This is a genomic window from Paraburkholderia sp. BR10141, assembly GCF_056155635.1.
Genome location: NZ_JBMIQH010000023.1, coordinates 53,487 through 110,184 on the forward strand (window position 1 = coordinate 53,487; position 56,698 = coordinate 110,184).

General features: G+C 65.7%; 52 protein-coding genes and 1 other RNA gene (2 of these 53 only partly in view). 27 read left to right on the plus strand and 26 right to left on the minus strand.

The features are described 5' to 3' along the window. The 6 genes from priB to ACOJB8_RS27725 all read left to right on the plus strand — a co-directional run. Positions 1-38, plus strand: partial view of a primosomal replication protein N gene (gene priB / locus ACOJB8_RS27700; protein ID WP_028204898.1) — the 3' portion only. Its footprint begins 262 nt before the window's first position; 38 of the gene's 300 nt are visible here — the last part of the coding sequence; its start codon lies off the left edge, out of view; its stop codon occupies positions 36-38. 2 nt (positions 39-40) lie between these two features. Beyond that, positions 41-316: a 30S ribosomal protein S18 gene (gene rpsR / locus ACOJB8_RS27705; RefSeq protein WP_027797225.1), complete on the plus strand. Its 276-nt coding sequence runs from the start codon at positions 41-43 to the stop codon at positions 314-316. A 27-nt stretch (positions 317-343) separates the two neighbouring features. Beyond that, the gene (gene rplI / locus ACOJB8_RS27710; protein WP_069267538.1) at positions 344-796 is read left to right on the plus strand and encodes a 50S ribosomal protein L9; all 453 of its coding nucleotides are present in this window, start codon (positions 344-346) and stop codon (positions 794-796) included. Between the two features lie 164 nt (positions 797-960). Beyond that, positions 961-2,343, plus strand: coding sequence for a replicative DNA helicase (locus ACOJB8_RS27715; protein ID WP_069267537.1), 1,383 nt, complete (start codon positions 961-963; stop codon positions 2,341-2,343). Between the two features lie 205 nt (positions 2,344-2,548). Next, positions 2,549-3,175, plus strand: coding sequence for a DUF47 domain-containing protein (locus ACOJB8_RS27720; protein ID WP_069267536.1), 627 nt, complete (start codon positions 2,549-2,551; stop codon positions 3,173-3,175). A 10-nt stretch (positions 3,176-3,185) separates the two neighbouring features. Beyond that, positions 3,186-4,196, plus strand: coding sequence for an inorganic phosphate transporter (locus ACOJB8_RS27725; RefSeq protein WP_342945668.1), 1,011 nt, complete (start codon positions 3,186-3,188; stop codon positions 4,194-4,196). Positions 4,197-4,259: 63 nt separating this feature from the next. Here ACOJB8_RS27725 and ACOJB8_RS27730 read toward each other — a convergent pair whose 3' ends face one another. The 12 genes from ACOJB8_RS27730 to ACOJB8_RS27785 form a co-directional block, all read right to left on the minus strand. Further along, positions 4,260-5,066 carry an SDR family oxidoreductase gene (locus ACOJB8_RS27730; RefSeq protein WP_342945669.1) on the minus strand — a complete coding sequence of 269 codons (807 nt, stop codon included), beginning with the start codon at positions 5,064-5,066 and terminating at the stop codon, positions 4,260-4,262. A 136-nt stretch (positions 5,067-5,202) separates the two neighbouring features. Continuing rightward, complete coding sequence (locus tag ACOJB8_RS27735) at positions 5,203-6,336, minus strand: C40 family peptidase (protein WP_342945670.1); 1,134 nt, start codon at positions 6,334-6,336, stop codon at positions 5,203-5,205. A 235-nt stretch (positions 6,337-6,571) separates the two neighbouring features. Beyond that, complete coding sequence (locus ACOJB8_RS27740; RefSeq protein WP_069267532.1) at positions 6,572-8,413, minus strand: PhoH family protein; 1,842 nt, start codon at positions 8,411-8,413, stop codon at positions 6,572-6,574. A 399-nt stretch (positions 8,414-8,812) separates the two neighbouring features. Then, on the minus strand, positions 8,813-9,274 hold the full coding sequence (locus ACOJB8_RS27745; protein WP_028204906.1) for a peroxiredoxin: 462 nt from the start codon (positions 9,272-9,274) through the stop codon (positions 8,813-8,815). A gap of 146 nt (positions 9,275-9,420) precedes the next feature. Then, on the minus strand, positions 9,421-10,317 hold the full coding sequence (locus ACOJB8_RS27750) for a polysaccharide deacetylase family protein (RefSeq protein WP_475015523.1): 897 nt from the start codon (positions 10,315-10,317) through the stop codon (positions 9,421-9,423). Positions 10,318-10,341: 24 nt separating this feature from the next. Next, a complete protein-coding gene (locus ACOJB8_RS27755) occupies positions 10,342-11,391 on the minus strand; it encodes a bifunctional UDP-4-keto-pentose/UDP-xylose synthase (RefSeq protein WP_069267530.1) in 1,050 nt (349 codons plus the stop codon). After that, positions 11,388-12,344 (minus strand): formyltransferase, encoded by a 957-nt coding sequence (locus ACOJB8_RS27760; protein WP_368604210.1) that lies wholly within the window; start codon positions 12,342-12,344, stop codon positions 11,388-11,390. The genes ACOJB8_RS27755 and ACOJB8_RS27760 overlap by 4 nt, the downstream gene beginning before the upstream one ends. After that, positions 12,341-13,447 (minus strand): glycosyltransferase, encoded by a 1,107-nt coding sequence (locus ACOJB8_RS27765; protein ID WP_256094951.1) that lies wholly within the window; start codon positions 13,445-13,447, stop codon positions 12,341-12,343. The genes ACOJB8_RS27760 and ACOJB8_RS27765 overlap by 4 nt, the downstream gene beginning before the upstream one ends. Positions 13,448-13,636: 189 nt before the next feature. After that, positions 13,637-14,800 carry a DegT/DnrJ/EryC1/StrS family aminotransferase gene (locus ACOJB8_RS27770; RefSeq protein WP_475015525.1) on the minus strand — a complete coding sequence of 388 codons (1,164 nt, stop codon included), beginning with the start codon at positions 14,798-14,800 and terminating at the stop codon, positions 13,637-13,639. A 140-nt stretch (positions 14,801-14,940) separates the two neighbouring features. Then, positions 14,941-15,312: an SMR family transporter gene (locus tag ACOJB8_RS27775; protein ID WP_028204911.1), complete on the minus strand. Its 372-nt coding sequence runs from the start codon at positions 15,310-15,312 to the stop codon at positions 14,941-14,943. Between the two features lie 138 nt (positions 15,313-15,450). Continuing rightward, positions 15,451-17,142: a glycosyltransferase family 39 protein gene (locus ACOJB8_RS27780; protein ID WP_342945675.1), complete on the minus strand. Its 1,692-nt coding sequence runs from the start codon at positions 17,140-17,142 to the stop codon at positions 15,451-15,453. A gap of 158 nt (positions 17,143-17,300) precedes the next feature. Further along, positions 17,301-17,675: an Mth938-like domain-containing protein gene (locus ACOJB8_RS27785; protein ID WP_342945676.1), complete on the minus strand. Its 375-nt coding sequence runs from the start codon at positions 17,673-17,675 to the stop codon at positions 17,301-17,303. Between the two features lie 538 nt (positions 17,676-18,213). Between ACOJB8_RS27785 and ACOJB8_RS27790 the strand changes: the two genes are divergently transcribed. The 6 genes from ACOJB8_RS27790 to ACOJB8_RS27815 all read left to right on the plus strand — a co-directional run bounded on the left by ACOJB8_RS27790 (position 18,214) and on the right by ACOJB8_RS27815 (position 24,593). Beyond that, positions 18,214-19,452 (plus strand): pyridoxal phosphate-dependent aminotransferase, encoded by a 1,239-nt coding sequence (locus tag ACOJB8_RS27790; RefSeq protein ID WP_069267526.1) that lies wholly within the window; start codon positions 18,214-18,216, stop codon positions 19,450-19,452. 49 nt (positions 19,453-19,501) lie between these two features. Beyond that, positions 19,502-20,833, plus strand: coding sequence for a homoserine dehydrogenase (locus ACOJB8_RS27795; protein ID WP_342945678.1), 1,332 nt, complete (start codon positions 19,502-19,504; stop codon positions 20,831-20,833). A gap of 10 nt (positions 20,834-20,843) precedes the next feature. Further along, a complete protein-coding gene (thrC, locus tag ACOJB8_RS27800) occupies positions 20,844-22,295 on the plus strand; it encodes a threonine synthase (RefSeq protein ID WP_069267524.1) in 1,452 nt (483 codons plus the stop codon). A gap of 298 nt (positions 22,296-22,593) precedes the next feature. Beyond that, positions 22,594-23,820 (plus strand): molybdopterin molybdotransferase MoeA, encoded by a 1,227-nt coding sequence (locus ACOJB8_RS27805; protein WP_406954031.1) that lies wholly within the window; start codon positions 22,594-22,596, stop codon positions 23,818-23,820. Between the two features lie 13 nt (positions 23,821-23,833). After that, positions 23,834-24,091 (plus strand): molybdopterin converting factor subunit 1, encoded by a 258-nt coding sequence (gene moaD, locus ACOJB8_RS27810; RefSeq protein ID WP_069267522.1) that lies wholly within the window; start codon positions 23,834-23,836, stop codon positions 24,089-24,091. Positions 24,092-24,110: 19 nt separating this feature from the next. After that, entirely contained in the window at positions 24,111-24,593 is a 483-nt protein-coding gene (locus ACOJB8_RS27815) for a molybdenum cofactor biosynthesis protein MoaE (protein WP_368727104.1), read from the plus strand. A 100-nt stretch (positions 24,594-24,693) separates the two neighbouring features. On the opposite strand, the gene ACOJB8_RS27820 is transcribed toward ACOJB8_RS27815, so the two are convergent. Beyond that, positions 24,694-25,254: a group III truncated hemoglobin gene (locus tag ACOJB8_RS27820; protein WP_368684034.1), complete on the minus strand. Its 561-nt coding sequence runs from the start codon at positions 25,252-25,254 to the stop codon at positions 24,694-24,696. Positions 25,255-25,463: 209 nt separating this feature from the next. On the opposite strand from ACOJB8_RS27820, the gene ACOJB8_RS27825 reads away from it, so the two are divergent. Together ACOJB8_RS27825 and clpB are read left to right on the plus strand one after the other, a co-directional pair. After that, a complete protein-coding gene (locus ACOJB8_RS27825) occupies positions 25,464-25,964 on the plus strand; it encodes an Rrf2 family transcriptional regulator (protein ID WP_069267519.1) in 501 nt (166 codons plus the stop codon). Positions 25,965-26,216: 252 nt separating this feature from the next. After that, positions 26,217-28,814 carry an ATP-dependent chaperone ClpB gene (gene clpB, locus ACOJB8_RS27830; protein WP_069267518.1) on the plus strand — a complete coding sequence of 866 codons (2,598 nt, stop codon included), beginning with the start codon at positions 26,217-26,219 and terminating at the stop codon, positions 28,812-28,814. Between the two features lie 121 nt (positions 28,815-28,935). On the opposite strand, the gene ACOJB8_RS27835 is transcribed toward clpB, so the two are convergent. The 3 genes from ACOJB8_RS27835 to ACOJB8_RS27845 all read right to left on the minus strand — a co-directional run bounded on the left by ACOJB8_RS27835 (position 28,936) and on the right by ACOJB8_RS27845 (position 32,311). Then, the gene (locus ACOJB8_RS27835) at positions 28,936-29,601 is read right to left on the minus strand and encodes a YidB family protein (protein WP_428995915.1); all 666 of its coding nucleotides are present in this window, start codon (positions 29,599-29,601) and stop codon (positions 28,936-28,938) included. Beyond that, positions 29,501-30,091 (minus strand): ComEA family DNA-binding protein, encoded by a 591-nt coding sequence (locus ACOJB8_RS27840; RefSeq protein WP_069267516.1) that lies wholly within the window; start codon positions 30,089-30,091, stop codon positions 29,501-29,503. Before ACOJB8_RS27840 ends, ACOJB8_RS27835 begins: the two co-directional genes overlap by 101 nt. A gap of 219 nt (positions 30,092-30,310) precedes the next feature. Then, complete coding sequence (locus ACOJB8_RS27845; RefSeq protein ID WP_475015528.1) at positions 30,311-32,311, minus strand: sigma-54-dependent Fis family transcriptional regulator; 2,001 nt, start codon at positions 32,309-32,311, stop codon at positions 30,311-30,313. 477 nt (positions 32,312-32,788) lie between these two features. Between ACOJB8_RS27845 and ACOJB8_RS27850 the strand changes: the two genes are divergently transcribed. From ACOJB8_RS27850 to lipA, 6 genes are all read left to right on the plus strand, one after another. Continuing rightward, a complete protein-coding gene (locus ACOJB8_RS27850) occupies positions 32,789-33,856 on the plus strand; it encodes an ATP-NAD kinase family protein (RefSeq protein WP_069267607.1) in 1,068 nt (355 codons plus the stop codon). A gap of 48 nt (positions 33,857-33,904) precedes the next feature. Next, positions 33,905-34,681 (plus strand): SDR family NAD(P)-dependent oxidoreductase, encoded by a 777-nt coding sequence (locus ACOJB8_RS27855; protein WP_368616215.1) that lies wholly within the window; start codon positions 33,905-33,907, stop codon positions 34,679-34,681. Positions 34,682-34,750: 69 nt separating this feature from the next. After that, on the plus strand, positions 34,751-35,728 hold the full coding sequence (locus tag ACOJB8_RS27860; RefSeq protein WP_069267513.1) for a thiamine pyrophosphate-dependent dehydrogenase E1 component subunit alpha: 978 nt from the start codon (positions 34,751-34,753) through the stop codon (positions 35,726-35,728). Positions 35,729-35,774: 46 nt separating this feature from the next. Beyond that, positions 35,775-36,779, plus strand: coding sequence for an alpha-ketoacid dehydrogenase subunit beta (locus ACOJB8_RS27865; RefSeq protein WP_368606714.1), 1,005 nt, complete (start codon positions 35,775-35,777; stop codon positions 36,777-36,779). Between the two features lie 4 nt (positions 36,780-36,783). Beyond that, positions 36,784-37,905 (plus strand): acetoin dehydrogenase dihydrolipoyllysine-residue acetyltransferase subunit, encoded by a 1,122-nt coding sequence (locus ACOJB8_RS27870; RefSeq protein ID WP_475015530.1) that lies wholly within the window; start codon positions 36,784-36,786, stop codon positions 37,903-37,905. Positions 37,906-37,907: 2 nt separating this feature from the next. Continuing rightward, on the plus strand, positions 37,908-38,906 hold the full coding sequence (gene lipA / locus ACOJB8_RS27875; RefSeq protein ID WP_475015532.1) for a lipoyl synthase: 999 nt from the start codon (positions 37,908-37,910) through the stop codon (positions 38,904-38,906). Between the two features lie 48 nt (positions 38,907-38,954). On the opposite strand, the gene ACOJB8_RS27880 is transcribed toward lipA, so the two are convergent. The 8 genes from ACOJB8_RS27880 to trxA all read right to left on the minus strand — a co-directional run bounded on the left by ACOJB8_RS27880 (position 38,955) and on the right by trxA (position 47,858). Beyond that, positions 38,955-40,325: an MATE family efflux transporter gene (locus ACOJB8_RS27880; protein ID WP_475015534.1), complete on the minus strand. Its 1,371-nt coding sequence runs from the start codon at positions 40,323-40,325 to the stop codon at positions 38,955-38,957. Positions 40,326-40,329: 4 nt separating this feature from the next. Continuing rightward, complete coding sequence (locus tag ACOJB8_RS27885) at positions 40,330-42,084, minus strand: ArnT family glycosyltransferase (RefSeq protein ID WP_368606710.1); 1,755 nt, start codon at positions 42,082-42,084, stop codon at positions 40,330-40,332. 320 nt (positions 42,085-42,404) lie between these two features. Then, on the minus strand, positions 42,405-42,668 hold the full coding sequence (locus tag ACOJB8_RS27890) for a type B 50S ribosomal protein L31 (protein WP_069267507.1): 264 nt from the start codon (positions 42,666-42,668) through the stop codon (positions 42,405-42,407). 115 nt (positions 42,669-42,783) lie between these two features. Then, complete coding sequence (locus ACOJB8_RS27895; RefSeq protein ID WP_475015536.1) at positions 42,784-43,662, minus strand: M90 family metallopeptidase; 879 nt, start codon at positions 43,660-43,662, stop codon at positions 42,784-42,786. Positions 43,663-43,697: 35 nt separating this feature from the next. After that, a complete protein-coding gene (locus ACOJB8_RS27900; protein ID WP_475015538.1) occupies positions 43,698-45,254 on the minus strand; it encodes an MFS transporter in 1,557 nt (518 codons plus the stop codon). After that, positions 45,251-45,802 carry a MerR family transcriptional regulator gene (locus tag ACOJB8_RS27905; protein ID WP_475015540.1) on the minus strand — a complete coding sequence of 184 codons (552 nt, stop codon included), beginning with the start codon at positions 45,800-45,802 and terminating at the stop codon, positions 45,251-45,253. The genes ACOJB8_RS27900 and ACOJB8_RS27905 overlap by 4 nt, the downstream gene beginning before the upstream one ends. A gap of 163 nt (positions 45,803-45,965) precedes the next feature. Beyond that, entirely contained in the window at positions 45,966-47,228 is a 1,263-nt protein-coding gene (gene rho / locus ACOJB8_RS27910; protein ID WP_027818379.1) for a transcription termination factor Rho, read from the minus strand. Between the two features lie 303 nt (positions 47,229-47,531). Then, the gene (gene trxA / locus ACOJB8_RS27915) at positions 47,532-47,858 is read right to left on the minus strand and encodes a thioredoxin TrxA (RefSeq protein WP_069267503.1); all 327 of its coding nucleotides are present in this window, start codon (positions 47,856-47,858) and stop codon (positions 47,532-47,534) included. A gap of 455 nt (positions 47,859-48,313) precedes the next feature. Between trxA and ffs the strand changes: the two genes are divergently transcribed. Continuing rightward, an RNA gene (ffs, locus tag ACOJB8_RS27920) (signal recognition particle sRNA small type) lies at positions 48,314-48,412 on the plus strand. Here ffs and ACOJB8_RS27925 read toward each other — a convergent pair. Continuing rightward, a complete protein-coding gene (locus ACOJB8_RS27925) occupies positions 48,408-48,626 on the minus strand; it encodes a hypothetical protein (RefSeq protein ID WP_475015542.1) in 219 nt (72 codons plus the stop codon). The two genes, ffs and ACOJB8_RS27925, sit on opposite strands and share 5 nt — an antisense overlap. Before the next feature lie 7 nt (positions 48,627-48,633). Between ACOJB8_RS27925 and ACOJB8_RS27930 the strand changes: the two genes are divergently transcribed. From ACOJB8_RS27930 to ACOJB8_RS27945, 4 genes are all read left to right on the plus strand, one after another. Continuing rightward, positions 48,634-51,015, plus strand: a complete 2,382-nt coding sequence (locus ACOJB8_RS27930) for a DNA polymerase III subunit gamma/tau (RefSeq protein ID WP_475015544.1) — start codon at positions 48,634-48,636, stop codon at positions 51,013-51,015. A gap of 82 nt (positions 51,016-51,097) precedes the next feature. Next, entirely contained in the window at positions 51,098-51,424 is a 327-nt protein-coding gene (locus ACOJB8_RS27935) for a YbaB/EbfC family nucleoid-associated protein (protein WP_069267501.1), read from the plus strand. Between the two features lie 198 nt (positions 51,425-51,622). Next, the gene (recR, locus tag ACOJB8_RS27940) at positions 51,623-52,219 is read left to right on the plus strand and encodes a recombination mediator RecR (RefSeq protein ID WP_028204939.1); all 597 of its coding nucleotides are present in this window, start codon (positions 51,623-51,625) and stop codon (positions 52,217-52,219) included. 71 nt (positions 52,220-52,290) lie between these two features. Beyond that, on the plus strand, positions 52,291-53,571 hold the full coding sequence (locus tag ACOJB8_RS27945) for a CaiB/BaiF CoA transferase family protein (protein ID WP_475015546.1): 1,281 nt from the start codon (positions 52,291-52,293) through the stop codon (positions 53,569-53,571). Between the two features lie 82 nt (positions 53,572-53,653). On the opposite strand, the gene ACOJB8_RS27950 is transcribed toward ACOJB8_RS27945, so the two are convergent. Then, entirely contained in the window at positions 53,654-54,625 is a 972-nt protein-coding gene (locus ACOJB8_RS27950) for an NADPH:quinone oxidoreductase family protein (protein WP_069267499.1), read from the minus strand. Positions 54,626-54,895: 270 nt separating this feature from the next. Between ACOJB8_RS27950 and surE the strand changes: the two genes are divergently transcribed. Then, complete coding sequence (surE, locus tag ACOJB8_RS27955; RefSeq protein WP_069267606.1) at positions 54,896-55,657, plus strand: 5'/3'-nucleotidase SurE; 762 nt, start codon at positions 54,896-54,898, stop codon at positions 55,655-55,657. Continuing rightward, positions 55,654-56,698 carry the 5' portion of a protein-L-isoaspartate(D-aspartate) O-methyltransferase gene (locus tag ACOJB8_RS27960; protein WP_069267498.1) on the plus strand. Its footprint extends 17 nt past the window's final position, so the window shows 1,045 of its 1,062 coding nt (coding positions 1-1,045); it begins with the start codon at positions 55,654-55,656; its stop codon lies off the right edge, out of view. Before surE ends, ACOJB8_RS27960 begins: the two co-directional genes overlap by 4 nt.

Sequence of the window (56,698 nt, forward strand, 5' to 3'; positions counted from 1 at the left end):
TTCACATCACCGAAATGCAAGGCACAGGAAAGGACTAATCATGCCCCGCCCGACTGGTAAGAAATTCGACAAGCGTCGTCAGCAACAAAACCCGCTCTTCAAGCGCAAGAAGTTCTGCCGCTTCACGGCTGCAAACGTCGAACAAATCGACTACAAGGACCTCGACACGCTGAAGGACTTCATCGGCGAAAACGGCAAGATCACGCCGGCTCGTCTGACGGGTACGAAGGCCCACTATCAGCGTCAGCTGGACACGGCTATCAAGCGCGCGCGTTTCCTCGCGCTGATGCCGTACACCGACCAGCACAAGGCCTAATAAGACGACGCGATAAGGAGCAATAGAATGCAGATCATTCTTCTGGAAAAAGTCGTCAACCTGGGTAACCTCGGCGACATCGTCAAGGTGAAGGACGGTTACGCACGTAACTTCCTGATCCCGAACAAGAAGGCACGCCGTGCTACGAAGGACGCAATCGCCGAATTCGAAGTCCGCCGCGCAGAACTCGAAAAGGTCGCCGCTGAAAAGCTGGCAGCAGCGCAAGCCGAAGGCGAAAAGCTGAACGGCCTGACCGTCCAGATCGGCCAGAAGGCCGGCGTGGACGGCCGCCTGTTCGGTTCGGTCACGAACGCGGACATCGCCGTTGCGCTCACGAAGCAAGGCTTCGCAGTGGAAAAGGCGCAAGTGCGTCTGCCGGAAGGCCCGCTGAAGATGGTGGGCGACCACCCGGTGCAGGTTGCACTGCACACCGACGTCCTCGTCGACGTCACGGTGTCGGTGCTGGGCGAGCACGCCTAAGTACCCACGTGCGGCCCTCGCGGGCCGCGCGGTTTGACGCAAGACTCAGGAAGGGCAGGAGCCGCAGGGCTTCTGCCTTTTTTGTTGTGCGCGGCCTGGACGCTACGCGCGTTGCAAGTTTTCAAGCTTGTTCGAGGCACCCCCTTGTCCGATAATTGCCCTCCATGAACGCTCCGAAAGATCCCCAACTCGACTCGCTGAAAGTCCCGCCGCATTCGATCGAAGCCGAGCAATCGGTGCTCGGCGGCCTGCTGCTGGATAACGGCGCATGGGACCGGATTGCCGACTTCCTCTCGCAAAGCGACTTCTATCGCTACGATCACCGCATCATTTTCGAGCACATTGGCCGGCTGATCGCCGCCACGCGCCCGGCCGACGTGGTGACGGTGTACGAGGCGCTCGGCACCTCGGGCAAAGCGGATGACGTGGGCGGCCTCGCATACCTGAACGCGCTCGCGCAGAACACGCCGAGCGCCGCGAATATTCGCCGCTACGCGGAAATCGTGCGTGACCGTGCGGTGCTGCGCCGACTCGTGTCCGTCGCCGACGAAATTTCCGCCGACGCCTTCAACCCGCAGGGCAAGGAAGTGCGCCAGCTGCTCGACGAGGCCGAGTCGAAGGTGTTCTCGATCGCCGAGGACGGCGCGCGCGGCACCCAGGGCTTCCTCGAGATCGGGCCGCTGCTCACGCAGGTCGTGGAGCGCATCGACACGCTCTATCACACGGCCAACCCGAGCGACGTGACGGGCACGCCTACGGGCTTCATGGACCTCGACCGCATGACGTCGGGCATGCACGGCGGCGAGCTGATCATCGTGGCAGGGCGCCCCTCGATGGGTAAGACCGCGTTCTCGATGAACATCGGCGAGTACGTGGCCGTCGAGTATGGTCTGCCGGTGGCCGTGTTCTCCATGGAAATGCCGGGCACGCAGCTCATCATGCGTATGCTCGGGTCGGTGGGCCGTCTGGATCAGCACCGCATGCGTACGGGCCGTCTGACCGATGAGGATTGGCCGAAGCTCACGCACGCCGTGCAGAAAATGAGCGAGGCGCAGATCTTCATCGACGAAACGGGCGGCCTGAATCCGATGGAATTGCGCTCGCGCGCGCGGCGTCTGTCGCGCCAGTGCGGCAAGCTCGGGCTCATCATCATCGACTACCTGCAGCTGATGAGCGGCTCGGGCACGGGCGAGAACCGTGCGACCGAAATTTCGGAAATTTCGCGCTCGCTCAAGAGCCTGGCGAAGGAACTGGATGTCCCTGTGATCGCGCTCTCGCAGTTGAACCGCGGTCTGGAGCAGCGTCCGAACAAGCGGCCGGTGATGTCGGACCTGCGCGAATCGGGCGCAATCGAACAGGACGCGGACGTCATCCTGTTCATCTATCGCGACGAAGTCTACAACCCCGACAGCCCAGACAAGGGCACGGCCGAAATCATCATCGGCAAGCAGCGTAACGGTCCGATCGGACCTGTTCGCCTCACGTTCCACGGTCAATACACGAAGTTCGATAATTTTGCCGGGGCGCAGACCTTCTACGGCGAATAACGCAAAGCGTTGCGCGGCTTGCGCCAAAGTGGCGCAAATGCCGCGTTGGCGGCTGCCGATCCATGCGGCAGCTCCCGCCTGACGATACAATATTGCCGTTTTATGACAGCCATCTCTGTCACTTATTTTGCTGCCCGATTGCCGCGAAGTGACCGCGAAGTCACCGCTTCGTGACGGCAATCCGAGACCAATTTCCGGGATACCAATGTTCGGTCGATTCATGCCCACCGAGGGCAAGTTCTTCGAGATTTTTAATGCGCATGCGAAATGCATCGTTTCCGCGAGCCGCGAACTCGAACTCCTGATCGATAACCTCGCTGACGCCGAGGTTCACAAGCAGAATGTGCAGGCCTCCGAAAAGGCCGCCGACAAGCTCACGCACGAGGCGATCGACCTTCTGCACAAGACCTTCATCACACCGCTCGACCGCGACGAGATCCACAAGCTGATCACGACGATGGACGACTGCCTCGACCTGATGGAAGACGTCGCCACGGCCATCTCGCTCTACGACGTGCAAGCCGTGACCGCCGAGGCGAGCCAGCTGGCGCACGTGGTGACGGCCACGGCCGAGCGCGTGCAGCTGGCGGTGGGCCTGCTCTCCGACATGAAGCAGGCGCGTGAGATCCTGCAGGCCTGCGAAGACATCGACCGTCTGGAGTCCGACGCCGACCGCTTGCTGCGCGGGGCCATTTCGAAGCTCTTCCGCGAGGAAGACGACGTCAAGAACCTGATCAAGCTGAAGGCGATCTACGAACTGCTCGAAGCGATCACGGACAAGTGCGAGGATGTCGCGAACATCATCGAAGGCATCGTGCTAGAGAACGCCTGAGCACACTGCGATGCAATCGATACAACTCGCTCTCTGGGCGGTCGCGACGCTGGTCGCCATCGCTCTCGTCTTCGACTTCATGAACGGCTTTCACGACGCGGCGAATTCCATCGCCACGGTCGTGTCTACGGGCGTTCTGAAGCCGCAGCAGGCGGTGGCTTTTGCCGCCATGTTCAACGTGATCGCCTATTTCGTCTTCCACCTGAAGGTGGCGCAAACGGTAGGCAAGGGCACCATCGACCCCGATATCGTCGACCACTACGTGGTGTTCGGCGCGCTGATGGGCGCGATCGGCTGGAACGTGCTCACCTGGTACTACGGCATTCCGTCGAGTTCGTCGCACGCGCTGATCGGCGGCCTCGTGGGCGCGGCGCTCGCGAAGTCGGGCTGGGCCTCGCTCAACTTCGACGGCCTCATGAAGACCGTGGCGTTCATCTTCATCTCGCCGCTGCTCGGTTTCATCCTCGGTTCATTCTTCATGCTCACGGTGTCGTGGCTGTACTTCCGCACGCCGCCAAGCAAGGTCGACCGGCGCTTCAGGCGCCTGCAGCTGCTTTCCGCTGGCCTCTATAGTCTCGGCCACGGCGGCAACGACGCACAGAAGACCATCGGCATCATCTGGATGCTGCTGATCGCAACGGGCTACTCGGCGATCGGCTCGGACGCGCCGCCCATCTGGGTGATCGGCGGCTGCTATCTGTCGATGGGTCTCGGCACGCTGTTCGGCGGCTGGCGCATCGTGCGCACGATGGGGCAGAAGATCACCAGGCTCAAGCCGGTGGGCGGTTTCTGCGCGGAGGCGGGCGGGGCGCTCACGCTCTTCACGGCTTCGTGGATGGGCATTCCCGTTTCGACCACGCACACGATCACCGGCGCGATTGTCGGCGTTGGCGCGACGCAAAAACTCAGCGCGGTGCGCTGGGGCGTGGCGGGCAACATCGTCTGGGCCTGGGTGCTGACCATACCGGCCTCGGCCACGCTGGCCGCGGCCGCATGGTGGCTCGGTCACCGCTTCATGTAAAAGCTGCGGCGCCTTCGGGCGCCGCAGTGCTTTTGAGGCTACGCCCGCGCGCTGACGCGCGCTTCAGATCAGTGGCGTGCTGGCCCCGTCCATCGGAATGAGCGCGCCGGTGACGTAGCTCGCGCGGCGGCTCGCGAGGAAGAGCGCGACATCGGCAATTTCCTCCGGCTTCGCGTAGCGCCCGAGCGGCACCTTCGATTCGCCGTTCGCCAAGGCCTCTTGCGCACCGACGCCCGTGCGTTGCGCCTCCAGCTGAACGGCCTCCTGCAGCCGCTCCGTGAGCGTGGCGCCGGGGTTGATCGCGTTGATGCGGATGCCATAGCGCGCGTGGTAATGCGCGAGGCCCACGGTCGCGAGCATCAGCGCCGCGTTGGCCGCGCCGCCCGCGATATGGATGTCGCTCGCGAACTTGCCGCCCATGCCGATGATGTTGACGATCGCCCCGGGTTCCATGCTCTCGCCCGACTTGATCCGCTGCACCATGCGGCGCAGCACCTCCTGCTGCGGGTAGATGTAGGGAAAATATTTCGCCTCCATCGTGGCCCTGAACGCGTCCGCATCGAGGGTTTCCGGGTCGTAGCGGCGTGCCGCGCCCGCGCTGTTGACGAGGATATCGATGGGGCCGACCGCGGTGGAGACTTCTTCGACCACGTCGGCCGCGCTGTGCGCCTCGTGCAGGTCCGCGCGCGTGAGGTGCACGTGCAGGCCTTCGCTCGCTAGTTGCTCACGAGCACGCGCGAGATTGGCGGGGTCGCGCGAGACGATCGCCACGCGGGCGCCTTCCTGCGCAAAGGCGCGCGCGCAGGCAAGGCCAATGCCCTTGCTGCCGCCCGTCACGAGTACCACCTTCTTGCTGAGTCCAAGATCCATCGTCGCCTCGCTGCGCGAAAGTATGAAAAACGGTCCCAAAACGATAGCAGAGGCGCGGGGCGCCGCAAACCGCTGCAAGCATGCTCGGCCGTTCGGCCAGGGGCAACGTGCCGCGCAGCGCCGTGGCCGGGTCGCTTCAGTCGCCGCCGTTGGCAAAGCGCGCGATCGGGTCGTCGCTGGACTGGGTCGGGGCGGGCGAGGCCGGGCCGGCCGTCGAGGCGCGCATGATCTGCGCGGCTCCCGCGGCTGGCGACGTCGCCTGGATCGGCGTCGAGCCCACCTGGCCGGCCTGGCGCGCCGCTGCGCTTGCCGTGGGCGGCGGGGGCTCGAAGGCGTCGGCGGCGGCGTCGATGGCGTCGCGCGGGGCGCTGGCGGCGGGGTTGGTAGCGTATGCAGGCGCGTTGTTGGCGGGCGCGGCCGCCGGTGCGAGCGCGCCCGCGTCGCGTGCCTGCGTCTGCGCCGCGCCGAGCGAGGCGGGCGGGGGCTCGAACGCGTCGGCCGGAGCGGCCGTGGAAGCCGTCGGCGTGGTGGCTGGCGTTGTCGGTGGCGTTGCCGCATAGGCCGCCTGCGGTGCGCCGACGACGCGGTTCTGGCTCGCGGCCGCGACTCGCGGCACGGGCTGCGCCGCCGTAGCCGGCGCGACGCTCGCCATTGCGGCAGCCGGTGGCGCGGTGTTCGCGCCAGGCACGCGTTCAGCCGGCGCAGACGCTTCCCAGGTCGGCGTCTCGAAAGGCGTGCGTTTGGGCGGCGCCATGCGGCGGATCCCGTCGAAGCGCTTCGCCCAGTACGGGTTGGTCAGATAGTCGAGTCGCACTGTGCCGCCGGTCGAAGGCGCGTTGACGAAGCGCAGGTTGCCGACATATATCCCGACGTGCGAATGCGGCCGCCCCGTCGTATTGAAGAAGACGAGGTCGCCGGCCGCAATCTCGTCGGGCTCGATCGTTTCGCCGCGCATGCTCATGTCGGCCGTGGTGCGGGGCAAGTCCACCGAGGCCGAGCGCGCGAGCACGTATTTGACGAGACCGCTGCAATCGAAGCCGCTGTCGGGCGTATTGCCGCCCCAGCGATACGGAATGCCGACGAGCCCCATCGCCTGGATCGAGATTTCCTCGCGGCCCACGCTGTGATCGACGAAATTGGGGAAGCCCGCAGGCTTGGTGCGCCACGCGTTTTCGCCGGCGGACGAACCACTGCGCGATACCCTTTGCGGCGCACTGGAGCACGCGGCAAGCAGGACTGCGATCAGAAGCGGAAGCCAGAGTCGACGCATGAAGCGGAGGTGGCGCGCGCGACGCTCGCGCCATCGGGAAAACGGATCATGGGCGGATGGTAGCCCGCCCGTCAGCGCTTTCGCAAGAATTCTTCACAACTTACTTGAAGTTCGTGCGCCAACTGTTGTGCCTGGGGGACGCCTGGGCAATAAAAAAGGACCGTATCCGGTTCCCCGGATACGGTCCTCGCCATCTGCACGGGCGCCCCAGAAAGGCGGCGCCCAAGCGAATGGATTACAGGATATCGGACGCGTAATCGGCAAGCCGCGAGCGTTCGCCGCGTGCGAGCGTCACGTGGCCGCTGTGCGCCCAGCCCTTGAAGCGGTCCACCACGTAGGTGAGGCCGGAGCTGCCTTCGGTCAGATACGGCGTGTCGATCTGCGCGATGTTGCCGAGACACACGATCTTCGTGCCCGGACCCGCGCGCGTGACGAGCGTCTTCATCTGCTTCGGCGTGAGGTTCTGCGCCTCGTCGATGATCAGATACTTGTCCACGAACGTGCGGCCGCGCATGAAGTTCATGCTCTTGACTTTCAGGCGCGAGCGGATCAGTTCCTGGGTCGCGGCGCGCCCCCATTCGCCGGCGGCGTCATCGGTCTTCTGAAGCACTTCGAGGTTGTCGTCGAAGGCGCCCATCCAGGGCTGCATCTTTTCTTCTTCGGTGCCCGGCAGGAAACCGATGTCCTCGCCAACCGGCACGGTCGCGCGCGTGACGATGATCTCGTTGTAGCGCTTCTCGTCGAGCACTTGGGCCAGGCCCGCCGCGAGCGCGACGAGTGTCTTGCCCGTGCCGGCCTGGCCGAGCAGCGTGACGAAGTCGATCTCCGGATTCATCAGCAGGTTCAGCGCAAAGTTCTGCTCGCGGTTGCGCGCCGTGATGCCCCACACATTGTTCTTGTGGTGGCCGTAGTCGCGCAGCGTTTGCAGGAGCGCCGTCTTGCCGTTGAGCTCGCGCACGATCGCGTGGAACGCCGGTTCGCCGTTCTGCGGCTCGAGATAGACGAACTCGTTCACGAGCATCGAGAGGCACTCGGGACCCGTCACGCGGTAATACGTGGTGCCGGTCTTGGTGTCCTGCCAGGACTCCATGCCCTTGGCGTGCTTCGACCAGAAGTCCTGCTGGAGCGCACGCACGCCCGAGTAGAGCAGGTCCTTGTCTTCGAGAACCTGGTCGTTGAAGTAGTCTTCCGCAGGCAGGCCGAGCGCATGAGCCTTGATGCGCATGTTGATGTCTTTCGACACCAGCACGACGAGGCGGTCCGGCCGGTCGCGCTGCAGCGCGCGCACCACGCCGAGGATCTGGTTATCGGCTTTGCCCTGGGGCAGGCCGTCGACCGGATCGATATGCGTGAGCGTGGTCTGGAAGTACAGGCGACCAAGCGCCTCGCGGCTGCCGAGGCGGCCAAGCGAAATGCCTTCCGAGATCGGGCCCGCATTGGCGACCAGCTGGTCGAGCGTGCGGCTCACCTGGCGCGCGTTGCGCGCGACTTCCGACATGCCCTTCTTGTGGTTGTCGAGTTCTTCCAACGTCATCATCGGCAGATAGACGTCGTGTTCCTCGAAACGGAACAGGCAGGTCGGGTCGTGCATCAGCACGTTGGTGTCGAGCACGAAGAGCTTCTGGACTTCGGTGCTCTCTTCGGGATGCACGCGTTTTTTCGTGCCGGCGCGCGTGGCGGGCGCAGCGGCGCCGCCGGACGCTTTTGCCGAGGCGGGTTTGCCGCCGCGCGCAACGGGTGTCTCGTCGGCATCGGTGCGGGCCTCGAGAGGCTGCAGCAGCGCTGCCGTGACTTGCTTGTTGTGGTTGCGCTTGTTGCGCGCGGGCGCCGGTGCGACCGGTTCGAGCGCGGCCAGTTCGGCGCTGGCGCTGGAAAGCGGCACCGTGCGCAAGGTGGTTGCGGCGTTGGCGGCCTGCGTCATCGGCTCGGCAACACTGCCGGGGCCGTATTCTGCAACGTCGGCCGCGTCGTTCTCGCTCGCGGCCTTGCGTGTGCTGCGCGTCGTGCGGGCACGCGCCTTGTATTCTTCGGGCGGCAGCAGGTTGCCGAGCTTGCTGGGGGGAGTAGGCAAAGGCATGGTGTCCCTCGAAAAAATCGGGTCGAGTGGTCGCGGGGTTACCCAGTAAGGCGCGCTTTCGGGCGGTGCGTGCGGGTGCCGGGTAGGCCTCCGCCGTTACTGCGCAAGGTGCGCGCTCATGTCAGAAAATGCCGGTTCGCCTGGTTTTCGATCAGCTCCTTGATGTTTGCGCGCGCCGGGTCGCAAAGCCGGCACGAACGGGGAGAAAAGCGGAAGAGAACAGCATCGAACAAACAAAAAAGCCGCCGCCCCGGATGACGAGGCAAGCGGCTTCACTTCGGTGTTGTCCCGTTGCCTCGGATACGCCCTTCCGGTCATTCCATGACCGGCTGCGAAACCGCCGCAACGCGACGTAAAAAGGGTTGGACAGGCACTCATTGCAGCCCAATATAACGCTCCTCAAAGCGCTTGTACAGCCTCCAGCACTTCATCGACATGGCCCGGGACCTTGATGCCGCGCCACTCCTGGCGCAACACGCCAGTCGCGTCGATGAGGAAGGTCGAGCGTTCGATCCCTCGTACCTGTTTGCCATACATTTTCTTCAATTTGATGACGTCGAAGAGCGTGCACAGCGCTTCGTCGGCATCCGATACCAAGGTAAACGGCAGTTCGAGCTTGGCCTTGAAGTTATCGTGCGAACGCACGCTGTCGCGCGACACGCCCACGATCTGCGCGCCGGCCTTTTTGAACTTCGGATAGAGGTCGCGGAACTGCAGGCCTTCGGTCGTGCAGCCGGGCGTGTTGTCTTTCGGATAGAAGTACAGCACCACCTTGCTGCCCTTCAGGCTCGACAGCGTGAAGTCGCCGCCGGTAGCAGGGGCGGTGAAGTCCGGGACGGGGTGGTCGACTGCGATGGTCACGTCAGGCACGTGGCTCTCCCTTTGTTATTGGCTGGCTTTGCCGCAGCGCACGGCGCCGTTTCGCCGGGACGGCGTGCCGCCCGCGGCGGGCGGTGTTGCGCGGGCGCGGGTCCTGGCAGACACCCCGCGGCGCGCAGGCGGCGGATTCAGTCGGGCTGCACGATCAGCTGGCCGGAGCGGCCGGCGATCTCGCCCCAGGTGACAGGGTACGATGGCAGCGAATCCGGGTCCAGCGTCGCATGGTAGTCGCCCATCGTGGCAAACGTATGGCCTTGTGCGCGCCAGCCGGCGAGCAGCTGTTCGAACACCGGTGCGAGCTTCTGGCCTTCGAGTTCGGAGTGCAGCGTGAAGACCTGATCGTGCGGGTTGTTTTCGGTGCGCTTGAGCATCCACGCCGCGACCGTATCGGTATCGACGCCATCGACACCGAGCACCTCGTCGAGCGTGGGCAGCGTGGTGGGCATCTGCACGTGGTTCAGCGTGCGGCCCGCCACCACCGGACGGTAGGGCGAATGACCGCGCCCGTCGGAGGCGTAGCGCATGCCCCACGTGTCGATCTGCTCGAAGGCGGCTTCGTTCATCTGCCAGCCTGCCGCGCCGTGCGTGACGGGCGGCGTGCCGAAGATCCGCGTGAAGCGGTCGTGGCTCTTCTGCATCTGGCGCGCGGTCCACCGCGCGTCGCGCTTGCGCACGTTGTCCTGCCAGTACACGTGATCCCACGTATGGATGCCGCACTCGAAGCCGGCTTCGTGAATCGCGCGCATTTCCGCCGCGGCTTCCACGCCGATGTCGGGCCCCGGCAGCAGCACGCCGTACATCAGCTGCTTCACGCCGTAGTGCTCGACCACCGACGTGCGCGAGACCTTCTTGAGAAAGCCAGGTCGCAACACGCGACGCAGCGCCCAGCCCGTGTGATCGGGGCCGAGGCTGAACAGGAACGTGGCGCGCGCCTTGTAGCGGTCGAAGATGCGCGCGAGATTCGGCACGCCTTCGCGGGTACCGCGCAGCGTGTCGACGTCGATTTTCAGGACGATGCGGGCCAAGAGGCGATGACCTTTCTCTAACGCTTAATGTTGCTCGACGAGCGCACGCGCTTCGGCGACATGGCCGCGGTATGCTTCGAAGATCTTGCGCAGCGCTTCGTCGAAGGTCGACTTCGGCGCCCAGCCGAGTTCCTGCTTCGTGTTGTCGATCTTCGGCACGCGGTTCTGCACGTCCTGGTAGCCCGCGCCGTAGTACGCGCCCGACGACGTTTCGACCAACTGCACCTTCTTGGCCGTTTCCGCGTATTCCGGGAATTCGGCGGCGAGCGCGAGCATCTTATGCGCGAGTTCGCGCACCGAGAAGTTGTTGGTCGGGTTGCCGATGTTGTAGATCTTGCCCGTGGCGACGCCGTCCTTGTTCTCGATGATCTTCATCAGCGCCGCGATGCCGTCGTCGATGTCGGTGAACGCGCGCTTTTGCGCGCCGCCATCCACGAGGCTGATGTTCTCGCCGCGCACGATGTGGCCGAGGAACTGCGTCACGACGCGCGACGAACCTTCCTTCGGCGTGTAGATCGAGTCGAGGCCCGGGCCGATCCAGTTGAACGGACGGAACAGCGTGAAATTCAGGCCTTCCATACCGTAGCCCCAGATCACGCGGTCCATCAGCTGCTTCGAGCACGCGTAGATCCAGCGCGGCTTGTTGATCGGGCCGTAGGTCAGGGCGGACGCATCCGGGTCGAACTGCTCGTCCGAGCACATGCCATAGACTTCCGATGTCGACGGGAAGACGAGGTGCTTGCGGTACTTCACGGCCGAACGCACGATCGGCAGGTTCGCTTCGAAGTCGAGCTCGAACACGCGCAGCGGCTGCTGCACGTAGGTGGCGGGCGTCGCGATGGCGACCAGCGGCAGGATCACGTCGCACTTCTTGACGTGGTACTCGACCCACTCCTTGTTGATCGTGATGTCGCCTTCGAAGAAGTGCATCCGCTCATGCTTGACGAGGTCGCCGAGGCGATCCGTCTGCATGTCCATGCCGAACACTTCCCAGTTCGTGCTTTCGAGGATGCGCTTGGAGAGGTGGTGGCCGATAAAGCCGTTCACACCCAGGATCAGAACTTTTTTGGTCATGGACGGGGGACAGATGAAATGAGTTCGGAGAACGCGGCGGGGCTGATGACGGTCTCCTGACCGTTATGCTGATGCCGCAGTTCGTGGATCGCGATGGCGCGTGCGTCGCCGCAAACGGCGAAAAGCGCATTATCGCTTACGTGGATGCCCACGGGCAATCCGGCGAGGGGGCGGACCCTTTCGGCGTCTTGCGAGCCGGGGCGCACGAGACGCGCGCGGGCAATCACGAAACGTTCGTTGCCGATGTCGGTGAACGCGCCCGGATAGGGCGGCGCGACGGCGCGGATCAGGTTGTACACGTGCTGCGCGCTCTCGCCGAAGTCGATGCGGCCGTCTTCCGGCTTGCGCCCACCGTAGTAGCTGCCCTTCGTGAGATCGTTCGGCAGATGCGGCGCTTCGCCCGCGATAAGCGCGGGCAGCACGCGCCAAAGCGTCTGCTCGGCCGCGACCGTCACCTTGTCGAAGACCTGCGCGGCGGTGTCGTCGGGCAGGATCGGCACCGGGGTTTGGGCGACGATCGCGCCCGCGTCGGGCTTCGCGCCCATTTCGTGCAGCGTGGCGCCCGTTTCGGTTTCGCCGTTGAGCACGGCCCAGTTCGTGGGCACGCGGCCGCGGTATTTCGGCAGGAGCGAGCCGTGCACGTTGTACGCGCCGCGCCCGGCGAGGGCGAGCAGGTCCACGGGCAGCATGTGCCGGTAGTAGAACGAGAAGATGAAGTCCGGGCGCGCTGCCGAAACGGCCGCGCGCAACTCGGCGCTCTTCGGGTCGGCGGGCGTGACGACTTCGATGCCATGCTCCTCGGCCACCGACTTCACGCTGCCGAACCAGATGTTTTCGGTCGGGCTGTCTTCATGCGTGACGACGAGCGCAACGTCGACGCCGCCCGCGAGCAACACCTGCAGACAGCGCACGCCCACGTTGTGATACGCGAACACAACGGCGCGCGGTTTCATTGGCCGGCTCCTTCGTTGGCCGCGTTCGTGGTGGCCGGCCTTGCAGCCGCACCCGCCGCTCGCGCGGGTTCAGCCGGTTGCGCGAAGGCGGCCGCCTGCATGAAATCCTGGCGCGGCGTATCGACGACGGCGCGGCCATTGCGCTCCTCGAGGATCGTCTGGATCAGGTAACGCGGACGCGCACGCACCTGCTGGTAGATGCGGCCGATGTACTCGCCGAGCAGCCCGAGCGCGAAGATGATCACGCCGAGCAGGAAGAACGTGATGGCGAAGAGCGTGAACACGCCTTGCACTTCCGCGCCGAGGACGAAGCGGCGAATCAGCAGCAGCAGGAAGAGGCCTGCCGAGCCGAGCGAGAGGATCACGCCGATGAACGAAAGCCATTGCAGCGGCACGACGGAGAAGCCCGTCACGAGGTCGAAATTCAGGCGAATGAGGCTGTAGAGCGAGTACTTCGATTCGCCCGCGAAGCGCTCCTCGTGCGCGACCTCCACCTCGACCGGGTTCTGCGAGAACGTGTACGCGAGCGCCGGGATGAAGGTGTTGATTTCGCCGCAGCGGTTGATCGTGTCGATGATGCGGCGGTTGTACGCGCGCAGCATGCAGCCCTGATCGGTCATCTTGATGCGCGTGATGCGCTCGCGCAGACGGTTCATCGCCTGCGAGGCCTTGCGCCGCCAGAGGCTGTCCTGGCGCTGCTTGCGGATGGTGCCGACGTAGTCGTAGCCCTCGCGCATCTTCTCGACGAGCTTGCCAATTTCCTCGGGCGGATTCTGCAGATCGGCGTCGAGCGTGATGACGATCTCGCCGCGGGCCTGCTCGAAGCCCGCGAGAATCGCCATGTGCTGGCCGTAGTTGCCGTTGAGCAGGATCGCGCGCGTGGTATCGGGCCGCGCGCGGAACTGCTCCGCGAGCATCGCGGCCGAGCGGTCGCGGCTACCGTCGTTGATGAAGATCACTTCGTACGAGGTGCCGAGCTTGTCGAGCGCCGGATACAGGCGCGCGAACAGCTCGGGAAGGCCAGCTTCCTCGTTGTAGACCGGAATGATGACCGAGACTTCCGGCGTGTCCGGGGTCAAGGTGCCTTGTTCCGTTTGACTCATGTGTGCGTCGATTCCGTTATTGGATGCTGCGGTTTGCTGCATGCGCAAATCGGCGGCGCATGCGCCGCGCCGTCCGCCTGCGTTTCCCCTGTGTCGACCCGAGTTGGCGCTGTAGCGCTGCCACGGGTCCCATGCCCGTCAGAGCGGCGTTATCCCGTCCCCGACTTCCGTTACTGCCTGTTTTGCCAACTACTTCGCAAACTTCGCGCAAATCTCGTTCACTGCGCTGCACACGCGCGCCACGTCGGCTTCGGTCATCTGCGTGAAGAGCGGCAGCGTGACCGTGCTCGCACCGAAGCGCTCCGCGTGCGGGAACATGCCCGCCTTGAAACCACGCTCGCGGTAGAGCGTGAAGAGGTGGATGGCCGGGTAATGCACGCCCGAGCCGATGCCGCGCTCCTTGAGTTCGCCCATGAAACCGGCGCGGTCGATCGCGAGCGTGTCGAGCGGCAGCGTGATCTGGAACATGTGCCAGTTGCTGTTGGCGAAATCGGCGAACGGCAGGCCGACGCCGAGCTTAACCGCCGCGCCGCCTTCGAAGCCCGCGAAGTAAGCCCGCGCAAGCTCGCGGCGCTGCCGGATGAAACGCTCGATGTGCTTGAGCTGGCCGAGCCCGACGCGCGCCGCCACATCCGTGAGATTGTACTTGCCGCCGAGCACGTCGCAGTCCATGCCGTCGAAGCCCGTGCGCGTAATGCCCTGGAGACGGTATTTCTGCGCGAGCACGGCCTCGGCTTCGTCGTTGAGGACGAGCGCGCCGCCTTCGATCGACGTGAGGTTCTTGTTGGCGTGGAAGCTGAACGAGACGATGTCGCCGATCGCGCCGATGCGCTTGCCGTTCCAGCTCGAGCCGAACGCCTGCGCGGCGTCCTCGATTACGCGCAGCTTGTGCTGGCGGGCGATCGCGTAGAGCCGGTCCATGTCGACGGGCAGGCCCGAGAGAAAGACCGGGATGATGGCTTTGGTCTTCGGCGTGATGGCGGCTTCGAGCTTGTCGAGGTCGATGTTGCGCGTGACGGGATCGATGTCGGCGAACACCGGCGTCGCGCCCACCTCGTAGATCACGTTGCTCGTGGAAACCCACGACGCGGGCGTCGTGATGACTTCGTCGCCGGGACCCACGCCGGCAAGGCGCAAACCGATTTCGAGCGTCGCCGTGCCCGAGTTGAAAGTGCGCACCGGACGGCCGCCGCAATACTCCGAGAGCGCCGCTTCGAACGCCTGGTTCTGCGGGCCGGTCGTGATCCAGCCCGAGCGCAGCACGTCGGCGACGCCCTGGATGGTTTCCTCGTCGATTTCGGGACGCACGAACGGCAGGAACGGAAGGGTCGACTGCGGGGATGACTGGGTCATGAGTGCTTTGCTCTTTGCTCGTCAGAAAGTGGGGCCGGGCGGCAAGGCCGCCGCGGCGCATCTTACGAAATACTTATATGGGCGCAATATGCCGCGCTGCAAGCGGCCTCGCCACGCGCGCCACAGCGCGCCGCGGCGCGTCAGCTGCGCGCCAGCACGAACACGCCGATCAGGATGATGCCGATGCCCACGAGCCGCTGCACGCTCAGCACCTCGCCGAACAGATACCACGCCGCGAACGCGTTGACCACGTAGCCGAGCGAGAGCATCGGGTAGGCGATCGAGACGTCCACGCGCGAGAGCCCGACGATCCACACGACCACGCTGAACACGTAGCAGGTGAGGCCGCCGAGAATCGGCACTTGCGTCGCGAGCTTCAGGCCAATGGGCAAGATGTTCGCACGGCTGAATTCGAAGTGTCCAACGGCATTGACACCCGCTTTCAGCAACAGTTGCGCGCAGGCGTTGAGGCCGACGCCGGCGAGGATGCAGATGAGGGAAATCGGATTCATCGGAAAGGGTGGTTCAACGGGTTGTCGGGTTGGGGCGGGAGCCCGGGCCAAGGCGCGCAGGGCGGCCGGCCCGGGTAGGCCGAACCGGCGCGGCGCGGCCCGATTATCGCCCATGCGTCAATCGGGGCCAGGAAGCGCTCAGGATTGCGGCTTTTCAACGATCACGCGCCGCGCGTCGCGCGCGACAACCTGCATCGGCAGGCCCTGCGCGGCCAGCTCTTCGTAGCGCTTCACGGGAAGCAGCGCGAGCGCATAGCGGTCGGACTTCCAGCGCGCCTCCCAGTCGGCAATGGTCGGCACCCATTTTTGCGGCTCCTCGGAGATGCCGAACGCCAGCTCGTCGGTGACCTCGACCATCGTCATCGTATGGCGCACGTAGAAAGGCATCGTATGGTCGAGTACGCCCACCGAGTAGAACGGCGTGTCGGGCGGCAGCTTCGCAATGGCGGCGCGCACAGCGGGCGCGAGCGGCGCGCCGGAACTCAGCGTGCCGAACACGTCGTGGCCCGTGCCCGCAATGGTCGCGAGCAGCAGCCACGCGGTGCCGAGCGCAACGGCTGGCGCGCGCGCACCGGTTTCGGGCGTGCGTTTCGCGCGGTTCAGGCGCAGGCCGACCATGGTGACGACGAAGGCCACCGCGGCCGCGGCGAACACCCAGACCTGGAACTCGCGGTAGAGCGCGTTGGGATTGCGCGCGTCGCCAAGCCGCGTGAGCACGAACGAGCCCGCCATCAGCGCGACGGCGAACACCGCGTAGCCCGCGAGGTGCTTGTTCCACTGGGCGCGCGTCATGACCGGCAGATACATGCCGATGATGAGCGCCACGGGCGGCGCGATCGGCAGGACGTAGGAGACGAGCTTCGAGTGCGAGGCGCTGAAGAACAGGAAAATGAACACCGTCCACACGAGCATCAGCATGACGGGCGAGAACCCGTTGGGCTGGCGCGGCGCGCGCAGCGCATGGCGCACGCTCTGCACGCTCACCGAAAGCCACGGCAGGAAGCCCACCAGCATGACCGGCACGAAGTAGTAGAACGGGCCGGGGCGGTTCTGCGCGGGCGTGAGGTAGCGCTGGAACTGCTGGACGATGAAGAAGAAGTTGAAGAACTCGGGATTGCGCTGCTGCACGAGGATGAACCACGGCGACACGATCGCGAAGAAGACGATCAGACCGCTCACGAGATAGAGGCGCTTCCAGAGCGCCCAGTCGCGCGAAATCGCCGTATAGAGCACCAGCACGGCGCCTGGCAGGATCAGGCCGACGAGGCCCTTGGACAGCACCGCCATCGCCATGGCGGCCCAGCACACCCACATCCACAGGCGCGCGTTCGCCTTGGGCAGGGTCGGGCGCTGGGCGAGCAGCAGCGCGCACAGCGTGAGCTGCATCCAGAATGCCAGGCCCATGTCGAGCGTGTTGAAGTGGCCCATCAGGTTCCAGTACGGCGCGCAGGCGAGCACGACCGCGGCGAAGAAGCCCGTGGCGGCGTTGAACACGCGCGCGCCGGTGAAGCCGATCAGCAGCACGCCCGCGAAGCCGGTGAGCGCCGTGTAGAGGCGCGCCTGCCACTCGCCGATGCCGAACCACGCGAACGTGAGCGCGTTCATCCAGGTTTGCAGCGGCGGCTTTTCGAAGTACTTGTAGTCGTTGTAGCGCGGCGTGATCCAGTCGCCGCTCGCGAGCATTTCGCGCGCCATTTCGGCGTAGCGGCCTTCGTCGCTCGGCAGCAGGTGGCGCCAGCCGAGCGGCAGGAACCAGATCACGGCGAGGGCGAGGATCAGGAGCAGGATCGCGCTGCGGTTGAGCGGTAGCCTCGATGGCGTATCGTTCATGGGTTTCAGCCTGTTCTTGTTGCAGTCGTTGCGGTCGGGGTGCGAAGCGCGCGCTGGCCGCGCGCGGTGTGCGGCCGGGTCCGGGGCGCGCGCTACGCACACGGCGCGCAAGTGTACTACGCCGCCGCGCGGCGACCTGATGGCAAGCTTAAGGCGCGTCAGCTTTCGATCAGAAGCGCGGCCGCCACACGGCGGCCTTCGGCCATGAGGATGTTGTAGGTGCGGCAGGCGGCCTTGAAGTCCATCGCCTCCACACCGATGCGCTTCCTGGCGAGCGCCGCGGTCAGGCGCGGATGCGGAAAGCGCAACCGCTCCCCGCTGCCGAAGACGACCACTTCGGGGTTCAGCGGCACAAGCAGCTCGAAGAGTTCAGGCGTGAGGGCGTCGAACGACTGCACCGGCCAGAGGGTGACCGGCGATTCGGGCATCACGATGATGCTGCCCGTATGGCGTTCGAGGTTCACTTCGACGTAGTCGGCGCCGTAACCGGTCACGGTGTTCAGCGCGGCGCTGGAGTCCTGATGTAGTTTCAAAACGGGGTTCCGGGGTAAGGGCAGGTCGGGTGCGCAAGCGAGAGGGCGCATATCCTGTGCCGCCGCCGGCCTCGGCGAACCGCCTTGCAGCCCGCCGTGTCACCCGCTTCGCGACCCGCCTCGTGGCCGATTGCGCATTGCGGAAGTTGGTCAAAATCCGCTAAATTATAGCTTTTTAGCCGCCGCTGCGGCGGCGCCCGCGGGTAGACCGCGCCGGCAGGCCGCTACGCGCGCCATCCGCGCATCGGGCGAGGGCAGCCACAAGCTGCTGGGGCGGTTTTGGTGTAGTCGGGTTGGCCAGCGCACCGTTTGCGAAGCGTCGCGCGTGCGCCCGGTGCTCCCCACGCAATCGTGCACGGCTTTTGTCCCGCCGGGGGCGCCCCTCCGGCTCCCTTGCATGTCCTGTCCACCAAGGCGCCATCCGCCGGCCGGTCGACGGCATTTCAGCCTGTTCCAGCCCTTTTACCGCGTCTTACTCGCCTTCGACGCCCTGACTGATTCTCTGACCGCTTTACTGACCGATAACCGATAGCCCGCCGTGAAACCGATTCTCAAATCCAACAAGCTGCAGAACGTTTGCTACGACATCCGCGGGCCGGTGCTCGAGCACGCGAAGCGCCTCGAAGAAGAAGGCCATCGCATCATCAAGCTGAACATCGGCAATCTCGCGCCGTTCGGTTTCGACGCGCCCGACGAAGTCATTCAGGACATGATCCTGAACCTGCCGGGCTCCTCGGGCTATTCGGATTCGAAGGGCGTGTTCGCCGCGCGCAAGGCGATCATGCATTACGCGCAGCAAAAGGGCATCAAGGGCGTCGAGCTCGACGACATCTACATCGGTAACGGCGCGTCCGAACTGATCGTGATGGCCATGCAGGCGCTCCTGAACGACGGCGACGAAGTGCTGCTGCCCGCGCCCGACTATCCGCTGTGGACGGCGGCGGTGAGCCTTTCGGGCGGCACGCCCGTGCACTACATCTGCGACGAGTCGAACGCGTGGATGCCCGACCTCGACGACATCCGCTCGAAGATCACGCCGAACACGCGCGCGATCGTCGTCATCAACCCGAACAACCCGACCGGCGCGCTTTATTCGGACGACCTGCTGCGCGGGCTCGTTGCGATCGCGCGCGAGCACGGCCTGATCCTGTTCGCCGACGAGGTCTACGACAAGATCATCTACGACGGCAAGACGCACACGGCGCTCGGCTCGCTCTCGGAAGACGTGATCACCGTCACGCTCAACAGCCTGTCGAAGAGCTATCGCGCGTGCGGCTACCGCGCGGGCTGGATGTTCCTCTCGGGCATGACGGGGGAAAACCGCCGTCGCTCGAAGGACTACACGGAAGGTCTCGGCATTCTCGCCTCGATGCGCCTGTGCGCGAACGTGCCGGGCCAGTACGCGATCCAGACGGCGCTGGGCGGCTACCAGAGCATCAACGAGCTGATCCAGCCGGGCGGTCGCCTCTATCGCCAGCGCGAACTGGCGTACAACATGCTCACGGCCATTCCGGGCGTGACCTGCGTGAAGCCGGAAGCGGCGCTCTACATGTTCCCGCGCCTCGACCCGAAGCTCTATCCGATCGAGAACGACCAGCAGTTCATCCTCGATCTGCTCTTGCAGGAGCGCGTGCTGCTCGTGCAGGGCACGGGCTTCAACTGGAAGCAGCCGGACCACTTCCGCGTGGTGTTCCTGCCGAACGTCGACGACCTGACCGATTCGATCAACCGCATCGCGCGCTTCCTCGACGGTTATCGTCAGCGGCACGGCACCTGAGCCAGTCACACGCATCCCCTTTTCAAACACTTGGACGAACACACGCTGCATGGATCCGATCAAAGTAGGTCTCTTGGGCTTCGGCACGGTGGGCAGCGGCACCTTCACGGTACTGCGCCGCAACCAGGAAGAAATCAAACGCCGCGCGGGCCGCGGCATCGAGGTGGCGCGCATCGCCGTGCGCAACCCGGCCAAGGCCACGGCGGCGCTCGGCAGTGAAGCCGGCAGCGTCGAGCTGACGACCGACTTCAACGCCGTGGTCGACGATCCCGCGATTTCGATCGTCGCCGAAATGATCGGCGGCACGACGCTCGCCAGGGATCTCGTGCTGCGCGCCATTGCCAGCGGCAAGCATGTCGTTACGGCGAACAAGGCGCTGCTGGCAGTGCACGGCACGGAGATCTTCGAAGCGGCGCGCGCCAAGGGCGTGATGGTCGCGTTCGAGGCGGCGGTGGCGGGCGGCATCCCCATCATCAAGGCGCTGCGCGAAGGTCTCACGGCCAACCGCATCCAGTACATCGCCGGCATCATCAACGGCACGACCAACTACATCCTCTCGGAAATGCGCGAGCGCGGGCTCGACTTCGCGACCGCATTGAAAGCCGCGCAGGAACTGGGCTACGCCGAAGCCGATCCGACCTTCGACATCGAAGGCGTGGACGCCGCGCACAAGGCGACGATCATGAGCGCGATCGCGTTCGGCGTGCCCGTGCAGTTCGACAAAGCCTATGTGGAAGGCATCAGCAAGCTCGACGCCATCGACATCAAGTACGCGGAAGAACTGGGCTATCGCATCAAGCTGCTCGGCATCGCGCGCCGCACCGATCGCGGCATCGAGCTGCGCACGCATCCCACGCTGATTCCGGCCAAGCGCCTGCTCGCGAACGTGGAAGGCGCAATGAACGCCGTGGTCGTGCACGGCGACGCGGTCGGCACGACGCTCTACTACGGCAAGGGCGCGGGCGCGGAGCCGACGGCATCCGCCGTGGTGGCCGATCTCGTCGATGTGACGCGTCTGCACACGGCCGACCCCGAGCACCGTGTGCCGCATCTGGCGTTCCAGCCGGACAGCCTCTCGAACACGCCGATCCTGCCGATCGACGAAGTCACGAGCGGCTACTACCTGCGCCTGCGCGTGGCGGACCAGACCGGCGTGATGGCGGCCATCACGCGCATCCTCGCGGACAGCGGCATCTCGATCGACGCGCTGCTGCAAAAGGAAGCGGAGCAGGTCGACGCGCAAGGCAAGGCGGAAACCGACATCATCCTGATCACGCACGAGACGATCGAGAAGAACGTCAACGCGGCGATCGCGCAGATCGAAAAGCTCGCGACGGTGAAGTCGCAGGTCACGAAGCTGCGTATGGAAGGACTGAACTAAGGCAAGGGCTATGAATTACGTATCTACGCGCGGCGCGGGCGCCGGCGAGCATCATTCGTTTTCCGACATCCTGCTGGGCGGCCTCGCGCGCGACGGCGGCCTGTATCTGCCGGCCGGGTATCCGCAGATCAGCAAGGAAGAACTGGCGCGCTGGCGCGGCCTTTCGTACGCGGACCTCGCGTTCGAGATCCTCTCGAAGTTCGCGGGTGACATTCCGGCCGACGATCTGCGCGACATCACGCGCCGCACCTACACGGGCGAGACGTACCGCAACGTGCGCCATGGCGAAGACGCAAGCAAGATCACGCCGCTCACCACGCTCGGCGAGGAAAACGGCGCGCCGCTCTCGCTGCTCGAACTCTCGAACGGTCCGACGCTCGCGTTCAAGGACATGGCGATGCAGCTGCTCGGCAACCTGTTCGAGTACGCGCTCGCGAAGGCCGGCCAGGAGCTGAACATTCTCGGCGCGACGTCGGGCGACACCGGCAGCGCGGCGGAATACGCGATGCGTGGCAAGAAGGGCGTGCGCGTGTTCATGCTGTCGCCGCACAAGAAGATGAGCGCGTTCCAGACGGCGCAGATGTTCAGCCTGCAGGACCCGAACATCTTCAATCTGGCCGTGGAAGGCGTGTTCGACGACTGCCAGGACATCGTCAAGGCCGTTTCGAACGACCACGCGTTCAAGTCGCAGCAGAAGATCGGCACGGTCAACTCGATCAACTGGGCGCGCGTCGTGGCCCAGGTCGTGTACTACTTCGCCGGCTACTTCGCGGCGACGAAGTCGAACGACGAGCGCGTCTCGTTCACGGTGCCCTCGGGCAACTTCGGCAACGTGTGCGCGGGCCATATCGCGCGCATGATGGGTCTGCCGATCGAAAAGCTCGTGGTCGCGACCAACGAGAACGACGTGCTCGACGAGTTCTTCCGCACCGGCATTTACCGCGTGCGCGGCTCGGCCGAGACGTATCACACGACTAGCCCGAGCATGGACATCTCGAAGGCGTCGAACTTCGAGCGCTTCGTCTACGACTTGCTGGGCCGCGACCCGGCGCGCGTGACGCAGTTGTTCCGCGACGTCGAGGAGAAGGGCGGTTTCGATCTCGTGGCGAGCGGCGACTTCGTGCGCGTGAAGCAGTTCGGCTTCGTTTCGGGCCGCAGCAGCCACGACGACCGCATCGCCACGATTCGCGACATCTACTCGCGGTACAAGACGATGATCGACACCCATACGGCCGACGGCGTGAAGGTCGCCCGCGAACACCTGCAGCCCGGTGTGCCGATGATCGTGCTCGAAACCGCGCAGCCGGTGAAATTCGGCGAGACGATCCGCGAAGCGCTGGACCGCGAGCCGGAGCGTCCGGCGGCGTTCGAAGGCCTCGAGGCGCTGCCGCAGCGCTTCGAAGTCGTGCCTGCCGACGCGCAGCGCGTGAAGGACTATATCGCCGCGCACACGGCGCACTGATGGACGCAGCCGGGGCCGGATCGGTTCGCGGTCCCGGCGCGTGGACATCGCATCGGCTTTTACGCGTCGGCGGGTCGATCGCACCCGCGCGCTGCATCACTTCAGCCGGGCCTGCGCACTCGCAGGCATTGCGCGCCAGGGATATCCACGGCATAAGGCACGGCGCGCCGGTCGCGCCGCTACAATAACGACAGACCAACCGCTGCTGGCGGCCCCGCCGCCCACGTCCGAGACGACCTCGATGTCCACGCCTACGTCCCCGTCTTCCGCTGCGCCGGCGCCCGCACCGCGCGCGCCGATGCTCTCCACTGCCGACGCCCTCGCCACGCTGCTTGCCGCGGCGAAGCCTCTCGCCGGTGCCGAAACGATTTCGACGTTCGACGCGCTGAACCGCGTGCTCGCCGCAGACGTCGTCTCGCCGCTCGACGTGCCGCCGATGCATACGAGCGCAATGGACGGCTACGCGGTGCGCGTGGCCGATCTCGCGCAAGGCAGCCGCCGTCTGCCGGTTTCGCAGCGCATTGCCGCGGGCCACGCGCCACAACCGCTCGCGGCAGGCACGGCCGCGCGCATCTTCACGGGCGCGACGGTGCCGCCGGGCGCAGACGCCGTGGTGATGCAGGAGCAGACCGAGGCCGCGCAAGGCGCCGTCACCTTTCTGCACGCGCCCAAGGCGGGCGAATGGATCACGGCGCAGGGCGCCGATATCCGCAAGAATACGGTGATCCTGCCGGCGGGCACGCGCCTCACGCCGGCGGCACTCGGGCTCGCGGCGTCGGTGGGGTGCGCCACGCTCACCGTCGTGCGCCGCGTGAAGGTCGCGGTGTTCTTCACCGGCGACGAACTGACGATGCCCGGCGAGCCGCTCAAACCCGGCGCGATCTACAACTCGAACCGCTTCACGCTCACGAGCCTCTTGCGCAATCTCGGCTGCGAAGTCACCGACTACGGCATCGTGCCGGACCAGCTCGAGCTCACGCGCGCGACGCTGCGCGAGGCGGCCGCTGGCCACGACCTCATCCTCACTTCGGGCGGTGTCTCGGTCGGGGAGGAGGATCACGTGCGGCCCGCCGTCGAGGCCGAAGGGCGCATCAACCTGTGGCAGATCGCGATGAAGCCGGGCAAGCCGCTCGCGTTCGGCGCGGTGCGTCGGACGCAGGGGGCGGCGGACGCGGAAACCGGCGAGGCGTTTTTCATCGGGTTGCCGGGCAACCCGGTGTCGAGTTTCGTCACCTTTCTGTTGTTCGTTCGTCCGTTCCTGCTGCGCCTTGCGGGCGCGACGCAGGTGAGCCCGCGCGCGCTCTCGCTGCGCGCCGACTTCACCCAGGCGAAGAGCGACCGCCGCAACGAATTCCTGCGAGCGCGCGTGAACCCGGCTGGCGGTCTCGACCTGTTCCCGAACCAGAGTTCCGCGGTCCTCACGTCCACGGTCTGGGGCGACGGTCTCATCGACAATCCGCCCAATCATGCGATCAGCGCCGGCGAGACCGTGCGCTTTATTCCGTTCACCGAATTGCTGTACTGAAAAGCCTCGAGCGATGAAGATCCAGTTGAAATTTTTTGCGAGTGTGCGCGAGGCGCTAGGCGTCGCGGACGAAACGGTCACGCTGCCAGATGCCATCGTGACGGTCGGCGATGTGCGCGGCTGGCTGCGTGCGCGCGGCGGTGTGTGGGCCGAGACGCTGGCGGAAGGCCGCGCGCTGCGCATGGCTTGCAATCACGTGATGACGGATCCGCGCACGCGTATCACCGAGGGCTGCGAAGTCGCCTTTTTCCCGCCGGTGACGGGCGGCTGAGCGCCACAGGAGACTCACGATGCCCGTGCGCGTACAAACGGAAGATTTCGATCTCACCACCGAAGTTGCGCAACTGCGCGCGCGCAATCCGGCGATCGGTGCGGTGGCGTGCTTCGTCGGCACGGTGCGCGATCTGAACGACGGCAGCACGATCGCCTCGCTCGAACTCGAGCACTATCCGGGCATGACCGAGAAGGCGCTGGAGGCGATCGTCGACGATGCACAACGACGCTGGGCCGGCATCGAGGTGCTGATCGTGCACAGGGTGGGCAAGCTCGCGCCGCTCGACCAGATCGTGCTGGTCGCGACGACCTCGAAGCATCGCGGCGACGCGTTCGCGTCCTGCGAGTTCGTCATGGACTACCTCAAGACCGAGGCGCCGTTCTGGAAGAAGGAAGTGACGGAGCAGGGCGCGCGCTGGGTCGATGCCCGCGAGAGTGACGATAAGGCGCTGGCGCGCTGGGGGGTGGCCTCGGGGAATGCGTCGCGGGAATCCAGCTAGGCGCTCGTCCGCAGGGGCGAAGGGACGGACTCAGCTCACCCGCGCCCCTATTTAACGCAACTAACCGCCGATTCGGATATACCGCTTGAAGCAGATGCGCTCACTCCGCGGGCGTGTTCTCGCCGACATCCATCTGGCGGCCAACGAAACGGGCCGGAAACGGCTCGCCGGTCGGGCGCGTTGGCAAGTCATGACCGTGCCCGGCGTGGCGCCTGCGAGGCGCCACGCGATCGAGAATCGCCTGTTGCTCGGGTGGAATCGTGTAGTCCCAGCCAAAGCGACTCAGTTGCAGGCTTTGCGCGATACGCAGCGCGGGTTCCATGAACTGCACCGCTGCCGCGGGCTCGTAGCGACCCTGAACCGTATCGAGGAAAAGATAGAGCCAGCGGCTGAAATGCTGCGGCTCGACGCCAGGCACCGGATCGTGCGCCTGCTGCACGTTGCCGCGGTAGCTTTTGGTGCCGAGCACGAGGCTCGACCAGAAGCGGCACATCTTGGGCAGATGTTCGTCCCAACGTCCAGCGAGCACGCCGTCGAACACCGGGCCGAGCATGGCGTCGTCGCGCACGCGGTCGTAGAACGCGTAGACGAGTTCGCGGATGTTTTCTTCAGTTGGCCGGGCGTGCAGCGCGGCAGCGGGAGGGGTGTCGGGGCGAGTCATTTGGGGCCTGGGTGATGCCTGAAGTGCCTGGAGTGTAGTCGGCGGCGGGGCGCCGGCACGATGCGACAACGGGCCGCATGCAAGCTGCCAAGCCCTGCGAAGCGTCCATCGGAGTGACAATGATACTCAGTCCAGGCAAAACCTGCATGCTAACTGCATGTTATTGTATGGGTTCTGTCACCTGCACCCTCTCTGTCATTGCGATCGCCATGAGACTGACCGACTACACCGACTATTCCTTGCGCGTGATGCTGTATCTCGCGCTGCGTCGCGACAGCCTGGCCACGATCCAGGAGATTTCGGACGCCTACGGCGTTTCGAAGAATCATCTGATGAAAGTGGTGCAGCGCCTGGGCGAGCTCGGCTGGGTCGACACCGTTCGCGGACGCAATGGCGGCTTGCGGCTCGCACCGGCGTCGCTCGATCTGAGCGTTGGCGCCGTTGTCCGTGAGACAGAGAGCGACTTCTCGCTCGTCGGCTGCTTTCCGGACGAACATGGCGACCGGCGCAGCTGCGTCATCGAGCCGCAATGCCGACTCAAGCACGCGCTGGCCGCGGCGCGCGATGCGTTTCTCGCGGAACTCGACTGCCATACCATCGGCGAACTGGCCCAGCCTGCAGGCGAACTGACCGGGTTGCTCGGCCTCGCGCCGATCCAGTTCATGCCGCGCGCCCAGGCGGCTCGCTCCGCGTCTTCGCGCGAGCATTGAAGCGCGCGTCAGCGTCACCTCTTCGTTTTTCTTCCCCTACGAGTCGCGGCGTTCAGCCGTGACGCGCTGCCTCGCGCGGCAGCGGCCGCCTCGCATTCTTCCCCGTTTTCTCACGCCGCGGCAGCAACGGTAGACGGAAGCTGCCCGCGCCTGAATCGCAAAAATCGGAAAAAATGACGCCAGAGCGCTTGAAACCGGCGCGTCCCCCCTCAAATTTGGTGACAGTCTAGAAATCTGGAGGTCTCGCATCAAATGAGAATCGACAAACTCACCACCAAGTTCCAGGAAGCCATCGCCGACGCGCAAAGCCTCGCGGTGGGCCACGATAACCAGTACATCGAACCCGTTCACCTGCTGGCTGCGCTCGTCGCGCAGCAGGACGGCTCCGCGCGCTCGCTCATGTCGCGTGCGGGCGTGCAGGTCCAGGCGCTGCAGAACGCGCTGAACGACGCCATCAACCGCTTGCCGCAGGTGCAGGGCACCGACGGCAACGTGCAGATCGGCCGCGAACTCACGGGGCTGCTCAATCAGGCCGACAAGGAAGCGCAGAAGCTCAACGACACGTATATCGCGAGCGAGATGTTCCTGCTCGCCGTGTCCGAAGACAAGGGCGAGGCGGGTCGTCTTGCTCGCCAGCACGGCTTGACGCGCAAGGCGCTCGAAGCCGCGATCGTCGCGGTGCGCGGCGGCGCGCAGGTGCACAGCCAGGACGCCGAGAGCCAGCGTGAAGCGCTCAAGAAGTACACCGTCGATCTGACCGAGCGCGCGCGTTCGGGCAAGCTCGACCCCGTGATCGGCCGCGACGACGAAATCCGCCGCTCGATCCAGATCCTGCAACGCCGCACCAAGAACAATCCGGTGCTGATCGGCGAACCGGGGGTGGGCAAGACGGCAATCGTCGAAGGCCTCGCGCAGCGCATCGTCAACGGCGAAGTGCCCGAAACGCTCAAGGGCAAGCGCGTGCTCTCGCTCGACATGGCCGCACTGCTCGCGGGCGCGAAATATCGCGGCGAGTTCGAAGAGCGCCTGAAGGCCGTGCTCAACGACATTGCCAAGGACGAAGGGCAGACCATCGTCTTCATCGACGAAATTCACACGATGGTCGGCGCCGGCAAGGCCGAAGGCGCGATGGACGCGGGCAACATGCTCAAGCCGGCGCTGTCGCGCGGCGAGCTGCACTGCATCGGCGCGACCACGCTCGACGAGTATCGCAAGTACATCGAAAAGGACGCCGCGCTCGAACGCCGCTTCCAGAAGGTGCTCGTCGATGAACCGTCGGTCGAGGCGACCATCGCGATCCTGCGCGGCCTGAAGGAGAAGTACGAGCTGCACCACGGCGTGGAAATTACCGACCCGGCTATCGTCGCGGCGGCGGAACTCTCGCATCGCTACATCACCGACCGTTTCCTGCCGGACAAGGCCATCGACCTGATCGACGAAGCAGCTTCGAAGATCAAGATGGAAATCGATTCGAAGCCCGAAGCAATGGACAAGCTCGATCGCCGCCTGATCCAGTTGAAGATCGAGCGCGAGGCCGTCAAGAAGGAAAAGGACGAAGCGTCGCAAAAGCGTCTGCAGCTGATCGAGGAAGAGATCGACCGGCTGAGCCTCGAATATAAGGATCTCGAAGAGATCTGGACCACCGAGAAGGCCGCGGTGCAGGGCGGCGCGCAGATCAAGGAAGAGATCGACCGCGTGCGCGCGGAGATCAATCGCTTCCAGCGCGAAGGCAAGCTCGAGAAGGTCGCGGAACTGCAGTACGGCAAGCTGCCGGAGCTCGAAGCGCAGCTCAAGCAGGTGACGCTCGCGGAGGCGAACGAGCAGAACAACCCCACGCGCTTGCGCCTGCTGCGCACGCTCGTGGGCGCCGAGGAAATCGCGGAGGTCGTGTCGCGTTCGACCGGCATTCCCGTTTCGCGCATGATGCAGGGCGAGCGCGAAAAGCTGCTGCAGATCGAAGAGAAGCTGCACGAGCGCGTGGTGGGTCAGGACGAGGCCATTACCGCCGTCGCCGACGCGATTCGCCGCTCGCGCGCTGGTCTCTCGGACCCGAACCGGCCGTACGGCTCGTTCCTGTTCCTCGGGCCGACGGGTGTGGGCAAGACCGAGCTGTGCAAGGCGCTGGCGGGCTTCCTGTTCGATTCGGAAGATCACCTCATCCGCATCGACATGAGCGAGTTTATGGAGAAGCACAGTGTGGCGCGTTTGATCGGCGCGCCGCCGGGATACGTGGGCTACGAAGAGGGCGGCTATCTGACCGAGGCCGTGCGTCGCAAGCCGTATAGCGTGATCCTGCTCGACGAAGTCGAAAAGGCGCACCCGGACGTGTTCAACGTGCTGCTGCAAGTGCTCGACGACGGCCGCATGACCGATGGCCAGGGCCGCACCGTCGACTTCAAGAACACCGTAATCGTGATGACGTCGAACCTCGGTTCGCACCTCATTCAGGCGATGGCGGGCGAGCCGCAGGAAGCGGTGAAGGACGCCGTGTGGAACGAAGTGAAGCAGCAGTTCCGCCCCGAGTTCCTGAACCGGATCGACGAGGTCGTGGTGTTCCATGCGCTCGATCGCTCGAATATCGAGTCGATTGCGAAGATCCAGCTGCAGCGTCTGCGCGAGCGTCTGGAGAAGCTCGACATGGAGCTCGTGGTGTCGGACGAGGCGCTGAGCCAGATCGCCAAGGTCGGCTACGACCCGCTGTTCGGCGCACGGCCGCTCAAGCGCGCGATCCAGCAGGAGATCGAGAACCCGGTCGCCAAGCTGATCCTCGCGGGCAAGTTCGGGCCGAAGGATGTCATCCCGGTCGGCGTGCACGACGGCAAGTTCGTGTTCGAGCGCGTGGTGCACTAACGCGAGTAGAAACCTCGGCTGAGGCGCGCGCCGGCAGGCGGCGCACTGAGCCGAAACGAAAAGGGCAGCGGAGTGATCCGCTGCCCTTTTTTCATGCCTGCAAGGAAGCGCTAATGGGCGCTCATGCCTGCTTGTTGCCGCCGCCGAGCAGCGACGCCAGCCCACCAAGCGTGCCGAGCACGCTTTCGGTGTTGATCTGGCCGCCTTGCGGCACTTCGCCGGTCGGCGTGCCCGCGTTGACCACGTGCGGCAGCACCTGGGCGAGCAGCCCGCTCACCTGGTCGGGCTGCATGCCGACCTTCTGCGCGAGACCCGAGACGACGTCCGAGCCGAGCACGTTGTGCAGCTGATCCGCCGAAACAGGCTGATTCTCGCCGTTGCCGACCCACGACTGCACGATGTCGCCGAGGCCGCCTTGCTGGAACTTCTCGATGAGGCCGTTCAGCCCGCCGGGCTGGTTGTTGACGAACTCCATCGCCGCGGCGAGGAGCTGGGCCTGGCCGCCGCCTTGCTGTTGCGACTGCGAACCGAGCAGGGAACCGAGGGTATCTAGCAGACTCATGACGATCTCTCTGGGTGATGGCCGCGAGGGGGACGCGGCCGGTAAGTCGGACGGCGCACGCGAGGGTGGCGCCGCGTTTTCGAGATCCAGTGCACGGCTTGCGCGCGCCGGACGGTGGCGGCAATCAGGCGCCGGAAGCGGCCGCAGCGGACGCGGCCTTGTCTTTCTTCGACTTCCTGGGCTTTTTCGCCTTCGTATCGGATGCCGTGGCCGGAGTTGCCGCAGCGGAGCCCGCTTCGGGCGCGCTGGCAGCGGCGGCCGTCTTGTCCTTCTTGCTCTTGTGCTTCGACTTGCCCGCGGCCGTGTCCGAGGCGGCTTGCGCCGTGGTCGCGGCCGCCGGCGTCTGCGCCGTCATCGGATTGGCCGTGGTCGCAGCGGGCGCGGCGCTCGTGGCAGCGGCGCTCTTGCCGCTCTTCGCGCTAGCCGTCTTGCCCGCGGGCGGCGCCGAGGAGCCGTTGATCGTGAGCCCCGCCGCCTCGAGGTTCTGCACCGACTTCGGGCCAATGCCCTTGACGCGGTTCACCAGGTCGTCGGCATCCTTGAACGGGCCGTTCTTCGTGCGTTCGTCGATGATCGCCTTGGCATGGACGGGGCCGATGCCCTTGACCGATTCGAGCGCGGTTTCGTCGGCGGTGTTCACTTCCACGGCTGCGGCGAGCACGGCGGACAGCGACAGGCCGATTGCGAGGAAGAGCATCAGCAGCTTCTTGAGCATGGCAATCACTCCATTGAGGGCATTTTCAGTGAGCCGGGAACGGACGACGCATCCAGCGGAGGGGGCTGCGGTACAAGAATAGGCCAGATGGCGTATCTGTGGATCGCGAGCGCTCGATTTATACCGGCCGGAGTGTGGCAAGTAAATCGCGCCGCACAATATTTAATACTTCTGTGCACTCTGGCGACGCGAAACGCGCGGAAGTCAGCGCAATCCGGCTCAAACGCGATGGGGCCCGACGATGGCGAGCTTCGCCATGCGCCGGTAGAGCGTCGCGCGCGAAATGCCCAGTGCCAGTGCGGCGGCGTTCGGACGCCAGCGGTGCGCCGTGAGCGCCGCGACGATGCGTGCGCGCTCGTCCTCGTCGGAGAGCGGCGACGCTGGCGGAATGCCGGCTGGGCAGCCGGACGCGGCCGGCGCTGCGAGTGGCGGCAGGCGCGCCGCGAGGTCGCCGCTCAGGTGCCGCGCTTCGACCAGCACGGTGTCGCAGACGGCGCATGCGTAACGCATCGCATTGCGCAGTTGCCGCAGGTTGCCGGGCCACGCGAACTTCGCGAGCCGCGCCGCGAGCGTGGCGTCGAGTGCGAGCGGCCGGCCGGCGGCCTGCGCTTCTTCCGCAAAGACCGTGTCGATGAGGATCGCGATGTCGCGCCGCTCGCGCAGCGGCGGCAGCGTGAGCACCGCGCCGCTCAGGCGATAGTAGAGATCGTCGCGGAATGCGCCCGCGCCGGCCATCTGCGCGAGGTCCCGGTGCGTTGCGCAGACTACGTCGATATCGACGCGCACCGGCGTTTCGCTCCCGAGCGGCAGGACTTCGCCCTCGGCCAGCACGCGCAAAAGGCGGGTCTGCAGCGCGAGCGGCATGTCGCCGATTTCGTCGAGAAAGAGCGTGCCGCCATCGGCCATCACGATCTTGCCGCGTGCGCCGTGCCGGCGCGCACCCGTGAACGCGCCCGGCGCATAGCCGAACAGCTCGCTCTCGATCAGCGACTCGGGCAGCGCCCCGCAATTGACCGCGATGAACGGCCGATTGCGTCGCGCGCTGGCGTCGTGGATGGCGCGCGCGAACACCTCCTTGCCGGCGCCGGTTTCGCCGAGCAGCAGGATCGGCAGGCGCTTGCCCGCCACGCGCTGCGCGATGCGCGCGTTTTCGGCCACGCGCGGGTCGGCGCTGCGCAGGAAGGGGCCGAGCGCGCTGCGGTCGTATTCGTGCGCGTCGGCGGTGTCGCGCCGCAGTGGCATCGCGCCATGCGCCGCGCCGGCGCCGCTGCGTGCGCTGTGTCCGCCGTAACCGCTCGTCCCAAGCGGCGCGCGGATGCGCGCATACAGCATCGAGCCGTTCGTGCGCAGGCGCAGTGCCGCGATGGTTTCGATGCGCCCGATGTCGCGCAACTGCACGTGCGACGAATCGAAAATCTCGTCGATATGACGCGGGCCGTCCAGGCACGGCATGCATTCGCGCGCGCGCCGGTTTGCGGCGACCACGTTGCCGTTTTCGTCGAAGGCGATCAGCAGTTCGGGCTGCGCTTCCACGTAATTGCGATTCTGGTGACCGAAGAGTATCCAGCACGACGAGAGGCGATGCAGGAAATAGCCGTCTTCGATGAGCGTGGCACTCTGGCGCACGAGCTGGTTGACGATGCGCTGGCTCTCGCGATTGTCGGGCGATTGCACGGCCGACGCATCGAGTACGCCGATCAGCTCGCCGCCCGGCGCGAAGATCGGCGCGGCGCTACACGTGAGCGTGGTGAACGCGGCGCGGAAATGGTCCGTCTTGTGCACCGTGATGGGCGCGAGATCGGTGAGCACGTTCGCGATGCCGCAGGTGCCTTCCTCGCTCTCGGACCAGCACGAGCCGATATAGAGACCCGCGTGCTTGAAGTCGTTGCGGCGCTCTCGGTCCAGGCGATAGTCGATCGTCACGCCGTGCGCGTCGGTCAGCATCACGCAGTAATCGGCCTCGCGCACCATGTCGTGCAATCGCGTGAGGCACTGGCCGGAGGCGCGCAGAAAGGACTCCTCGCGATCGCGGATCTCGCGCAGCTCGGCGGCGCTCAGCACGCGCGGGCCGATCACGGAGCCGGGGTCCAGCTGATAGCGCTCGAACGAGCGCTGCCACGACGAGACGAGGCGCGGCGAGTCGGACGGCGCGGGCAGGCGGCCTTCTACGGCGCCGCGCACGCGCTCGGCGTGCCGGGTAGACGCAAGGGCGTAGGGCATGAGCGGTTCCAGGCGACGGCTCGCGGTGAGCGTCGGAGTAACGTCGGGTTACGTCGGACCGGAAAGCGTTCGGCGGGAGTCTTTTGTAGCACATCCTTTGCGCGCGATCACACCGCAGCGCAGCATGCGAGACGGCTGAGACGATCGTCTCAGCGGCTCGTGCCGCGCCTTTCGGCGCGGCGGGCTTGGGCGCTCAGTCGCCGCTCTGGCACGCCACGCGGGGCTATGCGCGTATTCCTTCACGCGGGCGGCTGGCGGTGCGAGCGGCGCGTCGCGCATGCGAGACGGCGGGTGAGACGCCGCGCGCGACGCAATTCGTGCCGACGCTACGGCGTGCAATTGGCGCAGAACCCCGTCACGCGGCCTTCTGCGCTATCGCCGCGCTTTCTCGACGTCATTGGCATGACGCTTGCAGAGTCTGGCGGCAAAGGCGGCGCACGGCAATGCACGGTGCGACGCCATCAGGAGACAAAATCCGTGACGACGCCCGTGACTGTAGGCGTGATCGCGAACCCCGCATCGGGCCGCGACATTCGCCGTCTCACTTCGCATGCTTCCGTCTTTCCCACGGCCGAGAAGGCGAACATGGTCGTGCGCCTGCTCGCAGGCCTGGGCGCGCTCGGCGTGACGCGCGTGCTCACGTTGCGCGACAACACCGGCGTGGCCGCGCTGCTCCTGCGCGCAATCGAGACGCACACGGCCATTGCCGCGCACGAACCCTGGCCCGAGGTCGTGTTCGTCGATCTGCTCGTGGACGAAAGCGTTGCCGATACGCACGCCGGTGTCGATCACATGGTGCGAGAGGAGGTTGCGCTGATCGCGGTGTTGGGCGGCGACGGCACCCATCGCGCGGTCGCGGCCCATTGCGGCGCGACGCCGCTGCTCGCGCTCTCCACCGGCACCAACAACGCCTTTCCCGAACTGCGCGAGGCCACCGTCGCGGGCCTCGCGGGCGCGCTCGTCGCGACCGGCGCGGTGCCCGCCGAGTCGGCGCTTTCGCGCAACAAGCGGCTCGTCGCGCGCTGCGTGGAAGGGCCGTCGCGCGGGCGCGAAGAAATCGCGCTCGTCGACATTTGCGTGGCGCGTCAGCCGTTCATCGGTGCGCGTGCGATTTCTGAAAGTTCGGATATCGAATCACTTTTTCTGACCTTCGCGCCGCCTGACGGCATCGGTCTCTCGTCGATCGGCGGGGCTTGGGCGCCGGTCGGGCGCGATGCGGCGCACGGCCTGCATATGACGTTCGCCCAGCCTGGCGCGCCCGAGGGCAGCGGCGCAGGCGTGCCGTTGCTCGCGCCGATTGCGCCGGGCCGCGTCGAGCGCCTGACGATGCTTACCTGCCAGCGCCTCGAAGTCGGCGTGGCGCTGCCGCTCGAAGCGGGCCACGGCACGCTCGCGTTCGACGGCGAGCGTGAAATCGAACCGGCGCGCGGCGACCGCTATGAAGTGACGCTCGACTGGCACGGTCCGCTGACCGTCGATGTCGCGCGCACGCTGCGTTACGCGGCGTCGCATCAGCTGTTGCGCGAGGCCGCCGCGCGCGCATAGCGATTGGGCTTGCTTCCTCCACGCATCACCGAAAGAAGGAGACATCGCATGGACACACCCTTGAAAGGCCAGGTCGCGATCGTGACCGGCGGCGCGCGCGGCATCGGCCGCGGCATTGCGCTCACGCTCGCGCAAGCCGGCGCGGACGTGCTGCTCGCGGATCTGCTCGAAGAACCGCTTGCCGCGACTGCGGATGAGTTACGGGCGCTGGGCAGACGCGCCGCCTTCGCCAAGGTCGACGTCACCCAGGCTGTCCAGCTCGAAGGGATGGTCTCGCAGGCGCTTTCGGAATTCGGTGGCTTCGATATTCTCGTGAACTGCGCCGGCGTGATTTCAATTAGTCCGGTATCCGAATTAACAGAGCGGGACTGGGACTTCGTCATGGGCGTCAACGCGAAAGGCGTGTTCCTCGGCTGCAAGGCTGCACTGCCGCATTTCCGTACGCAAAAGCGCGGGCGGATCATCAACGTCGCTTCGATCGCGGGCAAGGAAGGGTTCCCGAATCTTGCGCACTACAGCGCGTCGAAATTTGCGGTGGTTGGCTTCACCAACGCGCTCGCCAAGGAAGTCGCGCGCGAGGGCATCACCGTGAACGCGATTTGCCCCGGCATCGTGCGTACGTACATGTGGGACCGGCTCTCCGACGAATGGAAGACAGAAGGCGAGAGCGTCGAAGAGTCCTGGCAGCGCCATCAGCTCACGCTGATTCCGCAGGGCCGCGCGCAAACGCCGGAGGACATGGGCCGGCTCGCCCTGTTCTTCGCGACGATGGACAACGTCACAGGCCAGTCGGTGAACGTCGACGGCGGTTTCACTTTTCACTAGGAGCAGTCGCATTTCCCCGCAGCAAGCCAATCCAGAGCGGTACAAGCGTCGTACACCCAGGAGACAACCATGTCAGTTCAGTTGAACAAGGAGCAGTTGCTCACCGCGTATCGCTCGATGCGCACGATTCGCGAGTTCGAGGAACGCTTGCACGTCGAGTTCGCGACCGGCGAAATTCCAGGCTTCGTGCACCTGTACGCGGGCGAGGAGGCCTCCGCGGTCGGCACGATGAGTCATCTGAACGATAACGACTATGTCGCGACCACGCACCGCGGCCACGGCCACTGCATCGCCAAGGGGGTGGACGTGCGCGAGATGATGGCCGAGATCTATGGCCGGGCCACGGGGTCGTGCCGGGGCAAGGGCGGCTCGATGCATATCGCCGATCTGTCGAAGGGCATGCTGGGCGCAAACGGCATCGTCGGCGCCGGCGGTCCGCTCACGTGCGGCGCCGCGCTCGCCGCCAAGCAGAAGAAGACGGGCGGCGTGGGCGTGTGCTTCTTCGGTGACGGCGCGTCGAACCAGGGCGTGATCTTCGAGTCGATGAATCTCGCCTCCGTGTGGCGCTTGCCGGTGATCTTCGTCGCGGAAAACAACGGCTACGCCGAGGCGACGTCTTCCACGTGGTCGGTCGCGGCTGACAACATCGCCGACCGTGCGAACGGCTTCGGCATGCCGGGCGTGATCGTCGACGGCTTCGACTTTTTCGCCGTGCACGAGGCGCTGGGTGAAGCCATTGCACGCGCACGCAGCGGCGGCGGCCCGACGCTCGTGGAGATGAAACTCTCGCGCTATTTCGGCCACTTCGAAGGCGACGCGCAAACCTACCGAGCCCCTGGCGAAGTGCAGAAGCTGCGCGAAGAAAAAGACTGCCTGAAGCGCTTCGAAGAGCGCGTGGTGCGCGCCGAACTCGCGAGCACCGGCGATCTGCGCAAGGTGGACGCCGAAGTGAAGCAGCTGATCGACGATGCCGTGACGCAGGCCAAGGCCGCGCCGCTGCCGCCAGCCGAAGCGCTGCTCACTGACGTGTACGTGTCGTACCCTTAAGCGCTGCGCACTCAAGTCATCAGGATTCCAGATCAAGGAGACGGAAATGGCACGGAAAATCACCTATTCGCAGGCCATCAACGAAGCGCTTGCCCAGGAGATGGGGCGCGACGAAAGCGTGATCGTGATGGGCGAGGACAACGCGGGCGGCGCGGGCGCGCCAGGCGAGCAGGACGCGTGGGGCGGCGTGCTCGGCGTGACAAAGGGCCTTTACGGCAAGTTCCCCGGGCGCGTGCTCGATACGCCGCTCTCGGAAGGCGGTTTTATCGGCACGGCAGTGGGTGCGGCGGCGTGCGGCATGCGGCCGGTCGCGGAGCTGATGTTCATCGATTTCATGGGCGTGTGCTTCGACCAGATCTTCAATCAGGCGGCGAAGTTCCGCTACATGTTCGGCGGCAAGGCCGTCACGCCGGTCGTGATTCGCACCATGTACGGCGCGGGCTTGCGCGCGGCGGCGCAGCACTCGCAGATGCTCACCTCGCTCTTCACGCATATTCCCGGGCTGAAGGTCGTGTGCCCGGCCACGCCCTATGACGCCAAGGGCCTCATGATCGAGGCGATACGCGACAACGACCCCGTGATCTTCTGCGAGCACAAGCTGCTCTACACAATGGAGGGCGACGTTCCGGAGGAATCCTATTCGATTCCATTCGGCGAGGCCAACATCGTGCGCGACGGTGACGACGTCACGATCGTCACGTATGGACGCATGGTGCACTACGCGCTCGATGCTGCGCAGAAGCTCGCGAAAGACGGCATCGAGGCGGACGTGATCGACCTGCGTACGACCTCGCCGCTCGACGAGGAAACGATCCTCGAAAGCGCGCGCCGCACGGGCCGGGTCGTGGTCGTGGACGAAGCCAATCCGCGCTGCTCGATCGCGACCGACATTGCGGCACTTGTTGGCCAGAAGGCGTTCAAGGAACTGAAGGTACCGGTCGGCATGGTCACTGCCCCGCATACGCCTGTGCCGTTCGCGGCATCGCTCGAAGACCTCTACATCCCCTCGGCGGAGAAGATCGCCGACGCCGCGCGCGCGGCAAGGAGCTGAAGTCATGCCGATTCACATGATCACGATGCCCAAATGGGGCCTGTCGATGGAGCAGGGCCAGGTGAACGGCTGGCTCAAGTCGCCCGGCGACAAGGTCAGCAAGGGCGATGAATTGCTCGACGTGGAGTCCGACAAGATCGCGTCGGGCGTCGAGTGCGCGTTCGAAGGCGTGTTGCGGCGGCAGATCGCGCAGGAGGGCGACACGCTGCCCGTCGGCGCGCTGCTTGGTGTGGTCGCCGATGCCGAAGCGGCCGACGCGGATATCGACGCCGCGGTGGCCGAGTTCCAGCGCGACTTCGTGCCGGCGCAGGCGGGCGACGCCGACGCGGGACCGCAGCCGGAAAAGTCGCAAATCGGCGGCAGGACCGTGCGCTACCTGAAGCAGGGCGAAGGCGAGGGCGTGCCTGTCGTGCTGATCCATGGCTTCGGCGGCGATCTCAACAACTGGCTCTTCAATCACACCGATCTCGCGGCGGAGCGCACCGTCTGGGCGCTCGATCTGCCGGGTCACGGCGAGTCGGGCAAGGCGCTCGAGAGCGGGAGCCTCGACGAGCTCGGGCAAAGCGTGATCGCGTTCCTCGACGCGCAGAAGATCGACCGCGCGCATCTCGTCGGGCACTCGCTGGGCGGTGCAGTGGCCATGGCGGTGGCCGAGCAGGCGCCCGGGCGCGTGGCGTCTCTTGCGCTGATTTCGAGTGCAGGCCTTGGCAGCGAGATCGATGGTGCGTATATCGAGGGCTTCGTCGCGGCGGGCAATCGCAATGCGCTCAAGCCGCACGTGACGAAGCTGTTCGCCGATCCCGCGCTGGTGACGCGTCAGCTCGTCGAGGACCTCGTGAAGTACAAGCGGCTCGAAGGCGTGCAGGCCGCGCTCGGCAAGATTGCCGCGCAGGCGTTCGAAGGCGGCGCGCAGCGGCGCGTGTTCCGCGAACGGCTTGCGTCGCTCGCGCCTCGCGCGCTCGTGATCTGGGGCGAGGTCGACCAGATCATACCGGCGCGCCATGCGCAGGGCTTGCCGTCGCAGGTGCGCGTGGAGGTGATTGCGGGCAAGGGGCACATGGTGCAGATGGAGGCGGCGCAGGAGGTCAATCGCCTGCTCAAAGCCTTCATCGACGAAGGAGCCTGAGCATGGAGGCCGCCACGTCTGGAGTGTCCCGCTCGTCGAGTACGGCGCTGGGTCAGGAGGGCCTGCGCAGCCGCGAGAAGCTCGCGCGCATTCCGGTGAAGATCGTGCCGCCTGCCAGCGCCGACGCGGTCTTGCCGAAGCCGCCCTGGCTGCGCGCGCGTCCGCTCATGAGCGAAACCGTAGCGGGCGTGGCGGCCGTATTGCGCGAGCATCGGCTTCATTCGGTATGCGAAGAAGCGATGTGCCCGAACATCGGCGAATGCTTTGCACAGCGCACCGCGACTTTCATGATCATGGGCGGGCTGTGCACGCGGCGCTGTCCGTTCTGCGATGTCGCTCACGGACGTCCCGCGCCGCTCGACGAGGACGAGCCCGCGCACCTTGCGGCAGCGGTCGCGGCGCTGGGCTTGCGTCACGTCGTCATTACATCGGTCGATCGCGACGACTTGCGCGACGGTGGCGCGTCGCACTTCGCGCGTTGCATTGCGCGGGTGCGCGAGCGCGTAGCGGGAATCGGCGTCGAGGTGCTCACGCCCGATTTCCGCGGCCGTGTCCCGCGCGCGCTCGAGGCGCTTTCGTACGCGTGGCCCGACGTGTTCAACCACAACATCGAGACCGTGCCCTCGCTGTATCGCGCGGCGCGGCCGGGCGCGGACTATCACGGCTCGCTCGATTTGCTTGCGCGCGCGAAAGCGGCGAACGGTGCGCTCGTCACGAAGTCGGGGCTGATGGTGGGGCTGGGCGAAACCGATGCGGAGTTGCTCGCGACGATGCGCGACCTGCTCGAGCATCGCGTAGAAGTGCTGACGATCGGGCAGTACCTTGCGCCGTCGCGGTTTCATTTGCCGGTGAAGCGCTACGTGCATCCCGACGGATTCGCCGCGTTGCGTGCGGCGGGGCTGGCAATGGGATTTAGCGAGGTGGTGGCCGGGCCGCTGGTTCGCTCGTCGTATCACGCAGCACAGACCGTGGAGGCGGCGCGGCAGGCCGAGGCGGGGTGATCTGCATGCATTTGCAACTAACCGCCTAACGCCTCCGACGCCGACGAGCTAGGCGCGTTCTCTCACAAACCGCGTACTCACCCGCGAGAGATAAAGCAGGAGTCCGGCACCGGCAATCAGGAGGCTCGCCATGTTGGCGAGCCAGAACCCGCGCGCGCCCGTCGCCCAGGCGGGCACCGTGCCGGTCACGTCGAAGCCCAGCGCGTAGCCGCCGCCGAGGCCCACGCCCCAGAGCGCAAGCGCATAGATGATGGTCGGCACGACCGCGACCCGGTAGGCGCGCAACGCGAAGGCGGTGGTGATCTGCAGGGCGTCGAACACGTGGTAGCAGGTGACGATGGCGACGAGCGGCATGGCTGCGACTGCCACGGCAGGGTCCGGCGTGTAGCCGCCGATGATGAGCGGCCGCAGTACGAACACGATCGCGCCATAGCAGCAGGCAATCGCTACGGCCGTCGCCACGCCGTGCCGCGCGAGCGTGCGCGCTTCGGCCGGGCGGTTGCCGCCCAGCGCCTGGGCGACGAGCGTCGAGGTCGCCACGCCGATCGAAAGCGGCGTCATGTAGAGCACGGCGCCGATGTTGCCGGCGATCTGATGGCCGGCGAGCGTGGTCGTGCCCATACGTGCGATGAAGATCGCCATGAACGTGTACGACGTCACTTCGATGAGGTACGAAAGCCCCATCGGAATGCCGAGCTTGAGCAGTTCGGCCTGGCGTTTCCACTCGGGCCAGCAGAAGTGCCTGAAGATTTCGAACGGTGCGAACACGTCCACCCGCGTGAGCGCGAAGGCCGCGCACAAGGCGAGCGCCCAGTTGATCGAGGTGCTTGCGAGCGCGCAGCCTGGGCCCCCGAGCGCCGGCACGCCGAGGCCGCCGAAGATGAGCCACGTGTTGAGCGGCACCTTGAGCATGAGCGCGCCGACTTGCAGGAACATCACGAGGCGCGGGCGCCCCACGGCATTGGCGAGCGAGCTGTAGATGCGAAAGGCCAGCGCCGCGGGCAGCCCGAACGAGAGCAGCCGCAGATAGCCGACGGTGCGCTCGCGCAGTGCTTCGGGCGCGTGCGCGAGGTCGAGCAGCGGGCCGGGAAAGTAGAGGATCGTAAATCCGATCGCCATCAGCACGAGCGCGAGCCAGAACCCCTGGCGCACTTCGAGACCGATTTCCGTGTCCTTGCGCGCGCCATAGAGCTGCGCCGCTACGGGCTGCAGCGCGCTGAGAATGCCCGTGAGAGCGATATAGACCGAGATGTAGATCGACGAACCCAGGCCGAGCGCGGCGAGATCGAGCGCCGAGTAGCGACCGACCATCGCGGTGTCGATCACGCCGAACGCGATGATCGCGAGTTGCCCGACCAGCACCGGCCACGCGAGCGCGGCGATGCGCCGGACGTCGCCGGCGAAAGTCGTCGTCAGCACGGCCTCAGTCCGGACGCTTGCGCCAGACATGTTTCTTGAGCGGCGGCGTCGGACGGTCGATGCGCACGTACAGGCGGAAGCGCTCGTCGCGGTCGGCGACGCGGCGGCCTTCCCAGACGAGCTTCCACACGTAGTCCGGCATCGAGCTCGGCTCGCCGTATTCCTGCGTGTCCTGGCGCAGGATCACGTCGCAATCCTCGTTGAACGCGAAATGCATCCTGCCGAAGTACGCGAAGGTGGCGATCTGCGCATCGCCGAGGCGGACGGGCGAGATGCACTGATAGTCGGCGGGCAGGTGCGCGGCGATCTGCTCGGCCACGTCCTTGTAGGTCCGGCTGTAGTTGACGACCGGCAGCCACAGCGTCATGAGCAGCACCCACATGAGCGTGGTGCCGCCGCTCGAGAGCACGACGCTGCGCCACAGCACCTTCGGATGGCGCGCCACGCGCCAGCGCACGAGCACCATCCAGCACACGGTAACTGCCACCGCGCACACGAACGAGAGAATCTTGAACTCCGGCACGAAGCCGGGTGCGAGGCGCGCGAGGTTGCGCGCGAGCGGTGCCGGGAAACCGGTCATGCCCGCGAGCCACACGAGCCACACGAAGGTGCTGAGAATCGTGAAGCTCAGCACCGCGAACCAGTCGATCGCGTTGATCGCGCCGCGCTTGAGCGTGGGCAGCGCGAAGGTCGCGAGCACCGCCAGCGCGGGCAGCACGAGCATGAAGAGCCGGTTCGATTCGTGGCTCTGCACGACCACGAGGATGAGCAGCGGCACGATCACCGACAGCGGAATCGCGATGTGCGGTTTGCGGCGCAGCCCGGCCCAGCTCACGAAGGCCCAGATCGCGAGGGGCCACGCGGGCCACGTGAAGAGAGGCAGATTCTTGGCGGCGTAGCGCAGCACGTAGCCAGGGGGGCCTGCGAAGGCGTTGACGTTGGTGTGCGCCCACTGGTTGAGGAACCAGACGGCGTCGTCGGGATACAGGTGCAGCGCCAGCAGGGGCCACGAGGCCGAGACCACGAGCGCCACGGGCAGGCCCGCTACGAGCAGCCAGCGCGAGCGCGTTTCGGGGGCGATGGCGAGCATGGCGAGCGTGCCGATGAGGAGCGCGCCCACGAGCACCGGGCCGCTCGAGAGCATCACGATGCCGAGCGCGAGGCCCCACCAGAGGGCGCCCTGGACCGGCTTGTCGATGGCGCGCACGACGCCGTACAGCAGCATGGCGATGCCCACGAACTGCATGAGCTGCGGCGTGGTTTCGTGACCGCGCTCGGCGAGGCCGAAGCAGCCCAGCAGAACGAGCAGGGCGCCGTCGCCGAGCGTGCGGCCGTAGTCGCGCGGCTCGGGCTCGCCGCCGAACGCGTACTTGAACGGCTGCACTTCGGGGCGGCGGCCCAGCAGATACGCGCTGTACCAGACGAACGCGCACGCGAGGCAGAACAGCACGCCCGTGGCGATGCGTGATGCGTTGCTCGCGTCGACCCACGGTGCGAAGAGACGGATGCACGCGGCGCCGAGCCAGTAGCCGAGCGGACCGTTCTCGGTCACGTACTTGCCGACGAGATTGGGCAGCAGCCAGTCGTGCGAGGTGCCCCCCGCCATCGTCCACATCACGCCGAAGCCCGCCGCATCCTCGTTCTTCCACGGGTCGCGGCCAAAGAGGCCGAACGCGGCGAAGACGATACAGATGGTCAGCAGCAGCCAGCGCGGCAGGGCGCTGGTGGCGGAGGCGGTCAGTCGAATGGCTGGCTTCATGCAGTACGAAGGGAGACGGATAAACCGGGCGTGTTCGAGCGGGCGGCTCGCACGCGGGGGTCAAGCAGGCATGCGCGGCAGACGGTACACCCGGCCGTGTGCCGTGGAGCAATCCGGCATTCTAGCCGGGCCGGCGATCGCGCGTCACGGCGTTAGCCGCGGGATAATCCACAGAAACATCTAAAAAGGGGCGGTAAGTCGCACCCTTATAGCTGCTGGACGGCGCAACGGTGGCGCGGGCAACAAAAAAGGGCAGCGTATGCTGCCCTTTTTGTGCACGTTCAATGCGGGACCGGCCAGCAGCCGGTGCGGCGAGGTGCTTACTTGCCGGCCTTGCCCGAGGCGCGTGCGCCGAACTTCTTGTTGAACTTCTCGACACGGCCTGCCGTGTCCATGATCTTTTGCGTGCCCGTGTAGAACGGATGCGATTCCGACGACACTTCGATCTTGGCGAGCGGGTAGGTCTTGCCGTTGAATTCGGCGGTTTCGCGCGTCTGGATGGTCGAGCGGGTCACGAACTTGAAGTCGTTCGAAACGTCGATGAACAGGACTTCGCGGTAATCCGGGTGAATGCCTTCTTTCATGGTTATTCCTTAAATCTGGCGGTAGCCAACCCGCGTGCCTGCAACACCATGTTGCCGACTTTGCCCGCGCGAGCCACTTACCCAAGGGTCGAAAAACGGCGATTATGCCAGATAATCAGCCGGTTGGCGAATTTTTGAGGCTCCCGCGCGTCAGGTTTCCGGCCGGCTGGCCGGCCAGTGCGCCCACGCGCGCCGGGTCCTGGCGGTAATAGCGCGCGAGCAGCCGGTAAAGCTCGGGATATTCCGCCTCGAATGCCTTCGGTTTGACGAAAAGCGCCTCGCTGCACACCGCGAAGAACTCCGACGGGTGGTCGGCGGCATAGGGATCGATCAGCGAATCGCGCTCGAAGCGCGCCCAGCGGCGCTCCGGCACGGCGTCCACCTTGTCGCAGAACTGGTCGTAGGCGTTGTCGAACACGTCGGCCCACGCCTGCGCGTCGAGCGGGGCGTGCCAGCGCCGAAAGAGGGGCGGATGGCCGTCGGCCTCGCCGTTAAGCATATCGATCTTGTGCGCGAACTCGTGGATCACGACGTTGTACGCGTCGCTGCCATCGGTCATCTGCGCGTCTTCCCACGAGAGGATCACGGGGCCGCCTTCCCACGCCTCGCCGCTCGCGTCGTGTTCCACCTCGTGGACCACGCCGTCCTCGTCCTCCACGGTCTTGCGGATCACGAATTCGCCCGGATAGACGACCACGCCCACCCAGCCCTTGTAGAGATCGAGTGAAAGATTGAGCACGGGCAGCGACGCCTGCGCGGCGATCGCTACGCTCATCGGGTCGGTCAGCTCGAGATCGTGCGCCGTGGAGAACTCCTTTTGCGCGAGGAAAAGGCTCGTCATCTCGCGCAGACGCACGAGGTCGGCGGCGTCGAGGTGCTTGAGAAAGGGCAAGCCCGCGAGCGTCGCCTGCCAAAGCGCGTCGTCGATCGCGTAGGTGCGCAGCGCCTTTTCGCGGCGGCGCGCGTCGAACCAGTGAGAGAGTTTCGAAAGCATCGCTGGGTGTGTTTTCCCGTGCGTCTGGATGTCGTTCAATCGATCTGCTTTTGCCACGCGGCGAAGATCCCGCCGCACACCGCCACGCCGATCAGGAAGTAAAACCCGTCGAGCGAACTCAGGAAGCTCGCCTGCTGCGCGACCATGCGGCTCACCTGCGCGAGCGCGAGTCCGTGCGCTTCGCTCGCGGAGCGGCCCATCAGTTCGAAGGAATGCGTCAGCGCGGCGTAGGTGCTCTGGAACGCCGGGTTGAACGGATTCACGAACTCGGCGAGCCGCGTCTGGTGCAGCGCGAGCCGGTGCTGCTCGACGATGATAACGGTGGCTGTGGCGAACGATATCGTCAACTGCCGGACGATGTTTTTCAAGCGGTAACCGTGCGTGAATTCTTCGATCGCGAAGATGCGGAACGTGAGATTGGCGACGGGCAGCACGATGAAGAGCAGCAGCAGGCCACGCAGCAGCAGCGGCGGGATGAGCCAGGCTTCGCTAGCCTGCGGCGTGAGCCGCGTCATCCAGAACGAGATGAGCGCCGAGAGCAAGAAGCCGGGCACGATGATCCACTTTTTGTGCGTAATGAGCTTCGCGTAGCGGAAATAGAAAAAGAGGGCGCCGGCCGAGATGAGCGACGTGATGCCGGTGAGGCGTCCGGCGTTTTCGACGGGGTAGTTGAAACCGCCTTCGAGCAGCCGCGAGACCAGGTAGCTGAGCGCCGTGCTCAGGTAGTAGTAGACCATGTAGAGCAGCAGGCCCACCCGGAACGGCTTCTCGCGCAGCGCGTGCAGGCGCATGAGCGGCTTCGGATGATGCCACTGGTGCCAGCCGAACCAGGCGAGCGCCGTGATCCCGACGAGCGTGAGCAGAATGATTTCCGGCGACGCGCTGAAGAGTTCGAAGCGCACCTGCTGCATGGCGATCTGCAGCGCGCCCTGTGCAAACGCGAAGATGAGGTACGGCCAGAAGTGCGCTTCGCCGCGCTCCTCAGGCAGCAAGTGGCCCGTATCGGGCAGCGCGAGCAGGGCCAGCACGGCATAGAGCACGCCTGCGGGCGCGGAAAACGCGAACAGGGCGCGCCAGTCGAAATGCGCGACGAGCTGCCCGCCCACGAGCGGTGCGAGCGCGCTGGAGAGCACGATGAGAATGAGGAACGCGCGCGTTGCCACTGGACGCTGCTGCGGCGTGAAGCTGATCTGGATGAGGATGCGGCAGGTGCCCATCATCGGGCCGATGAAGTAGCCCTGGAAGCCGCGCGCGAAGGCAAGCTCGATCGACGATTCGCAAAGTGCCGCCGCGATCGCGCCGACGGCATAGAGCAGCAGGCAGCTCCCCACGTAGCGGCGGTAGCCCATGCGCTCCACCCACCATTGCTGCTGCAGGATGCCCAGAACGGCGCACACGGCGTAGGCGCTCGACGACCAGACGAGCTCGTCGGGCGACGCGTTGATGCCGCCCGCGATATGGCTCGTGAAGAACGAGAAGATCGCGTTGTCGTAGTAGTCGAGACCGGTCGCGAGGGCGAGCACCCACGGGAAAAAGTCGCCGCGCAGGCGCGCCGCGCTGAAGATCGGCTCGCGAGGCTGGGCCGTGCTCATGCCGATTCGTCGTTCTCGCGTGCGTTGCCCGAAGGCTCTGCCGGTCTGCCGCCCGTCGCGGCCGCGGCCGCCTTGCGTCGCCGCGTGGCGGCGAGGCGCTGCTCGATCAGCTGATCGGACGGCTCTCCCGCGAGGCGCCGCTGCAGGTAGTCGAGGTCGTCGGCCAGCTCCATGCGCACCGTCTGCGCCTCCTTCAACTCGCGGCGCACGGCCGCGATGCGCGTGTCGAGCGTCTCGATCTGCTGCGCGAGCGCGTCGGCGATCTGCTGGAGCGACTCGTGCGAATAGCGCCGGCGGCCTTCGCCAACCTGTTCGAGCGGCCGCTTGAGCATTTCGGTGATGCCGTGCAGCGAAAAGCCGAGCGCGCGCAGCCGCAGGATGCGCGCAAATTGCTCGAGGTCGTGCTCGTCGTAGAGCCGGTAGCGGCCTTCGCTGCGCGAGGGGCTGACGAGCCCTCGCTCTTCGTAATACTTGAGCGTGCGCGGCGTGACGTTCAGGCGCTCGGCGGCGTCGCGCACCGTGAGCAGCGCGGGGGAATCCTTGGGCATGGGGAACTCTTTTTTCGCCGGGACGCGATCAAGACACGCTGCGCATTATACTTCAACGTGAACGTGCACGTACAGGTTGCGAGCTGCAGCGATCCGCTGCCGGAAAAGAAAAACGCCCGCGAAGTCGCGGGCGTTTTGCGGTGATTCGAGCGGGCGAGGGCCTTTAGCCGCCGCGGCGCATCATGTCGAAGAACTCGGAGTTGTTCTTCGTCTGGCGAATCTTGTCGAGCAGGAATTCCATGGCCTCGACTTCGTCCATGTCGTGGATGAACTTGCGCAGCACCCAGATCTTCTGGAGGATGTCCGGCTTGATCAGCAGTTCCTCGCGGCGCGTGCCCGACTTGTTCAGGTTGATCGACGGGTAGACGCGCTTTTCCGCGAGACGGCGCTCGAGGTGCACTTCCATGTTGCCGGTGCCCTTGAACTCTTCGTAGATCACGTCGTCCATGCGGCTGCCGGTTTCGATCAGCGCCGTGCCGATGATGGTGAGCGAGCCGCCTTCTTCGATGTTACGTGCCGCGCCGAAGAAGCGCTTCGGACGCTGGAGTGCGTTGGCATCCACACCGCCCGTGAGCACCTTGCCCGATGCGGGCACAACGGTGTTGTAGGCGCGCGCGAGACGCGTGATCGAGTCGAGCAGGATCACGACGTCGTGCTTCATTTCGACGAGGCGCTTGGCCTTCTCGATCACCATTTCGGCGACCTGCACGTGACGCGCAGCCGGTTCGTCGAAGGTCGAGGCGATCACTTCGCCCGCCACCGAGCGCTGCATTTCGGTCACTTCTTCCGGGCGCTCGTCGATCAGCAGCACGAACAGGACCACGTCGGGGTGGTTCTGCTTGATGGCGTGCGCGATGTGCTGGAGCATCACGGTCTTGCCGGACTTGGGCGAAGCGACCAGCAGGCCGCGCTGACCCTTGCCGATAGGCGCGATCATGTCGATGATGCGGCCCGTCACGTTCTCCTCGCCGCGCATCTCGCGCTCGAGCAGCAGCACCTTGTTCGGGTGCAGCGGCGTGAGGTTCTCGAACATGATCTTGTGCTTCGAGGCTTCCGGCGGCTGGCCGTTGACCTTGTCCACCTTCACGAGCGCGAAATAGCGTTCGCCATCCTTCGGCGTGCGCACTTCACCTTCGATCGTGTCGCCGGTGTGGAGGTTGAAGCGGCGGATCTGCGACGGGCTGATATAGATATCGTCCGTGCTGGCGAGATACGAGGTTTCCGGCGAGCGCAGGAAGCCGAAGCCGTCGGGGAGCACTTCGAGCGTGCCGTCACCGAAGATCGTTTCGCCCGTCTTGGCGCGCTTTTTGAGAATCGCGAACATGAGTTCCTGCTTGCGCAGGCGGTTCGCATTTTCGATCTCGAGGCCATTGGCCATCTCGATCAATTCAGACACGTGCAGAGACTTGAGCTCGGAAAGATGCATACGGAGAACCCGTCGGGGAGGAGTGCGACGAAAAGAATGGGGGAAAAGAAGCGAGCGGAACCGCTCAAGGACTTTTGGTTGAAACTTCGCTTCAAGCTTGCTTGAAACTTTTATAAGGGCGCCGGTAGACGCTTTATGAATTCTAGCATAGCACACGCCAGAAACCGTCAGTGAAGACCGACAGCAAGTTTCGGCGTGTTTTTATGGTGCGTGTTGTCGCGTGACAACACGCACCGTTGCTTGGCTCATCCCCTTGCTGGCCGGGCGATGCGCCCGGACGGGGAGGGGCGGCCAGCGAGGAAGTTACAGGTGGCTGTCGAGGAACGCGGTGAGCTGCGACTTCGAGAGCGCGCCGACCTTCTGCGCCGCCACGGCGCCGTTCTTGAAGAGGATCAGCGTGGGGATACCGCGCACGCCGAACTTCACCGGCGTCGACTGGTGCTCGTCGACGTTGATCTTCGCGACCTGAAGGCGCTCGCCATAATCCTTCGCGACTTCATCGAGAATCGGCGCGATCATCTTGCACGGGCCACACCACTCGGCCCAGAAGTCCAGCAGCACGGGCTTGTCGGATTTCACGACGTCCTGTTCGAACGATGCGTCGCTGATATGCTTGATTTGTTCGCTCATTGTATGAATACCTCTTTCGATTCGAGGCCGAGTAAATTGCTCGCCACGATACACCAAAACTGAAAATTCTTCCGGGGCCGCCTGGGCGGCCAGACCGAACCCCAGTCATACGTCCGAATCACACGCCCTTCGCACGCAAACCGCGTGGCCCAGCCGATTGCCGACGCCAGTGTAGCCTAAATCCCTATGCGTTGCCGACGGTGATAGTACTCATGCCGCAAGCAGGGTTTCCGTCCTCCAGGCCACATTCGGCGGCACATTCTGGCGGCGGCGCGAGCCTTTTCGCGGGGGCCATTTCGTGCGGTACCTCGTGCTCCTGCACGCTATCTGGAGGCGATGCGAGCCATTGCAAGGGGGTAGCTACCTGGGCGCGCAACGATGCCCGGCGCGGCTCGGCGCGTTTTTTCGCACTGCAGCAGTCGCATTGGCGCGCGACCGATGTTAGAATGCGCCGTGACGGGCCTCCTCGCATGGAGGGGCGGTCAACCTGGTCAGGTCGGGAACGAAGCAGCCACAGCCGTTTTCCGCCAGTGCCGAGGGTCAGGCTCGTCACCTTCCTCTTTTTTCTTCCGTTTTTCTCCCCAGATACGAGATTGGCGCCGCGCAATCGACTGCGCGACGCGGTTCTTCGTTCGTCGTGTTTGTCACGCCTGCATCGCCACTGTTTTCGTCGTCCGCAATCGCCGGCTCGCGCCATTGCGCGGCGGCCGCGAACCGGGCATTGGCCGCCTTTCGATTCATCTGGACGCGCGGGCGTTGCTGATACAATTTCCAGATGACCTATCAAGTTCTCGCACGCAAGTGGCGACCGAAGGATTTCGCTTCGCTCGTCGGACAGGAGCACGTGGTGCGCGCGCTCACGCATGCACTCGACGGCGGCCGCCTGCATCACGCGTACCTCTTCACAGGCACGCGCGGCGTGGGCAAGACGACGCTGTCGCGTATCTTCGCCAAGGCGCTCAACTGTGAGACCGGCGTGACGTCGAAGCCCTGCGGCGTGTGCCGCGCGTGCCGGGAAATCGACGAAGGGCGTTTCGTCGATTACGTCGAGATGGATGCGGCGAGCAATCGCGGCGTGGACGAAATGGCCGCGCTGCTCGAGCGCGCGGTCTACGCGCCGGTCGATGCGCGCTTCAAGGTCTACATGATCGACGAAGTGCACATGCTCACGAACCACGCCTTCAACGCGATGCTGAAGACGCTGGAAGAGCCGCCGCCGCATGTGAAGTTCATCCTCGCGACGACGGACCCGCAGAAGATTCCGGTCACGGTGCTCTCGCGCTGCCTGCAATTCAATTTGAAGCAGATGCCGGCGGGCAATATCGTGGAGCATCTCACGCATATTCTCGGAGAAGAGAAGGTCGAGTTCGAGGCGCAGGCGCTGCGCCTGCTCGCGCGCGCCGCAGACGGCTCGATGCGCGACGCGCTTTCGCTTACCGACCAGGCCATCGCGTATTCGGCCAACCAGGTCACCGAAGAAGCGGTGCGCGGCATGCTCGGCGCGCTCGATCAAAGCTATCTGATCCGCATGATCGACGCGCTCGTGGCCGGCGACGGCGCGAACGTGCTCGCCATCGCCGACGAAATGGCGCTGCGCAGCCTGTCGTTTTCCGCCGCGCTGCAGGACCTCGCGAGTCTGTTCCATCGCATTGGCTGGGCGCAATTCGCGCCTTCATCGGTGCTCGACGAGTGGCCCGAAGCCGACGACATTCGCCGTTTCGCGGAAGCGTTGAGCCCGGAGCAGGTCCAGCTTTTCTATCAGATCGCGACCCTCGGGCGCAGCGAACTCGGCCTGGCACCCGACGAATACGCTGGCTTCACGATGACGCTCCTGCGCATGCTGGCGTTCGAGCCTTCCGCGAACGCGGGCAGCGTGGGCAGTGCGCCGGCGTCGAAGCCCGCTGCGGCCGGCGCGGGCGCGCGTGCGGCGGCTCCGGTAGCGGCGTCGGCGCGCAGTGCGGCGCCTGCCGCTGCGCAGCCAGTCGTGCCGAAGCCCGCCGCCCCGCTGCCGCGGCCGATCGAAGCCGCACCGGCGAAGATGCCCGATGCCGAGCCGCAAGCGAGCGCGTCCGCGCCTGCGCCTGCGCCGCTCGCGAGGCCCGCGGACGAAGCGCGCGTCGTCCCGCCCTGGGAGGACGAGGGCGAGTCCGCGCCGAACCCGGGCGCAGCGCCACAAGCTGCGCCTGTGGCACCGGTCGAGCCGGCTGCGGCCGCTCCCGCGCCAGAAGAGAAACAAGCTGTGCAGAGCGTGGCCGCTGCGCCCGCGCCGCAATTCGAATCTCGTGAGGAACCCGCCGCTGCGGCATCCGCGCGTGGTGGTGCAAGCGCTGCGCTCGACGTGCTGCGCAGCAAGGGCATGCGCGTTGCCACGGGCCGTCCCGCTGCCGCTGCAGGCGCGAGCGCCCCGGCGCCCGCGCCGAAGGCCGCACCGCGCATGGAAGTGAAGGTGCCGACGCCCGATCCGGCTCGCCGCGCCACCGCGCACGAAGCGCAGGCACGACAGACGCCGCGCAACGCAAACGCGCAGCAAGACGCTTCGGGCGCGCCGCCGTGGGACGATATTCCACCCGACGACTACGTGCCGCTCGGCGCCGATGACGCGTACTTTGCGCCGCCCGACGACGGCTTCGTGCCTCCTTACGACAGCGAGCCGTCCGCGCCGCGCGCCGCCGCTGCGATGCCGACGCCGTCGCCGGCCGTGGTCGATGTGAGCAAGCTGCCGCCGGGCATTGCGCTCGATCCGATCGGTTTCAAGGGCGACTGGCCTGCGCTCGCCGCCACGCTTTCGCTCAAGGGCATCTCGTACCAGCTCGCGTTCAACAGCGAGCTGACGGCGCTCGAAGGCACGCTTCTCAAATTGAGCGTGCCGGTGCCGCAGTACGCCGAAGCCTCGCAGGTCGCGAAGCTCAAGACGGCGCTTGCCGAGCGGCTTGGCAAGACCGTTGAAGTGAGCGTGGAAGTCGGCCCCGCGCGCCGCACGGCGGCCGCGCTCGACGCCGCCGATCGCGCCCAGCGTCAACGCGAAGCCGAGCGCGAGATCGGCGCCGACCCCTTCGTGCAGCAACTGATTCGCGATTTCGGCGCGAGCATCGTGCCGGGCTCGATCCGGCCGGTCGCGCCGGAAGCCGCATCGGGCGGCACTCAGGCCGCCCACTGATTTGCGCCGCGCGGCGCGCAAAGCGTCGCGCGCTTTTGAGCGCATCGATTCGAACGACTACGATCCAGAAGGAGCAGTGACTATGTTGAAAGGCCAACTCGCAGGGCTCATGAAGCAAGCCCAGCAGATGCAGGAAAACATGAAGAAGATGCAGGAGCAGCTTGCCCAGATCGAAGTCGAGGGTCAGGCCGGCGCCGGTCTCGTCAAGGTCACGATGACCTGCCGCAACGACGTGCGCCGCGTGTCGATCGATCCGAGCCTGCTCACGGACGACAAGGACATGCTCGAAGACCTCGTGGCCGCGGCGTTCAACGACGCGGTGCGCAAGGCCGAAGCCACGTCGCAGGAAAAGATGGGCGGCATGACCGCCGGCCTGCCGCTGCCGCCGGGCTTCAAGATGCCGTTCTAAGGAACGTGGCGAGCGCCGCGTCTGCGTGAGGCAGACCGGCGCCCGCGTGTCCCGCGTGCCTCGTCGCGACCCGGCAGGGCTGCGCGGCGTCGCGGCGTCGAAAGTAGCCAAGCAGTAGCAAGCAACACCAGGCAGCAGGAAGCACCCCGAAGCAGGTTCCGCTTCAAACCCCCGTCGCGCATCTCGCGCTGAATCCGCATGAAACAACCTTCCGCTCTCGCCGCTCTCGTCGAGGCGCTGCGCGTGTTGCCCGGTGTCGGGCCGAAGTCGGCGCAACGCATGGCCTATCACCTGATGCAGCACGACCGCGACGGCGCCGAAAAGCTCGGCAACGCGCTCCTGTTCGCGACCGGGAATCTGAAGCACTGCGAGAAGTGCAATACCTTCACCGAAGCTCAGGTATGCGAAACGTGCCTCGACGAGGAGCGTGACCCTACGCTGCTGTGCGTCGTCGAAACGCCGGCCGACCAGATCATGCTCGAGCAGACCATGACGTACCGCGGTTTGTATTTCGTGCTGATGGGGCATCTGAGTCCGCTCGACGGCATCGGTCCGAAAGAGATCCATTTCGACCGGCTCGTGAAGCGCGCGTCGGATGGCGTCGTCAAGGAAGTGGTGCTCGCCACGAATTTCACGAATGAGGGCGAGGCGACGGCCCACTATCTCGGTCAGACGCTCAAGGCGCGCGGACTCGCCGTCACGCGTCTCGCACGCGGCGTGCCGGTGGGTGGCGAGCTTGAATATGTCGACGCGGGCACTATCGCGCGGGCCATGCTCGACCGGCGCTCGATGTAGCGTCACGCCAGGCTTCGATCGCGGCGCACTCGATGTGGTGCCGCTCGCCGAACAGAATGAAAGGAGACCCCATGAGCGCAGCCGCCCCTTCCCACGAATCCCCCCATTCCCGGTCGAACGGATCCGCAGCGAAAGGCGCGGGCCCGCTCGCGGGCGTCAAAGTCCTCGAACTCGGCACGCTGATCGCCGGTCCGTTCGCCGCTCGCTTTCTCGGCGAATTCGGCGCCGAGGTCATCAAGATCGAAGACCCCAAGGGCGGCGATCCGCTGCGCAAATGGCGCAAGCTCTACCCGGAAGCGGGCGGCACGTCGCTCTGGTGGGCCGTGCAGGCGCGCAACAAGAAGTCCGTCACGGTGAATCTCAAAGCCGAAGAGGGCAAGGAGATCGTGCGGCGGCTCGCGAAGGAAGCCGATATCGTCATCGAGAATTTCCGGCCCGGGCTGCTCGAAAAGCTCGGGCTCGGCTACGACGTGCTCTCGAAGCAGAATCCCGGCCTCGTGATGGTGCGGCTCTCGGGCTACGGCCAGAGCGGCCCGTATCGCGACCGTCCGGGCTTCGGCGCGATCGCCGAATCGATGGGCGGCCTGCGCCACATCACCGGCTATCCCGATCTGCCGCCGCCGCGCATCGGCATTTCGATCGGCGACTCGATCGCCGCGCTGCACGGCGTGATCGGCGCGATGATGGCGCTCCATCATCGCAACATGAACGGCGGCAGCGGCCAGATCGTCGATGTCGCGCTCTATGAGGCCGTGTTCAACATGATGGAGAGCGTGGTGCCCGAGTACGGCATGTACGGCATGGTGCGCGAGCGCACCGGCGCGTCGCTGCCGGGCATCGTGCCGTCGAATACGTACCCGTGCCGGGACGGTAGCATCGTGATCGGCGGCAACAGCGATCCGATCTTCAAGCGCCTGATGATGGCCATCGACCGCGCGGACCTCGCGAACGATCCGCAACTCGCCCACAACGACGGCCGCGTGCCGCGCACGGCGGAGATCGACGGCGCAATCGCGGCGTGGCTTTCCACCCGCACCATCAACGAAGCGCTCGACGTGCTCAATGCCGCCGACGTGCCCGTGGGCCGCATCTACAGCGTGGCCGACATGTTCGCCGATCCGCAGTTTGCGGCGCGCCAGATGATCCAGCAGTTCCGCTGGCAAGCGCCGGGGGAGCAAGAAGGCGAGGGCGTGGACATCGCGCTCCCCGCGGTCACGCCCAAGCTTTCGGCGACGCCCGGCGACACGCGCTGGCTTGGTCCCGCGTTGGGCGAGCATACCGACGAAGTCCTGAGGACGCTGGGCTACGACGCGGACCACATCGCACGGTTGCGCGAGCAACACATCGTCTAAGGCGAGTGCCTTATGCAAGACGGCTCGCCGGTGAACCACCGGCGAGCCGTTTTCGCTTTGCGTCCTGCGCGGCAGGAAACGTTCAGGGCTCGATCACGATCTTGCCCGTCACCTTGCGCGAGGCCATGTCCTTGAGCGCCTGCGCGGCGTCGGCGAGCTTGTAGCGCTTCGAGACGTACGGCTTGAGCTTGCCTTCACCGATCCAGCCCATCATCTGCGTGAACGCTGCCGCATTGTGCTGCGGTTCGCGACGCGCGAAATCGCCCCAGAACACGCCGACGAGGCTCGCGCCCTTGAGCAGCGCGAGATTGAGCGGCAGCCTGGGAATCTCTCCATTCGCGAAGCCGACCACGAGATAGCGGCCGCGCCAGCCGATGCTGCGGAACGCCGGTTCCGCATACTCGCCGCCCACCGGATCGTAGATCACGTCGGGGCCTTTGCCGTCGGTGAGCGCCTTGATGCGCTCGCGCAAGTCCTCGGTGCTGTAGTTGATGGTGGCGTCCGCACCGAAGCGGCGGCAGACTTCGAGCTTCTCTTCGCTCGAGGCGGCCGCGATCACGCGCGCGCCGAGCACCTTGCCGATTTCGACAGCCGCGAGGCCCACGCCGCCCGCCGCGCCGAGCACGAGCATCGTTTCGCCTGCGCGCAGGGCCGCGCGATCGACCACCGCGTGATGCGACGTGCCATACGCGAGCGTGAAAGCGGCGGCCGTCGCGAAATCGGCGCCTTCGGGCAGCGCCACGCACGCCGATGCGTCCGCAAGCGCCTGCTCGGCGAACGCGCCAGTGCCCACATAGGCCACTACGCGCGTACCGGGCGCGAGCTTCACGCCTTCGCCCGCCGCGCGCACGACGCCCGCGAGTTCGGCGCCGGGCGTGAAGGGCAGCGGCGGCTTCATCTGATACTTGTTCTCGATGATGAGTACATCGGGAAAGTTCACGGCCGCGGCCTTCACGTCGATCACGACCTGACCGGGGCCCGGCACGAGGTCGGGCGAGTCTTCGAGCGTGAGCGAGTCGGGTGGTCCGTACTGGTTGCAGCGGATTGCGCGCATCGTGTCTCCTGTCTTTTCCGGTTCGGTTGCTTGCAGTTGCGTCGGTCATGCATTCGCTACCGCGGGACAGTGTACGGCAATCCGCCGCAATGCGAACGATCGTGCGATTTATTTCGCGTCGATGACCGGGTGTCTTTCGAGCCGTGCCGTGGATGCGAATGCGCCTCGCACCGGCGCATGATTTCGACGTGCAGCCCAGTGGCAGACGCGCCCTGGCGTATGGGCCGGGCTGTCGTTCGCGTGCCTTCTTTCCTCGGTTACAATCGCTCGATGCGAATACTACTCAGCAACGACGACGGTTACCTCGCCCCCGGCCTTGCGGCGCTGTATGAAGCGCTCAAGCCGCTCGGCGAAGTCACGGTCATGGCGCCCGAGCAGAACTGCAGCGCCGCATCGAACTCGCTTACGCTGTGGCGCCCGCTGTCGGTGTTGCGATCGGCGAGCACCGGCTTCTATTACGTGAACGGCACGCCCACCGACTCGGTGCACATCGCACTCACGGGCATGCTCGACCAGCAACCCGACCTCGTGGTCTCCGGCATCAACAACGGCCAGAACATGGGCGAGGACACGCTGTACTCGGGCACGGTGGCCGCGGCGACCGAAGGCATTATGTTCGGCTTGCCGGCCATCGCGTTCTCGCTCGTCGATAAAGACTGGGTGCATCTCGATTCCGCCGCGCGCGTCGCGGCCGAGATCGTTGCGCATTACCTCGCGAACCCGCTGCCGGGTCATCCGCTGCTGAACGTCAACATTCCGAACCTGCCGTACGAAGAGCTTGGCGACTGGCGCGTCACACGCCTCGGCAAGCGTCATCCTTCGCAGCCCGTGATCCGCGAGACCAACCCGCGCGGCGAGCCGATTTACTGGATCGGGCCGTCGGGCAGCGCACGCGATGCGAGCGAGGGCACGGACTTCCACGCGGTGGCGAACGGCCATGTGTCGATCACGCCGCTGCAACTCGATCTCACCCATACGCAAATGCTGTCCGCGACGCACGACTGGGCGCGCAAGGGCGGCAGTGCTTCATGACGGGCGAGCGCACGAAGCGTTTTCCGCTCGGGCTTGCGGATCTCGTACGCGAGCCGCGCCGGCGCGACGCGCGTCCGGGCGAAGCACGCCCCTCGCTCGCGAACGCGGGCAACAGCAGTCCGTCGAAACCGGGCGTCGGCACACTCGCGAAGCCCGGCGCGAAGGTAGGTAATCCGGCCGTCGCGAAGTCCTCCGTGAGCACACCGTTCAAGGCGCCACCTGCGAAGCCGGTCAATGCGAAGCCGGTGAGCGCAAAGCCGGCGGGTTCGATCAAGCCTGCGCATCCTGCCGGCAACGCTGCCGCGCCGCGCGCCGCCATGCCGGGCGGCGTGAGTGTGCCGCGTGCTGCTGTGGCCGTCACGGGCGCGCCCGCCGTTGCGCTCAACGGCGCGCATGCGCTGACTTCGGAACGCATACGCGAACGCATGGTCGAACGCCTGCGTGCGAACGGCATCGCCGATGCGCGCGTGCTCCAGGCGCTCGCGGCCGTGCCGCGCCACATGTTCATCGATCCGGGTCTCGCGACCCAGGCCTACGAAGATGCGGCGTTGCCGATCGGTCATCACCAGACCATCTCAAAGCCTTCCGTGGTCGCGCGCATGCTCGAGCTCGCGGGCGCGGGCCGCGTGCTGGAGCGCGTGCTCGAAATCGGCACCGGCTGCGGCTATCAGGCAGCGGTGTTGAGCCAGATCGCACGCGACGTGTATTCCATTGAGCGCATCAAGCCGTTATACGAGCGCGCGAAGACGAATCTTCGTCCGCTGCGTATCCCGAATATCCGCTTGCACTACGGCGACGGACGGCTCGGTTTGCCGTCGGCGGCGCCGTTCGACGCGATCGTGATCGCTGCTGCGGGCTTCGACGTGCCGCAGGCGCTGCTCGAGCAGCTCGCCATTGGCGGGCGGCTCGTGGCGCCGGTCGCGGTGTCCGGCACCCAGAGTGCCGCCGGCGAAGCGACGCAGGTCCTCACGCTCGTCGAGCGTACGGGGCCGGCGCAGTGGCGGGAGTCACGCCTGGATCGCGTTTTCTTTGTCCCCTTAA

Coding starts and splice junctions, on each gene's coding strand:
- rpsR (WP_027797225.1), top strand. CDS start 41: ATGCCCCGCCCGACTGGTAAGAAATTCGACAAGCGTCGTCAGCAACAA.
- rplI (WP_069267538.1), top strand. CDS start 344: ATGCAGATCATTCTTCTGGAAAAAGTCGTCAACCTGGGTAACCTCGGC.
- ACOJB8_RS27715 (WP_069267537.1), top strand. CDS start 961: ATGAACGCTCCGAAAGATCCCCAACTCGACTCGCTGAAAGTCCCGCCG.
- ACOJB8_RS27720 (WP_069267536.1), top strand. CDS start 2,549: ATGTTCGGTCGATTCATGCCCACCGAGGGCAAGTTCTTCGAGATTTTT.
- ACOJB8_RS27725 (WP_342945668.1), top strand. CDS start 3,186: ATGCAATCGATACAACTCGCTCTCTGGGCGGTCGCGACGCTGGTCGCC.
- ACOJB8_RS27730 (WP_342945669.1), bottom strand. CDS start 5,066: ATGGATCTTGGACTCAGCAAGAAGGTGGTACTCGTGACGGGCGGCAGC.
- ACOJB8_RS27735 (WP_342945670.1), bottom strand. CDS start 6,336: ATGCGTCGACTCTGGCTTCCGCTTCTGATCGCAGTCCTGCTTGCCGCG.
- ACOJB8_RS27740 (WP_069267532.1), bottom strand. CDS start 8,413: ATGCCTTTGCCTACTCCCCCCAGCAAGCTCGGCAACCTGCTGCCGCCC.
- ACOJB8_RS27755 (WP_069267530.1), bottom strand. CDS start 11,391: ATGACCAAAAAAGTTCTGATCCTGGGTGTGAACGGCTTTATCGGCCAC.
- ACOJB8_RS27760 (WP_368604210.1), bottom strand. CDS start 12,344: ATGAAACCGCGCGCCGTTGTGTTCGCGTATCACAACGTGGGCGTGCGC.
- ACOJB8_RS27765 (WP_256094951.1), bottom strand. CDS start 13,447: ATGAGTCAAACGGAACAAGGCACCTTGACCCCGGACACGCCGGAAGTC.
- ACOJB8_RS27770 (WP_475015525.1), bottom strand. CDS start 14,800: ATGACCCAGTCATCCCCGCAGTCGACCCTTCCGTTCCTGCCGTTCGTG.
- ACOJB8_RS27775 (WP_028204911.1), bottom strand. CDS start 15,312: ATGAATCCGATTTCCCTCATCTGCATCCTCGCCGGCGTCGGCCTCAAC.
- ACOJB8_RS27780 (WP_342945675.1), bottom strand. CDS start 17,142: ATGAACGATACGCCATCGAGGCTACCGCTCAACCGCAGCGCGATCCTG.
- ACOJB8_RS27795 (WP_342945678.1), top strand. CDS start 19,502: ATGGATCCGATCAAAGTAGGTCTCTTGGGCTTCGGCACGGTGGGCAGC.
- thrC (WP_069267524.1), top strand. CDS start 20,844: ATGAATTACGTATCTACGCGCGGCGCGGGCGCCGGCGAGCATCATTCG.
- ACOJB8_RS27805 (WP_406954031.1), top strand. CDS start 22,594: ATGCTCTCCACTGCCGACGCCCTCGCCACGCTGCTTGCCGCGGCGAAG.
- moaD (WP_069267522.1), top strand. CDS start 23,834: ATGAAGATCCAGTTGAAATTTTTTGCGAGTGTGCGCGAGGCGCTAGGC.
- ACOJB8_RS27815 (WP_368727104.1), top strand. CDS start 24,111: ATGCCCGTGCGCGTACAAACGGAAGATTTCGATCTCACCACCGAAGTT.
- ACOJB8_RS27820 (WP_368684034.1), bottom strand. CDS start 25,254: ATGACTCGCCCCGACACCCCTCCCGCTGCCGCGCTGCACGCCCGGCCA.
- ACOJB8_RS27825 (WP_069267519.1), top strand. CDS start 25,464: ATGAGACTGACCGACTACACCGACTATTCCTTGCGCGTGATGCTGTAT.
- clpB (WP_069267518.1), top strand. CDS start 26,217: ATGAGAATCGACAAACTCACCACCAAGTTCCAGGAAGCCATCGCCGAC.
- ACOJB8_RS27840 (WP_069267516.1), bottom strand. CDS start 30,091: ATGCTCAAGAAGCTGCTGATGCTCTTCCTCGCAATCGGCCTGTCGCTG.
- ACOJB8_RS27845 (WP_475015528.1), bottom strand. CDS start 32,311: ATGCCCTACGCCCTTGCGTCTACCCGGCACGCCGAGCGCGTGCGCGGC.
- ACOJB8_RS27855 (WP_368616215.1), top strand. CDS start 33,905: ATGGACACACCCTTGAAAGGCCAGGTCGCGATCGTGACCGGCGGCGCG.
- ACOJB8_RS27860 (WP_069267513.1), top strand. CDS start 34,751: ATGTCAGTTCAGTTGAACAAGGAGCAGTTGCTCACCGCGTATCGCTCG.
- ACOJB8_RS27865 (WP_368606714.1), top strand. CDS start 35,775: ATGGCACGGAAAATCACCTATTCGCAGGCCATCAACGAAGCGCTTGCC.
- ACOJB8_RS27870 (WP_475015530.1), top strand. CDS start 36,784: ATGCCGATTCACATGATCACGATGCCCAAATGGGGCCTGTCGATGGAG.
- lipA (WP_475015532.1), top strand. CDS start 37,908: ATGGAGGCCGCCACGTCTGGAGTGTCCCGCTCGTCGAGTACGGCGCTG.
- ACOJB8_RS27885 (WP_368606710.1), bottom strand. CDS start 42,084: ATGAAGCCAGCCATTCGACTGACCGCCTCCGCCACCAGCGCCCTGCCG.
- ACOJB8_RS27890 (WP_069267507.1), bottom strand. CDS start 42,668: ATGAAAGAAGGCATTCACCCGGATTACCGCGAAGTCCTGTTCATCGAC.
- ACOJB8_RS27895 (WP_475015536.1), bottom strand. CDS start 43,662: ATGCTTTCGAAACTCTCTCACTGGTTCGACGCGCGCCGCCGCGAAAAG.
- ACOJB8_RS27900 (WP_475015538.1), bottom strand. CDS start 45,254: ATGAGCACGGCCCAGCCTCGCGAGCCGATCTTCAGCGCGGCGCGCCTG.
- ACOJB8_RS27905 (WP_475015540.1), bottom strand. CDS start 45,802: ATGCCCAAGGATTCCCCCGCGCTGCTCACGGTGCGCGACGCCGCCGAG.
- rho (WP_027818379.1), bottom strand. CDS start 47,228: ATGCATCTTTCCGAGCTCAAGTCTCTGCACGTGTCTGAATTGATCGAG.
- trxA (WP_069267503.1), bottom strand. CDS start 47,858: ATGAGCGAACAAATCAAGCATATCAGCGACGCATCGTTCGAACAGGAC.
- ACOJB8_RS27930 (WP_475015544.1), top strand. CDS start 48,634: ATGACCTATCAAGTTCTCGCACGCAAGTGGCGACCGAAGGATTTCGCT.
- ACOJB8_RS27935 (WP_069267501.1), top strand. CDS start 51,098: ATGTTGAAAGGCCAACTCGCAGGGCTCATGAAGCAAGCCCAGCAGATG.
- recR (WP_028204939.1), top strand. CDS start 51,623: ATGAAACAACCTTCCGCTCTCGCCGCTCTCGTCGAGGCGCTGCGCGTG.
- ACOJB8_RS27945 (WP_475015546.1), top strand. CDS start 52,291: ATGAGCGCAGCCGCCCCTTCCCACGAATCCCCCCATTCCCGGTCGAAC.
- ACOJB8_RS27950 (WP_069267499.1), bottom strand. CDS start 54,625: ATGCGCGCAATCCGCTGCAACCAGTACGGACCACCCGACTCGCTCACG.
- surE (WP_069267606.1), top strand. CDS start 54,896: ATGCGAATACTACTCAGCAACGACGACGGTTACCTCGCCCCCGGCCTT.